Origin of the sequence: Paenibacillus shenyangensis (assembly GCF_000346635.1) — a bacterium.
GTDB lineage: Bacteria > Bacillota > Bacilli > Paenibacillales > Paenibacillaceae > Saccharibacillus > Saccharibacillus dauci.
The window spans coordinates 1-57671 of sequence record NZ_AOIG01000026.1 but is presented as its reverse complement, the minus strand read 5'-3'; the positions used below and the strand labels follow the sequence as shown (position 1 = coordinate 57671).

Sequence of the window (57671 nt, the reverse complement as noted above, 5' to 3'; positions counted from 1 at the left end):
TTGAGCGGATCAGGCAGTTGTTCAATATTATCCTGTCTGCCGCAGCTGGGACAAGATAATGTTCCAGTAGAACTGTCAAACATCATGCTACTGCCACAGTTGGGGCATTTGTAATCAATAACCGGCATAGGCTCACCTCCATATCAAAATCAGTTTGTTGTGTTCGCGTACGTCAATATACCTACCTGCAATACAGTCATCATGCGTACTCTACCTATTTCTGTATCGGACAAATGAAAGAAATAGATAAATTACTGACTGCTGGCATTTTGCTGCTTTAGGGAAGCTAGTTCCTGCTCGGGAGCTGGCGCTTGATTGTTCGCATCTGGTTGGGAACTCATGCCTTTTTCCAGACGGGCAATGAGTACATCCAGGTCTTCCTCCTGTTTACCGCCGCGCAGTTCGGCGAGTGCTTCCGCTTCATTTAGGGCCATCGCTGCCTTATTCTCCATGGCTTGCAGGGACTCCTCGGCACTGCGGGCAGCATTTTGTTGTTCATTATGCTGCTGCAGGCTATCAGCCTGGGCCATTCGGCTCTGGAGTTCGGTATAACGTTCTTGCAGCCGGGCCAGGTCGCTGACCAGCTTGTCCTGCATGAGCTTCATCGTATCGGCTTTGGCTGCGGCGCGTTCATGGGCTGCCTGCAGCTCTGCATGCTTGGCGGTGAGTGCAGCTTTCTTTTGCAGAAATTGCAGTGCATTCTGCTCCTCGCCTGCCTGCACGGATTTCTCGGCGTAACGCTGGAGCTTGATGATCTCTGCGCTGCTCTCATTCAGCGCTCTCTGCGTTCGGCTCTGTTCGGCGAGAACGGCTGCCGTCTCTGCTTTGATCTGACCGAGATCGCTGTTCATATTACGGATGTAGGTCTGAACATCTCGCTCGGGATCACTGGATCGTTCCAATAAGCTGTTTACATTCGCTTTCATTACGTCTCTGAATCGGGTCCATACACTCATCTCCGTCGCCTCCTGTAGAAAATAGCTAATTACACTATATTACACCAATATAGAGCACAAGTTTCAATCGTACGGGAAATAGAACAGCACAAGCCCACCAGATCGATGGTAAAGGCCCTTTCTCCGATTTCATTTATTAGAAGCGTACGATGCTACAGGGCACTCCTTTTTGGTTAGCCGTTCTGCTCTTATCCTTTATTCTTCTTCCTGAAGAACTTCCAGCGCTGTAAAAAACACATCATACAATTCCCAATCGAACTCGCTTCGTACATAGTGGTTGATCTCTTCAAGCTGTTCCAGGCTGGTATATTCCAGACAAGGGCGTCCTTCACTCCATAATACCCGACAGACAAAGTTTGCTATCACCTGCTGAATAACATAATCCTGGGACACGTATCCGCGACTGATCGACATATATCTATTCCCCCTTATTAATTTTCCCAGAAGTCATTCCAGTATATTTTATTATTTAAAATTTGGAGCGACCCTCTCTATATCATTTATCACAGAAAGTAGAATATCGTCTACGGCATCAGCATGCTATAACCGCCCAAGCCAAAAAGCCACCTGTCCGATCGACCTGTGACTTCTTGGCTTCCTCTATAGTCTTTTTGATACAGAAAAGCAGGCTACCTGCGCAAATACCATTTTCCATAGAAAAGATATCTATTTGTCAGCATGCAGGAGTATAGCAAGCAGGATACTTCTTTTCTTCCAACGATCTGTACCCTCAAGACTCCAAACTCCGGACGATCCATCCTTTCTATAGCATCTATTTCCTACAGGCAGGATTCCAATCATCTCGTACACTCCTGGTTAGCGGAACAAGCGGCCAAATTTCTGCAAACCTCCTGCCAGCAGCTCCGGAACTTCCATCGCAGCGAAGTGCCCGCCACGATCGAAGCTTGACCAGTGAACAATAGAATTCGACCGTTCAGCGACTTTGCGTACCGAGTACAGATTATAAGGGAACAGAGCAACGCCGGTCGGAGTAGGATTGAATACGTAAGGATTGCCTGCACTGGATTGGGCATCTTCCAGATACCAGCGAGCCGATGATCCCGCTGTCTTGGTAAACCAGTAAATCGATACATTAGTGAGCACTTCATCCATATTTCGCGGCTCTGGTGGTGCGAAGCGCCCCAAGCCCATCAGAGGATCACAGATCCAGGCCAGCTGCCCGACCGGGGAATCTGTAAGGCCATAAGCGAGCGTCAACGGTCTTGTCTGCTGAACATGCTGGTGACAGGAGAGCTTGTTGAACCCCTCCATGAACTTCATCTGCTGCTTCTCGTCATCTGTGAGATCATCCAGTTCCCCCGGCTGCCCTGTCGGAAAGGCGAACGTCTCCAGAATATGAATGCCCAGCAGCCCATCTGGCTGCGCGATACCCATTTCACGAGTAATAAATGAACCGGCATCCCCGCCATGCGCGAGATACCGGGTGTATCCGAGATGATGCATCAGCGCATCCCATGCTCTGGCGATATGTGCGCTGTTCCAGCCCGGCGCCTGTGTGGGACCGGAGAACCCGAAGCCTGGAATCGAGGGGATGACCACGTCAAAAGCATCCGCCGGGTCGCCCCCATATTGGCGCGGATTCGTCAGGTAACCGATCATTCCGGCAAAATCAGCGAAAGTACTTGGCCAGCCATGGGTCAAAATAAGCGGCAGGGCATTGGGTTCCGAGGAGCGAACATGGATAAAGTGAATGTTCTGACCATCGATCGTGGTGGTAAATTGCGGAAAACGGTTGAGTCTTTCCTCCTGCTTTCTCCAGTCAAAGCCCTCTCGCCAATAATATGCCATTTCTTTCATTTGGGACATACTGATCCCCTCGTTCCAGCCAGAGCCGGGAATGGCATCGGTCCAGCGTGTACGTGCCAGCCGATCCTGCAGATCATCCAGCTCAGCCTGTGGAATAGCAATCTGAAACGGCTGGATCTCCGATACTGTTAACTTTTCGAATGTAGTAGATTGTCGGTGTGTAGGTTGGGTCATGATAAATTCTCCTTGTCATTACGGGATTATACGTTGTCTATATCTATCCGGGATAATGTCATATTCATGAATTCGCTATAGCGCTGTGCTGCCTCGATGATTTCTTGCTGGCCGCTTTTCAATGTTGTAAATGGATGCACGGAAATATCGACTTTTTCTTTCCGGATTTTCCGTTTCCATAACCCAACGATCTCCCCATCTATTACCAGCATGGGAGCAAACACGGCATTTTTCCCGGAAATCAACGGCGCGTACTCTTTTTTTACGATAGCGCTTCTTTCCTTGTAGCCCAGCAAATATTCGTCATATCCGGCCAGCAGATGAACCGCAGAGTCGGGTATGCTTGCAGTAGACGGCTCTGCACCCATCCAGTATTCCGTACCTCCCTGCCTCTCCAAAAGCAGATTTGTTCGAGCGGCTTCCAATCCTTTTCTGGCTTCCCTGATAGGCAGCCCCGACCACCATACAAAATCATACACCGTTGCCGGGCCATGTCCTGTAAAATAGCGTGTCGCCAGCTCTTTCAGTGACTCTTCCATACTCCAATCCCGCACTTTGGGCAGCCAGTCATCCAGCAGCACAAAGGTCTGCTGCTTGCCCTCCAGCGGGCCCATACAGATTAGCCCGCTATGAGCCAAATACAACAGCACGTTATAGCCCTGCCCATTTGCAGTGGCAATGCCTTCATATTCCAGTAATTTCATCAGATCCACTCGTCTCATCTGCTTGTGTTCTCTCAGCGCATCGAGGATGATTTTCTCGGCCAGCATCATTTGCTTAAATTTCAGCTCCTGCTGCTCTAGCTTGCCCCGGAGTCTAGAGTAAATACGGGACGCCAGCAGCCTAAGCATCCAGCGAATATCAGCGGCTGGTACAAAGTGCAGTGTGCCGCGCATCGGCCATGTCAGTACAATTTCCCGGTTGGCTATAGCCTGTTCCACAGCTGTGACATCGGCATTGTGCATACGTGATCCGATCGCCCACAGCGCCTGGGCATAATCCTGTGCCTGTACGGCACCCAGCCTTTGCACTACCTCGGCAGCTGTGTTTTCCTTTGCCCCGGTAATATGCTGAGTGCGCAGGCGACGATAAGCGATCTCTTTATTTTCCACGTTTCTCTCTCCAATCTTCCCTACTATTTCTCTCTGATGCAGGCGGTATGTACAAGAGTATATGTCTCTCTCCAGCACTCTTATGGACAGCAGCTAACAAATAGCGCTTCTACAGTTTCTTTTCCTTTCGCTTAGCGAGCCGCAATCCGTTGTAGGTTATGTTCGGCTTTGGTCTACCGATCTGTTTTCATCATACAAAAATAACCCTGACAACTGTTTGTCAGGGTTAGGTCAGACTTGGAAATAGTTTTTAAAATGTATAACGCTTCGGTCTGTGCACACTGCTACAACAGCTATGAACACGAGAGTACCCTCGAATAGAGGACTTGCTCCAAACTTCAAAAAATAGATTCAAATTATAACTTCAGAGACGCCGAATCATACAAAGCAGCGACCTTGCGAGCTTCTGCTGCGACTTTTTCAGCCAATTCAGACGGTGCCAATATCTGCGCCCGCGATCCAAAAGCAAGCAGCTGGAACTTCAGCCATGGTTCATCATACCACTGCGCCTGTACATGCAGTGTTCCATCCTTTTGCTCAGTGACCGTATCCGGCCCAAACATATCTTCAGCGTATACACGGATCGAAGGATCGATGCGCAGCGTGATTTGTATCCGGTCGCAAGTGCTCTCTGTCTCCGGCTTCTGCTGCCACGGATATTGCAGCTCGGACAAGGAATGCTCCCGATAGGGAAAATGTTCCTCCAGCTGCTCCAGCCCTCTGATCCGGCTAATACGAAATGTACGAAAATCGCTGCGTAATCTGCAGTAGCCATACAGGTACCAGGTGAATCCTTTGAGCGCAATCACCAGAGGTTCTACGAGTCTCTCCTGCAGTTCCTGTTTGTTATTACGGTAGGTCAACCGGATTAATTGTCTGGACCGGATCGCACTGCGTATTTGAGCAAGCATACTTTTCATATCGTTATTGGTGCCAAAGGGATTCAAATCGATCAGCAGATTCTCTTCGGCCTGTCCGCTCGCGGCACTGCCTCTGGCAATTAGTGCACCGACCTTATCCAGCAGCCCTTCCAGCTGCGGATCGCCTAGGCCAGTTTGTACCCCTCGCAGGCCGCTGACAATCGACATCAACTCTTCCAGTGTGAGCATCTGCCGGTCAATCCGGAACTGCTCCATAATCTCATAACCACCTGCTGCTCCAGCGTGGGATACGATCGGAATACCCGCCTGTCCGATTGTATCCAGATCACGGTATACCGTGCGCAGCGAGATCTCAAATCGCTCCGCCAATTCCGTCGCATTAACACGTTTACGGCTTAATAGCAGCATGACAATAGCAAGAAGCCGATCTGTTTTCATAAGGATGATTCCTCCTGTAAGGGTTAACCTGCTGCGTGTATTTTAGCATAATTGGTAGACCGCGGTAGAGCTTCATTTGTTTATATCACTGGTAATAATAGCGCTGCCGACTGTATTTTACAGAGTAATACATTTTTGAGTACAGTATATTTTCGAGTGCAGTATATTTTTTAGACGAGTACATTTCCCAAACCGTAAATTTCCCAACAAACAAATTTTTGAACAAAATAAATCTCTGAACAAAAAAAGTACAGCATGAATCATCATGCTGTACCTTGGGATTGGATCTATTGCGTTGATCATTCTATACAATTGAGACGCATATACAGACACCTATTATCCATCACTTATCTGGTGTCTGTTCATCCTCATGACAGCAGCTTGTTTTCCTTCAATTGTACAATATCATGTCCCGTCGGATTTTGGAAAGGACGCAGTCCAAAGGTCGGCGCTACCGCAAAGATATGGTCGAAAATATCCGCCTGCAGCTTTTCGTAAATGCTCCAGGTCGTATCATTACTAAAAGCATAGATTTCCAGCGGGAGCCCATTATCTCCCGGAGCCAGCTGCCGGACGATCAGGGTCATATCCTTGTGTATCTGCGGATGGTTCCTCAGGTACTGATGAATATACTCCCGGAATACGCCGATATTGGTCAGCTGTCTGCCATTCACATTGCTGTCCCTGTTAATCTGGTGCTCTGCGTTATAAGTATTAATCTCTTCCAAACGGATAGTAATATAATCCGCCAAATAATGAATCTTGCGGAATTCCGCAATCATCTCGTCACTGCAAAAACGGATGCTGCTCGTATCGATATGAACGCTGCGCTTGATTCGGCGTCCGCCTGACACCTGCATGCCCCGCCAGTTTTTGAATGAATCCGAGATCAGTGCATAGCTTGGAATCATCGTAATCGTCTTGTCAAAATTCATGACTTTGACCGTGTTCAGTGTAATATCGATAACGTCTCCGTCTGCATCGTATTTAGGCATCTCGATCCAGTCACCGACACGTACCATATCATTGGAAGATAACTGAATACCCGCTACCAGACCGAGGATAGAGTCCTTGAAGATCAGCATCAGCACAGCGGATAGTGCGCCCAGGCCACTCAGAATAATGAGCGGATTCTGACCGATCAGATTGGAGATTACCACAATCCCTCCGATGATGAACATGACGATTTTTACTACCTGAATGTAGCCCTTGATCGGCCGGATCTTGGAAATCTCAAACGTGCGGTAGATCGTCTCAAATGCATTCAGCAGCGCATTCACAACAGTGATCATAATAATGATCATATACGTCATGGCCGCTTTTTCGATTAGCACTTGGTACAGCGGGAAAATCGGCGCAGAGAAGTAAATGATGATGGCCGGCACGAGATGGGAGAGATTGTGAAATACCCTTTTCTCCACAATGATATTGTCCCAGGTGTACCGGTTGTTATTGACGATATGAATAATCGTACGCAGTACGATTTTTTTGGTGATGAAATTAGCTGCTATGCAGAGCAAAGCTATAAAAAGCACCATAAGTATATTCGCTAGATATAGATTAGTAAGCCCGTTTAACCCAAGACCTGTCAGTTGATGTTTGATAAATTCCATTGCTTCCTCCTGTCGCAGTACATAGTAGCCTACTATTATAAAGGAGTTTGCGATGGGAAACAAAGTTCAGTAAAAGCGAATTTTTCATCTTATTTCTCTTTACAAAAAAGCGTAATTCATTCACTTATTCATGATATTCGATTTCTCGTCTCTTTCCATCAGCATTATAAATTAGTTCAAATTGATTACCATTAGCATCTTCGCGGATTCGCTTATCATTTTTTATATAATAAATAGATGCACCAGATTCTTTTGCCTGTTTACGTGCATATTCATATGCTTTCTTCAATGCTTCCTGTAGTTGTTCTCTGCTTAACACCTATTCAGCTCCTTTGAATACTATATTAGATGCTGTCATAATAAAAAATATCCTGCTCTTCACCGAAGCTTCTCTCAAAATACATAACCTATTTCAAACAAGGTTCAACTCGATGCCAGGTAGCTTGCTCAAATCCATATGCAATCTGAATCAATACCGACTCACTCCATGCTGTACCCACAAAGGATACTCCCTGCGGCCCCTTCGTAATATAACCACCGGGCGCAATCACTCCTTCTTCCGCATATCCACCCGGAACTGTAATGATCGGATATCCTGCTCGGGCAGCCAGATCGGATCCACCTTCACCGCCTAGAAAAAGCAGGGCATCCAGCTTATGCTGATTCAGCGCATAATCAATTCCTTTTTCCCCAGCCATTTCTCTGTTATAACTCAGACTGTCCAGATATTCCTGCTCGGTCAGGGTACCACTGGTTTCTTCCGCCCATATCAATGTGCCCTGACCGTACTTCAATGTCTTCTCTGCATGTTGTTCATTAAAAGCAATCACTTCGGCCAAAGAGTGAATAGGAATATGTTCAGGCAACCGGCTTAAGTAGCTATTCAGTGCATACTTGAATTCATAACGCATTACGTTTGCATCCCAGTGGGCATCTTCACAGGGAAGATGTACCGGATCGATAATCGTCGCTCCTTGCTGGCGGAGCACTTGTATAGCTGCTTCGATGACTTCCAATCTGTCTTTATCGAGATGCTGATAATAATACCGGGGGATACCGATTCGAGCCTGCTTCAGAAAGGCTGTATCCAGAGACGAGATATAGCTACCACCCATATCCTTGGTACCATGGGTACTATGTTGCTGCTGTACCTCTCTATCCTCCAGCATCTCCAGCAAAATCGCCGCATCCGTGACTGTGCGCGTTATCGGCCCTGCCGAATCCTGGCTAAAGGCGATCGGGATGATTCCATCCTGGCGGATCAGACCGACAGTAGGCTTGATACCAACTACACTATTCTGACTGGCTGGACTAATAATAGACCCGGATGTCTCCGTACCAATCGCTGCTGCGCCAAAATTCGCGGCAACAGCTGCTGCCGATCCAGAGCTGGAGCCACCCACGAACAGCTCACCTGGTCCATACGGATTCAGCGTCAGTCCACCACGTGAACTGTATCCCGCCCAGATATCGACAGACATAAAGCCAGCCCATTCCGTCATATTCGTTTTCCCCAGCAGAACCGCACCAGCAGTCCGAAGCTTGTCGGCAACGACAGCATCTTGCTGCGCAAAGGAATGCTCCAGCGTTATTGATCCCGCACTCGTATGCATCTGGTCAGCGGTATCGATATTATCTTTGAGCAGGATAGGAATACCATGCAGCGGTCCTCTGCTGCCTTTTTCTTTTCTCTCTATATCCAGCGATCTGGCAATCTCTATTGCTTCCGGATTGATTTCTAGAACAGATTTGATTTTACCGTCAAAAGTATGAATTCTTTCTATGTACGCTTGAACGATTTCTTCCGAACTTGCTTCTCCTGACTCCATGGCTTGCTGTAAGGTTTGAATATCTGCTTCAACGATCCATTTTTCTACATTCATGTAATCATCCTCCATATACTGGGGTATTCCACAGGCTGCTAGATAATTCCTTTAATGAAGCAGTGATTTCTAAGTACTAGATAGTAAATAACAAAATCTCAGCAACAAACAACCAAAGGTACTTCTCTTGATTTAGATACGTCTGTACTATCGCTAGGAATTAGTCTGTAACTATACCAATACTATCAGCAGAACGAAATGACCACAAAAAACAGACACCTCGAGGTGCCTGCTCCTGTTATGGCTTATAGAGAAACGGAGATTACTTCGCCCAATACTGCTTGGCGATCCGCTGCCCTTGATTAATTTTTGCCCACTGCTCGTCTTCTGTCAGCTCATTGCCTCCATCGCAGGAAGCAAAGCCGCACTGGTGAGACAACAGCAAACGATCCTTGTCGATAATAGTAGACGCTTCATCCAGCAGGCGCAGCACACGCTCTTCATCATCCAGCGTGCTCGTTTTTGACGACAATAGCCCCAATACCACTTCCGTCTCTGGCTTGTCTTTGAATACAGCCAGTGCTTCCAGCGAACCTGCACGCTCGTCATCCCACTCCAGGAAGAAGCGATCGTATTTCAGCTGCTTCAAGAACAGGTTGGCGATCTTCACATAAGAGCCGCCGCCCATGTTGCGGGAATCGTAGTTACCACGGCAGTTATGCGTCCACATTTTCAGACCAAGGATGTGACCGTAGTCGATGATAATATTGCTGATATCGATAAACTCGGCTGCGAGCGTCTGTACCTGCTCCTGATCAATATTCTCGCCAGTGTATGGAGAGTTCGGATTGTCATCTGCAAATAGCTCCCACAGACAATCGTCGAATTGCAGAATTTTGCCGCCCGCAGCAGCAAACTCCTCCACGAATTCTTTGTATGCTTTGACTAGACCAGCTTTTAGCTCCTGCTGCGTCTGGTACACCGCATCCGTACCACCGATGTTATCCGACCAGGACAGCTCTCCGAAAATGTGGGATGGAGAAGGAACGCACAGCTTGGTCTCCCGATCGCCTGCTTGGTCTTTCAGCTTTTTGAATACTTCGATAAAGTGGTGATTCTTACCACCCAGTTCGCCGGTGATGCGCAGCCCGATGTCTTTACGCGTCTCGTACTTGGAACTGCCGTCTGTATCACGGAAAAAGTAGCCATGATCTGCGATATAGCGCTCAATCCCCTGGAACCCCCAGACAAAGTCCAGATGCCACATCGACTTGGAATACTCACCATCGGTGATGATCGACAGATCATGCTGGATTTCTTTTTCTACAACGGACTGAATCGCGCGGTGTTCGCACTCTTGATAACCATCGAATTCCTGGTAGAACGGGTATTGGATATCGTCACGGTGTTCGATTTGCGTTTTATATTCTAGCAGTTCCGCTGGACGCAGCAGGCTGCCTACGATTTGAAATTTATCACTCATTTGAAATCCCCCTTGGTGTGGATTGTGCTTGGTTATAGTAGTTTGATTGTAGCACGAGGGGGATGGTTTTTACGTAAGCTTAAAAGGCATATCTGGTTATAGAGTGAGGCTATGGCAAAATACTCACATTGGAAATTCTTTATTTCAAAAAAAATTGAACCTACAGTAATAGTTATCTATTATAAAAGTAAGATTAAAAGTTAAAAGCAATATCTGAAAAGAAAAGGAAGGGTTCCTTTGTATTATCAAATTAATCCTCCTGATTTAAAAGTTAATGAATGGTCAAAAATTGATCTTTCAAATCTCAACGATCTTCTAGAAAGATATTCCGTTGATGAAGCTATGACAAGAACTAGTATTAAATCTTTACAATCAAATCAGAACTTGATGGTTATCAATGTAGGTACACTTAATATCAAAATCGATAGTTTGGCAGAAATCTCTTCTACTTTAGAAATTTTAAAATCATTTCTTGAAAATCAAAACAAGCTTAAAAACGAAAGAGACACCATTTAATGGTGTCTCTTTTTCGTACATATGGAGGCGAGGGGAGTCGAACCCCTGTCCGAAGGCAACGTTACACAAGCTTCTACGGGTGTAGTCACAGATTTAATGTCACCCGAGTAGCGCCCTGTAACCGGCTCTACGTTGGGTCAGCCTGATTATCTTCTTCAGCACACCCCAGGCGGAGATGTGACAGCGTAGCCCACTAAGAGTTGGGCCCTCATCCTGGCACATGGGCGATGCGAGGCGAGAGCACGTTTCACAGTTTCTTAGGCTGCGAAAGCGTAGTTAGTTTGTTGTTTGCCGTTTAATAGGCTTTAGCGTTGATAAAGCGGACGCGTCCCCACTACCCGCTACTCATGCCCGACCTACCCCCGTCGAATCCAAAAAACGCCCCCTTGATAAAAGGGATTGGATTAAGACGGATACAAGCACATGAGTCTCGTTATCCGAAAACAATCATCCATGCAGTCTTTCCCTCCATAGAAAGGACCGCACCGGGAACATCCAGCAGCAGATTGATAAATACCAAACGCTTTTTTCGTTTCCCACAGACTTTGATTATACCACATTTTCCTGCAAATGGGTAGCTGCAGGCGCTTCACCAAAACAGCCATTTACCATATCTGTTATTACCCTCATTCATGGTAAATCTAACACTGTCTCCTGCCTGCAGCTTCTCAGCCTTATCGATCAGCGGCCGATCTTCTGGCTATCCCGCACTGCACGCTGGATATCACGCTGCGCATCTCGCTTGGCGGCTGTAGCACGCTTGTCATGCTGCTTTTTACCTTTACCGAGGCCGATCAGCAGTTTGGCATAGCCGTTGCGGATATAAATTTTGAGCGGCACCAGCGTGTAGCCGTCCCGCTTGGATGCACCGATTAGCTTGCTGATCTGCTCCTTGTGCAGCAGCAGCTTGCGCGTACGGGTCGGGTCGGTTGGATTGCTCCGGTTCCCCTCTTCGAACGGGCTAATGTGCATATTGTGCAGAAACACTTCACCATTACGAATCGTGGAGAAGGCATCGCTGATATTCGCGCGTGCGCGGCGCAGCGATTTGATCTCGGTTCCGGTCAACACCATACCGGCTTCGTACGTATCCTCGATAAAGTAATCGTGGGATGCTTTTTTGTTCTGAGCCAGTACTTTGCTTTCGCCTTTTTTGGTCGCCATCTTGGATTCCTCCTTTCCAGAGATTTGCCGGTTATTGCCGGATCTTATGGTCATTTATTGTAGCAAGGGATCCGGGACAAAGCAACAAAGCCGGGGCCGATGATACAGGTCCCGGCACTGTCTGCTTGCGATCTGTTCCATGATGTACGCTTGCTTGCTCAGCGCGCATCTCCCGTCTTTATTTCACCCTGTAAGCAACACTATCTATATGCTGTCTGTCGATTTGTCTCGGCCCGATGTACTGCTCTTGTAGCATGTATCGTACCGGGACGTACCGAATAGACATTGTCAGCAGATGATGATGCTTATTCAGGACTTTGTGGTTTATTCTTTTTCTTGCGGCGGCGCGGACGTCCTGCACCTGATCCTGCTTCTCCCTTTGGAGCTGCCGGGCTGACAGCGGATCCTGGACCTGCATCGGCTGCTGGCCGTTTGCGTCCTTGTCCTTTTTTGGAGGAAGTGACCGGGCTATCGTATCCACCCTTGCCGGAACCAAAGCCAAAGCTGCGGCTTGGTGCACTGGATGAAGACGATGAAGAGAAGCCGATCCCTTTTTCTTTTTTCCGCTTGCGCTTGCCGGCTGCAGCTGCTTCGCCTGTTGCCGGTGTAGCCGGAGTTGAAGCTGCAGCGGGGGCTGCTTTGGCAGGCATGTCAGTTTTGGCGGCTTTCGCTGCTTTACCAAAGCGCTCGGCTTTTTTGGCATTTTTGTTCTTGCCTCTGCCACCGCCGCGTTTCTCGCCATTTTGGGCACCCTGTGCTCCGCGTCCACCACGATTATCTCCACGCGCTCCACGGTCACCACCCGAACGGCGATTACTTTTCGGCATATCCGGCAGTTCAAAGTCGATTGTATGATCGTCCATATTGACGTTCGCCACGCGGATCGTGATGCTGTCCCCGATACGGAAGATACGTGAAGTACGCTCACCAAGCAGAATCATATGCTGATCGTCGAAATGGTAATAGTCATCTGTCAGCATACCAAGACGGATCAGACCCTCTACCGTATTCTCCAGCTCGATAAACATACCGAAGCCGGTTACACTGCTAATGATCCCTTCGAATTCCTGACCGACTTTGTCCAGCATATATTCGGCCTTCTTGAGCTGGTCGGTATCACGCTCGGCATCTACCGCGACGCGCTCGCGTTCGGAAGACTGCTGGGCGATATCCGCCATGCGGCTCTCCAGATACGCTTGACGCTCCGGTGTGAGGCCGCTGCCGCCGTTCTCGATCACTTCGCGGATCACCCGGTGGATGACCAGATCGGGATAACGACGAATCGGGGAAGTGAAGTGGCTGTAGTACTCTGCTGCCAGACCAAAGTGGCCTGTGCTCTCTGCAGAGTATTTCGCCTGCTTCATCGACCGCAGCATCATTGTGCTAATCACGGTCTCTTCCTTCTCGCCCTTGATCTGTTCCAGCAGCTGCTGAAGTGCACGCGGGTGGATCAGATTGCCTGTACCTTTGACTGCATGACCAAAGTTGGCAGCGAAGGCCAGGAAGCCCTGTAGTTTCTCCTGATCCGGGTTCTCGTGAATACGATACAGGAATGGCACTTTAAGCCAGTGGAAATGCTCGGCAACCGTCTCGTTAGCTGCCAGCATGAATTCTTCGATAATCTGCTCGGCCACCGAACGCTCGCGTTTTACGATATCGATCGGCTTGCCGCTTTCATCCAGAATGATCTTGGACTCTTCAAAGTCAAAATCAACCGCGCCGCGGCGAATCCGCTTGTCACGCAGCTGCATCGCCAGCTCGCGCATCAGCTTGAAGTCGTCGATGAGTGGCGCATAGCGTTCCAGCAGTTCCGGATCTTCATCTTCCAGAATACGGCGGACGTTTTTGTATGTCATCCGTTCCTTGGTCTTGATCACGCTGGTGAAGATATCGTGGTTCACTACCTTCATATTCTCGTCGAACTCCATCTCGCAGGAGAGGGTCAGACGATCCACTTGCGGATTCAGACTGCATATCCCGTTGGAAAGGCGATGCGGCAGCATCGGAATAACCCGATCGACCAGATACACACTGCAGCCGCGATTGTAGGCTTCGTTGTCCAGCATAGAGCCTTCGCGTACATAATAGCCTACATCGGCGATATGAACGCCCAGACGATAGTTACCGTTCTCCAGACGCTCCACGTTGACCGCATCATCCAGATCCTTGGCATCCTCGCCATCGATCGTAACGATATTTTTACCGCGCAGATCGCGGCGTCCCTGCTGGATAATCTCTTCCTGGGTAATTTCATCCGGCGCAGCCTGCGCCTCGTCCATTACTTCATCCGGGAAAGCTTCTGGCAACTGATGCTTACGGATAATGGAGATGATATCGACACCCGGATCATCCTTGTGACCAAGTACTTCGATAACGCGTCCTTCTGCCGCAGCACGGCCTTCCGGATAGTTGGTAATCTCGGCAACGACTTTCTCGCCGTCTACCGCTCCACCAAACGACTCCTTGGGAATAAAGATATCCCGGTTGATCCGCTTGTCATCCGGCAGTACAAAAGCATACGTGTCCAGCGCCTGGAATACGCCGACGATACGGGTATTTTTGCGGACGATTACACGAACGACCACACCCTCCATCCGTCCACCGGATGTGTTGCGGGAAGTCACCTTCACGAATACAGTATCGCCGTTCATGGCGGTATTCAGATCATTGGCGTTGATATATACATCACCATGCTCCCGGTCTTCCGGAATCAGGAAAGCAAAGCCTTTGGCGTGAGCCTGAATCCGTCCACGGACCAGATCCATGCGCTCCGGCACACCGTAAGCGTTGGCATTATTTACAACAATATCGCCGGCATCTTCCAGCTTGTTGAGCAGTTTGACCAGTTCTTTGAAATCCGAGGCATCTTCAATCTGAAAATGCTCTTCCAGCTCCTGGTACGTCATTGGTTTATATGCGTCAGTGCGCATGAATGTTAATAGTTGTTCTTCTGTAATCATTGGTTTCACCTCGGCCAACCGTCAGCAGTGATTATGTGCATTCGGTTCGTATGTAATCCTGGTTTGCGATGCGATACAAGCGGATCTGTGTCGATGACACACAGGTCAAACGCAGTCCGTGCGCATGACAACGGCTTTTTCTGCCAGATCCGTCATGCCTCATTTAGTATACACATACCCTAGTATACACTAAATTAATCGAATCCCCTTATTTCGCCCGAAATATTCAGGAATTGCCTGCTATTTTACGTAGTTAGACAAATAGCACATCGTATTCTTTCACTATGGATGGAGCAGGCAGGTGTTTGTTTAAATGAATTCTATTTGAAATTAGTTTCCTCCAATTACAGTAGTTGAAATTAGCAGAGTACAATCAGTAGAGCACTATTAGCGCCATACTAGTTAGTACTGTTCTATTAACGCATTACTATCAGCGCAATGAAATAGGTTGTACAGATCCTTTATAAAAAAAGACGATCCATCTGTCACTCTCTCCTTGGTAAGGAGTGACAAATGGACCGTAAAGGGTCTTGCACATCATGGACTTCGGTCTTGCTTCAACTTACATGGGAATAATGGACAAGCTCGGGAACAATTCCAAGTATAGCTCTGCTCTATGAACTCTTTATGAACAGAATACATAAAAATAGCCCGCTGCAGAAGAGAATTTCTCTCCCGGCAACGGGCTATTCAGGACGTGCCTGAGCCAGTCATAAAGAACCTGGCTTATTTATCTAAATACAGCAACCAGAATCGCCAAAATGAAGAAACCTGCTGCCAGACCGATTGTTACGCGCTGCAGTACGAGTTCCATTCCGCGTGCTTTGGTTTTGCCGAAAAGTTGCTCAGCGCCGCCAGAGATGGCACCGGACAGGCCCGCACTTTTACCTTTTTGGAGTAATACAACAAGAATCAGACCAATGGAAAAAATGGTGAGCAAGATTTGCAAAGTCAATTGCATGAATTCCACCTCCTAGAGCGAATGCGCCGAACATCTATAAATGTACAAATTCACGAATCATGTTATAGAAACAGCATTTATAGTTTAGCACAAATTCCGGCTGTATAGCAATGGCTGGAAGCCGGAACCTGTCTGAATTGGTAATAAAAAACCAGCCACCTGCATAAGCAGATGACTGGCGGATGTATCGGTATGCTGCCCTTTCGACGGCTAAGTAGCGGCCCAGACCGTTTGGGAGCAGCATAACCTGTACATTTTTATTTATGCAGTTCTACCAAGCAATGGTGCAGTCATATCCGGCTGGTGTCAGCCGGAAAATGCTGCGATCGCGAAGTAATAATTACTTCGTCAGACCTCTGTGCTCAGTCAGGTTGTAGAAGGATTTTAGGCCATCGAACTTCGCCAGTTCACCCAATTGATCTTCGATACGAAGCAATTGGTTGTACTTCGCGATACGGTCTGTACGGGAAGGAGCACCTGTTTTGATTTGACCAGCGTTAGTCGCTACAGCGATGTCAGCGATTGTGCTGTCTTCGGATTCACCGGAACGGTGAGAGATAACTGCTGTGTAACCAGCACGTTTCGCCATTTCGATTGCATCGAATGTTTCTGTCAGAGTACCGATTTGGTTAACTTTGATCAGGATGGAGTTACCGATGTTTTCTTCGATACCACGGCCCAGACGTTCAGTGTTTGTTACGAACAGATCGTCACCAACCAGTTGAACTTTCTCTCCCAGACGTTCGGTCAGCAGTTTCCAACCTTCCCAATCGTCTTCGGAGCAACCATCTTCGATGCTGATGATTGGGTATTTTTCTACCCATGAAGCCAGCAGGTCTACGAACTCAGCGGAAGTGTAAGATTTACCTTCGCCTGCCAGCTCGTATTTACCGTTTTTGTAGAACTCAGTGGAAGCTACGTCCATACCCAGGAATACGTCAACGCCTGGTTTGTAACCCGCTTTTTCGATTGCTTCAATGATAGAAGTCAGTGCTTCTTCATTGGAAGTGAAGTTAGGAGCGAAACCGCCCTCGTCACCTACAGCAGTGTTCAGACCTTTGCTGCTCAGTACGGATTTCAGGTTGTGGAAGATTTCAGCACCTGTACGCAGAGCTTCTTTGAAGCTAGTAGCGCCAGCAGGGATAACCATGAACTCTTGTACGTCAACGTTGTTATCAGCGTGCTCACCACCATTGATGATGTTCATCATTGGTACTGGCAGTTGTTTTGCGTTGAATCCACCCAGGTAGATGTACAGTGGCAGGTCCAGAGCTTCTGCAGCAGCGCGTGCTACAGCCATGGATACTGCCAGGATTGCGTTAGCACCCAGTTTACCTTTGTTTGGTGTTCCGTCCAGTTCGATCATTTTACGGTCGATCAGCAGTTGATCTACAGCGTCCATGCCGATAACTTCTGGAGCGATAACTTCGTTTACGTTTTTAACAGCGTTCAGTACGCCTTTACCCAGGTAACGGGATTTGTCGCCATCGCGAAGCTCAACAGCTTCGTGAGCACCAGTGGATGCGCCGGATGGTACGATTGCGCGGCCCATTACGCCGGATTCCAGATATACTTCTACTTCAACAGTTGGGTTACCACGGGAGTCAAGGACTTCGCGTGCGTATACATCAGAGATAATCGTCATGAGTAAAAAGTCTCCTTTTTAGGTAAGTAATTTGGGATCTTGATGATCCTTGATTTATAAAATGAAGCCGAGAAACAGGCCCACTTCCTGCAAACCGGTCAGCAGGCGATATTTATCAGCGTCCATTACGGAAAATGCGGGTTCATGACATGAGCTCGGCCATGATGTACACAGACTTTCTCTCGGCTGCGAGTGATCAATTCACAGCTGATCCTGTCTGCTAATCGTACATCCATGACACCTGCCATAAACCGTTGGTTCCAAATGGTACGTCAGACTGCCTATCGTTTACTTGCGGCTGGAAATGATGGACGTGCCTGTCATTTCTTCCGGCTTCGCGATTTGCAGCAGATCCAGAATCGTTGGAGCGATATCGCCCAGGATTCCGCCTTCACGCAGTACTACATTTTTGTCAGTGACGATAAATGGAACCGGGTTGGTGGTATGGGAAGTCTGAGGACGTCCATTCTCATCAATCTCGGTCTCGGCATTACCATGGTCAGCTGTAATCAGCGCCACGCCGCCTTTGGCCAGAATCGCTTCCACGACACGACCTACACATTCATCTGTTGTTTCTACCGCTTTGATCGTTGGCTCCAGCTTACCGGAATGGCCTACCATATCCGGGTTGGCAAAGTTCAGGATGATAGCATCCTGTCTTTCCGCTTCGATCTCGGCGATACAAGCATCAGCCACTTCACGCGCACTCATCTCCGGCTGCAGATCATAAGTGGCTACTTTTGGAGAGTTAATCAGAATACGAGTCTCGCCTTCCAGTTCCACATCACGTCCGCCGCTAAAGAAGAAGGTTACGTGCGGGTATTTCTCTGTCTCGGCAATACGCAGCTGGGTTTTACCGTTTTTCACGAGCACTTCACCCAGTGTGTTGTCGAGACTCTTCGGTCCGTAAGCTACATGTCCGCGAACGGTATCGCTGTATGTGGTGAGACATACATAATACAGATTCTTCGGATAGTCGCCACGCTCAAAGCCTGCGAATTCAGGCTGTGTGAACGCCTGGGACAGCTGGATCGCACGGTCAGGACGGAAGTTCAGGAAGATTACGGAATCTCCATCGCCTACAGTTCCTACCGGTTGTCCATCTGCATCGACGATCACGGAAGGTTCTACGAACTCGTCATAGACTTCCTGAGCATACGAAGAAGTTACTACAGTCAGAGGATCTTTGAATTGAGGACCTTCACCGTAAGCAACCGCACGGAAAGCTTTTTCTACACGTTCCCACCGTTTGTCACGGTCCATCGCATAGTAACGTCCCTGTACGCTGGCAATTTTGCCAATGCCTACGCTGCTGATTTTCTCAGTCAGCTGTTCCATGTATTTTTTACCGCTGTCCGGCGATACATCGCGTCCGTCCAGGAATACATGGATCAGTACATCTTCAAAGTTTTCTGCTTTTGCCATATCGAGTGTAGCGAACAGATGGTCAATATGACTGTGTACGCCGCCATCAGACAGCAGTGTAAAGATATGAAGCTTTTTGCCGCCGGATTTAGCATTCTCGAATGCGCCCTTCAGCACTTCATTTTGGAAGAATTCTCCGTCACGGATCGACTTGGAAATGCGGGTCAAATCCTGATATACGATGCGGCCTGCACCGATGTTCAGGTGACCTACTTCCGAGTTACCCATCTGCCCTTCCGGCAGACCTACCGCTTCACCGCAAGCAGTGAGTGTAGTATGAGGATATTCAGTCATGTAACGATCGTAGTTCGGCTTTTTGGCCTGGGCAACACCGTTGCCTTCCATTTCTGCGCGAAGACCGAATCCGTCCATGATAATCAGAGCTACCGGTTTTGGTGCTGACATTTACTTCGCCCCCTCAACCAGCTGAATGTAAGAATCAGGCTGAAGACTGGCACCGCCGACGAGTGCACCGTCGATGTCGCTTTGTCCCATGTACTCCTTCACATTCTCAGGCTTCACGCTACCGCCGTATTGGATACGGACTGCGTTTGCCACTTCTTCGTTGTACAGGTCTTTCACTACGCCGCGGATGTAAGAGATAACTTCATTCGCATCAGCAGAAGTGGAAGATTTGCCTGTTCCGATCGCCCAGATAGGCTCATAAGCGATAACGGTTGCTTTGGCTTGATCTGCGCTCAGACCAGCAAATGCACCTTCAGTTTGTACTTTACATACGTCTTTGGTTTGATCCGCTTCGCGTTCTTCAAGCTTCTCGCCCACGCACACGATAGGAGTCAGACCATGACGGAATGCTGCCAGTACTTTTTTGTTGACGATTTCGTCTGTCTCCGCAAAGTATTGACGACGCTCGGAGTGACCGATGATTACATAGTCCACACCCAGGTCTTTCAGCATAACGCCACTGATTTCACCAGTGTACGCGCCGTTGTCTTCGAAATGAAGGTTTTGTGCGCCGATTTTGATGGAAGTGCCTTTTACAGCTTCAACCAGTGCAGGCAGGTTGGTAAATGGTGCACAGATTACGCTCTCTACGCCTTCTACTTCTGCTTTGCCCTTGATATCTTCGATGAATGCTTTGGCTTCCGGAACGGTTTTGAACATTTTCCAGTTACCGGCAATGATTGGTGTTCTCACTGCTTGATCACTCCTTCTATTCCATACTTGCATGCCCTGCTTGCAACATGCATACTGCCTCTATTGTAAACTTATTTATCGTTCAGTGCCACAACGCCTGGAAGCTCTTTACCTTCCATGAATTCCAGGGAAGCGCCGCCGCCTGTGGAAATATGGTTCATTTTATCAGCCAGGTGGAACTTCTCAGCTGCTGCTGCGGAGTCACCGCCACCGATTACAGTGTAAGCGTCAGTTGTTGCACAAGCTTCTGCGACTGCACGTGTACCATGGGAGAATGGTTCGATTTCGAACACGCCCATAGGTCCGTTCCATACAACCAGCTTGGAGTTTTTGATAACATCTGCATAGATTTCACGAGTTTTCGGTCCGATGTCGATACCTTCCCAATCTGCAGGAATGTCGCCAACTTCAACGATTTTCGTGTTTGCATCTGCGCTGAAATCATCGGAGATTACGATATCTACCGGCAGGTAGAAGTTTTTGCCCAGGTTTTTCGCTTTTTCGATAAAGCCCAGAGCTACATCCAGTTTGCTTTCATCCAGCAGAGATTGGCCAACTTCATGACCCTGTGCTTTCATGAAAGTATAGGACAGACCGCCACCGATGATTACGTTGTCTGCCAGGTTCAGCAGGTTGTCGATTACATCGATTTTGTCTTTTACTTTGGAACCACCGATGATTGCTGTGAAAGGACGCTCCGGATTGTTCAGGGCTTTACCCAGTACATCCAGTTCTTTCTCCATCAGCAGACCGGATACAGCCGGCAGTTGGTGAGCGATACCTTCTGTAGAAGCATGTGCACGGTGAGCCGCGCCGAATGCATCATTTACGAACAGATCAGCCAGTTCGGCAAACGATTTTGCCAGTTCAGCATCATTTTTCTCTTCGCCAGGGTAGAAACGCACGTTTTCAAGAACCAGTACGTCTCCTTCTTTCATATCAGCGATTTTTGCTTTTACGCTATCGCCGATAGCTTCGTCAGCTTTGGCTACCGGTTTGCCCAGCAGTTCGGACAGACGCTCAGCCGGAGCTGTCAGGCGCATGGATTCAACCACTTCACCTTTTGGACGACCCAAGTGACTTGCCAGCAGAACTTTTGCACCTTTTTCAATCAGGTAGTTGATTGTTGGCAGCGTCTCGCGGATACGCTTGTCATCCGTAATTTTCCCGTTTTCCATAGGTACGTTAAAATCCACACGTACAAATACCACTTTGCCAGCTACTTCTACATCACGCACACTTTTTTTATTCATCGTCGTTCCTCCATGTCCGTATTTTGAACAGATTGTTCTTTACTGCGCTTTGCCTTCCGAAAGGACAGACCGAAATGATTTTCCCGGGATCATTCCCGCTGTTTTCTTCTGCTCCGGCAGTCCATATCCAATCCATCCATAGTAAAATCAGGAACAGCTTATCGCTAACACCGACAGCATCTGTCAGATGTTAACTTAGAAAAAGCGGAAACAAATGAGATCTGTTTCCGCTTTATGGAATTAATATTTATTCCAGCTGCTGCTTCGTATTAGGCTTTGTTTGCAAAGTACTCCAAAGTACGAACCAGTTGAGCTGTATAGGACATTTCGTTGTCGTACCAAGCTACAGTTTTAACCAGTTGCTTGTCGCCAACTGTCAGAACGCGAGTTTGAGTCGCATCGAACAGGGAACCGAAAGTCATACCTTTGATGTCGGAAGATACGATTTCATCTTCAGTGTAGCCATAAGTTTCCGAATCGGAAGCTTCTTTCATAGCTGCGTTGATTTCTTCAACGGTTACGGATTTTTCCAGAACAGTTACCAGCTCAGTCAGGGAACCAGTAGCTACAGGCACACGTTGTGCTCCGCCATCCAGTTTACCTTTCAGTTCTGGGATAACCAGACCGATTGCTTTGGCAGCACCAGTTGTGTTAGGAATGATGTTTTCAGCAGCTGCACGAGCACGACGGAAGTCACCTTTGGCGTGTGGAGCATCCAGAGTGTTTTGGTCGCCAGTGTAAGCGTGGATTGTAGTCATCAGACCTTCAACAACGCCGAATTTGTCTTGCAGAGTTTTTGCCATAGGTGCCAGGCAGTTTGTTGTGCAAGATGCGCCGGAGATAACTGTTTCAGTACCATCCAGGATTTCGTGGTTTACGTTGTAAACGATTGTTTTCATTTCGCCAGTTGCTGGAGCGGAGATAACAACACGCTTAGCGCCTGCTTTCAGGTGAAGCTCAGCTTTTTCTTTTGTTGTGAAGAAGCCTGTGCACTCCAGTACGATGTCTACGCCAAGCTCGCCCCAAGGCAGTTCTTCAGGGTTACGGTTAGCCAGAACTTTAACTTCTTTGCCGTTTACTTTGAAGAAACCATCGTGTACTTCAACTTCGCCGTTGAATTTACCTTGAGTAGTATCATATTTCAAAAGATGCGCCAGCATTTTAGCGTCTGTCAGATCGTTGATTGCTACCACTTCGATACCTGCTACGTCTTGAATACGACGGAAAGCCAGACGTCCGATACGTCCAAAACCGTTAATACCAACTTTAACCATGAGTTAATTCCTCCTAGAAATAAGTTTATGATTTATTCAATCAAGACATGACCCTCTCGAGCCTGTCAAGACAACGATAATAAGATGAAGCTTGTGTGTCTGCTGCCAGTGATGCATGCCGTGACACCGTCACAAGCATAACATTGATTGATACAAGGAAACCACTATAGCTCCTTGACGATCTCTCTGGCAGCGGCTTCGTCGAGGACCAGGATATCTTCCTGTCCGAATTTAAGTACAGAATGGATAGATTTGGCTTTGCTGCGTCCGCCCGCTATTCCAATAACGACTTCGGCATTCGCAATATCCTCCAGCTGAAGTCCGAGGGTCAGCATATGGTGCACCGTCTGACCATCTTCATTAAAATAGTGGCCGAATGATTCGGCTACGGCTCCAGCACTGCGGATCTCCTCTACCGTCTGTGGGTCCAGTCTCCGGCGCCGCACCATCTCCATCGCATCACCGATGCCATGAATGATAATTCGTGCACGCCGGATAAAATCGACAATCTCACGGACATTCTGATCCTGATACAGCAGCTCGTAAGCATCTCTGCGCAGCAGATCGGGCACATGCAGCAGCCGGTACTGCGCGCCTACACGCTTAGCCATGGTCGAAACGATGGAGTTAGCCTGATACTCCATGTTCTCGCCAAGTCCGCCTCTTGCCGGTACGAACCAGGCGTCCTTTAGAGGTGCTGGAAAAGTTGGGCTAAGTTGTTCTGCTACTTCGGCAAGCGTAAAGCCGCCGGTTACAGCTACAATATCATTCTCACGAATCACACTGAGCAGAGCTTTGGCACCAGCTCTGCCAAGATTCTGCTTGGTACTGGCTGATGTGTCACTGTCTCCAGGTACAATAACAACCTGTCTTAGTCCATACACATCACGGATGCGATCTTCCAATACGGACAATCCGAGCAACTCTTCCATAATAGGCTCAAGTTCCTCCAGCAGTTCCCTGCCTGCTTCGCTGATCCTCATTCCTGTACTCTCAATCTCAAGGAGTCCCTGAGCTTTGAGCAGGTCGGTCTCAGCCCGCAGTACCCGCTCTGTCATATTGAGGGAAACGGCAAGCGATCTACGCCCGACAATTCCGGTCAGCATGACCTGATGTAAAATAGCATATCTTTTCTTCAATACATCGGTGAGATCGGGCAGAAGCTGCTGTTGTATTTCAAGTAATTTTCGCATGCTTTCCACTCCTGCAACTTGTCTCGCTCAGTGTAATTGGATACCCAGTAACTCAGGCTACGTATAATGGACTCAAAATGTCCCGGCATAACTTTTTAAGTCCCACGTCTATATTAACCAATTTTTGCGTGGGAAGCAAGTCTTTGCGACAACTAATTATGGAAGATGCATGTTATAACTATTATGGAAGCGTTGCTTGCTTTTTGACTTTATTTCATCTATACTAATTCTTGCTGTTGCTGATATGCGCCCGTGGTCCAATGGATATGACGTAGGCCTCCGAAGCCTGAGATCCAAGTTCGATTCTTGGCGGGCGCGCCACTTTACTTTTCTTGCAGCAGATGCTCAGAGCTTGATCGTAGCACGTATATATTATCGCATGATTAATTACATAATCTTTTCTTCGATGAAATAGTAATGACGTAACCAGCCCAGGCTGGTTATTTTTGTATCTGCATATAATAGTATTCCTATAGTAGCAATTATATATACGCGGCCAGATCTGCATTTCAAGATAAGACTTGTCGGATCCGTGATCCAGTCTCTATCTTATAGACGGGACATATTGTGTCCATAGAGAACAGCAAATGTTCCTCTTCATCATTAACCCATTTTTTAGCAGTTCAGGCAGTTTTACAGTCAATAGTTTGACTATCTTTGACTTTTAGTTTGAATTATCCTATAATGTGGTAAGAACAATTGAGTTCCTGATATTGTTTGAAGTAATGATCCACTATATAATCACACTTATTATGATTGTAATCTAAGGAGGGTTTCTAGTGAGTTATATCCCAATGGTCGTTGAACAGAGCAGCCGTGGTGAACGTGCGTATGACATTTACTCCCGTCTGCTGAAAGACCGTATCATTTTCCTTGGTTCTGAGGTTAACGATATGGTAGCGAATGCAATTATTGCACAGATGCTGTTCCTGGAAGCCGAAGACCCTGAGAAAGATATTCACCTCTACATTAACAGCCCAGGCGGTTCCATTACTGCAGGTATGGCTATTTACGATACAATGCAATTTATCAAAGCCGATGTATCTACGATCTGCGTAGGTATGGCTGCGAGTATGGGCGCGTTCCTGTTGAATGCAGGTGCCAAAGGCAAGCGTTTTGCGCTGCCAAACAGTGAAGTTATGATTCACCAACCACTGGGTGGTGCTCAAGGTCAGGCAACGGATATCGAAATCCGTGCACGTCGTATCCTCAAAATGCGTGACAAGCTGAACAAAATCCTGGCTGAACGTACAGGCCAGCCGTTGGAACGTATCGAAAAAGATACCGATCGTGACTATTTCATGACTGCTGCAGATGCACAGGAATACGGTCTGATCGATAAAGTTATCGAAAAAACACCTCCGCAAGGAGTATAAGCCGGCAACTGCCAGCCTATCCAAACACCTCCAGACTAATGTCTGGAGGTGTTTTTGTTCTGCTGTTATTCGCTACCTTTCATTCTCCTGTTACCTATGCGATTTTGAACTCCCCTTTCCTCATCTGCCGAAAAAGAAATACATAATAAAAAAAACCTGTTCAACATCGTACGATCACGATGGAACAGGTTCTTGGGATATTCCTATCTATTTATGTTCTGCATAGCAATGTTCAAAAAAAATTAGGATTGATAAGCGGACAGTGGGTTGGTACCCGATTTCAGCAGTTGGCTGAAGGTAAAGTCGATTTTCGGGTTACCTGCTGCTCCCGGAGCAATATCATACTTCTGGAAGAAGATCGTGAATCCGCTATCTGTCAGATAGTAATTCTCCAGGTATTTGCTGGAGTTTTTGCTCAGGTCATTGAACTGCTCCAGCGATAGCCCCTCAGTATCTGCGTTTTTCTTGATATGTGTCTGGATCAGCTTTTTGATATCCTGGCTGTAGTTGCTGTTGGACTTGAGCAGATCGGACAACTGAATAGCTTTGCCATCTTTCAGTGAGAACGTCATGCTGGTCAGGATATCGTCACCATGTGCCCCGCCCAGATATTGATAATCAGTCAACAGGAAGCTGATAACCCCATTACGGTTATAAGTGACTTTGTAGCCGCCATCAATTTCGTAAGTAATATCTTTGTTAGCAGGCGCTCCGGCTTCTTTGACCTGTTTTTGCATGGTCGTCAGGAACTGGTCAGAATGTGCTTTGAGAGCTTTATTGATCTTGGTTTGTGCAGCTTCATTTTCCAGACCGGATACAACTGGGTATACAATATTGAAGTTAGTGTATTTATTTTGAGTAGAAGATTCCAGTTTATTGCCTGTTACTTCTACATCGTTCATGCCTGCAGCTGTTACATTGACAGTACGTGTAGCATTATTCCACAGCGCACGATAGCCAAACGGCTCGGTTACTGCCTTGATTGCTACATAAGTTGTCCCTTTGACTACGCTGGCATCATAGCTGTCACCGACTGCACTGCCATTCAGACGCACAAATACCATGTCTTTCTGATTAAGGTCATAGCTCACTTTATTTTTGCCTTTAGTGATAGTTGCCGTATGTTCTTTGGAATTGTAGGTAACTGTTGCGCCTACTGTTTTTGCTATGTCTTTGAGAGGAAGCAACATGCTGCCGGATTTGCTCAGCATTCCCTTGGCCGAGATCGCTTTGCCTTCCACTTGTACATTGATTACGGATTTGGCAGATGAAGAAGTGCTTGCTGCATAAGCAGAGGATTGTACCAAAGGCAGCGTTGCTGCTGTACCTGCAGCTGTCAGGCTGGTCGCGAGTACGATTGCTGATAGTTTTTTGAGATAGGTTGTGTTCTTCATGTTCTGGTGCTTGTCCATAATTAATCTCTCCTTCGAATAGGTCAATTGCCACAATTTTTAGTATAACGATAAACTTGTCCTTTAGATTTACAAAGAACTTAACAAGGATTTACAACATAGTCATGCCCGATGAATCAAAAGTAATAAAAGTGTAAACAAACTTTCCTGTCGGCGTCATGCATAAGACCTTCAGGAAAGTTTCTATATTTGGCATATCGCTGGTTTAATAAACTTCCGTTATACTGAAACGATAAAGGGGTTATCCCGTATAATAGTTACAATACTGACGATTTTACCCTATTCACCTTTTCAGCTTACTTCATAGCATACTGTACGTTAAGACTAATGTTCAACTCTACCATCCCCGGTTCAATCTCAGTCGATTTGTCTGCACGTGCCGATTCCATTGCAGTGCTCTGGGATACATATACCGGTGGAGCCTCGACGCCTGCTTCACTTACAGATACCAGATCCCCCAGTGTACGATTAGCCGCTTTGGCGATAGAGCCTGCTTTGGCTGCTGCATCTGCCATTGCTTTTTGAATGACTTGATCTTCATAGGTTTTGGTATTCTCTACGTTAAAGCTTACAGATCCTACATTGTTGGCACCTACAGTGGAAGCTGCATCCAGCAGTGCGCCGATCTTCTCCATGTTGCGGTAGGTCACCTGCAGAGTATGATAAGCCGTATAGCCTGTAACTTTTTGCTGATCCTTTTCGTTATAACTATAGTTCGGCTGTACATAAAATTGCACGCTCTCGATATCCTTGTCTGCAATAGACCATTTGTTTTTCAACAGATTGTTCAGTTTGCTCATCTTCTGAGCATTGGCAGCTTGTGCTTTGGAAGCTGTAGCTGCAGTGGTCTGTACGCCTATAGAGAGGTAAGCCACATCCGGTTTGACAGATAACTTGCCATTGCCGCTGACGTTAATTGTACCCGCCATTGTAGTCATTGATGTCGTCTCTGCAGCATATGCTGTAGATACTCCCGGCAGACTCACGCCCATACCTACGCTTGTAAACACAGCTCCAGCCAATAGCAATGAAGCCATATAGTGATTTCGTTTCATAAATATTCACCCTTTCTTGGTTCTACTTACTAAACGAATGTTTTGAATCGAATGTTGCATTGGGTAAAGGATAGAAGAGAGCTTGGTGACTAAAACAACGATCAATGGATATGGCGAGAGGCTCTTTAACCACTCGTTAACGCTTTCTTTATGTATATGGCTATTTCATTCGGCAAAAGATTTGAAAGAGCTGCAGCTTCATCGTGACAACTGCTGTTATTTTACTTATAATCTCATATAATCCCACCCTCGAAATCCTGCATAACAACAGGGGTTTGGAGAGATAGGGATTATCAGAAAGAGGGGAGAGTCACCATGTTCAAAAACAAGTTTCGACGGAATTCCATTTTGCTGCTGGCAGGTATCCTGGTGCTGAGTGCCCTGATCCAGCCTGTTACTGCTTCTGCTGCTGCACCACCGCGCCAGGTGAAGCTGGAATGGAATGGCACACGCCTTCCGGAGAACGGACTGCTCATTGATGGAAATACTATGATTCCGGTGGTGCTCCTGCGTGATTCACTTGGAGTCACCCTGCGGTACGAGCCCGCCGTTAAAACATATACACTGCTGCAAAATGATGATCAGCTGGATATGGTAATGACCGCTTCCGGTGTTACCATGCGGCTGAATAATCATCAGTGGAATGGACCAAGTGCCCAGATCGTGAATGGACGAATGTATATTCCATTTACCGTACTGCGTGATGGGTTTGGATATCAGAGTTCATGGAATGCGGTACAGCTCAAATTGAACTTTGCCAAAAAGGGAGTCTTTTTCGAATAGATTTCCCAGAATTGAGACGGCTGCCTGCTGAATAAGGTAATCCTGACCAACATACCAAAAAACCGCCACAGTATTCTGTGACGGCTGACCTCTCATCCTGGGATGAGGGGTTTTATTGGTTTTCCAGTTCTTCTTTGCTGACTAATCCTACTAAAGCGTTTACAGCTGATTCTGCATCCGCACCCTCTGCACTGATGTATACTTCAGTACCCGAGCTGATTGCCAGACTCATGATTCCCATGATGCTTTTGGCATTTACTTTTTTATCGTCTTTTTCCACGAAAATTTCCGCGGAGTATTTATTCGCTTCCTGTACAAACAATGCTGCAGGTCGTGCGTGTAATCCCGTTTTCAGACGAACCACTACCGGGTGTTTTATCATGTGATTATTACCCCCTATAATACATATTCATTACGATTTATTTGTTCACTACACTGAAGCCCATTTTATGAACACTGTATACATCATACTACATTATTATAACATGCGCTTTAGCAGAAAAAAATAAAGCTTACCTGGTCGGTACAAATTTTAGACCAGGTGCTCATTGCGTACTCTATCAGCAAGCTCGTCAATTTTGCGAAGCCGATGATTGACCCCGGATTTGCTGACGCCACCCTTGAGCATTTCGCCAACTTCCTTGAGGTTCATATCCGGATGGGCCAGACGAATCTCTGCTACTTCGCGCAGCTTGTCCGGCAGCTGTTCCAGTCCCAGATGGCGCTGGATCAGACGAATATTATCGATCTGACGCACAGCAGCGCCGATCGTTTTGTTTAGATTAGCGGTCTCGCAGTTGACGATCCGATTCACGGAGTTGCGCATATCCCGCATAATCCGGACATCTTCAAACTTGAACAGCGCCTGGTGTGCACCAATGATGCTGAGGAACTCGATAATCTTCTCGCCCTCTTTGATATATAAAATAAAGCCTTTTTTACGCTCGATACAGCGCGCATTCAGCTCGAATTCATTCGCCAGATCAACCAGGGCCTGACACTGCTCCTCATACATCGAAGCAATCTCCAGATGGTAGGATGAACCTTCCGGATTGTTAACCGACCCTCCAGCCATAAAAGCGCCACGCAGATAAGCCCGTTTACAGCAAGTTTTGCTAACCATATCCTTGTTGATACCCGGGGTAAACATAAAGCCTTCCGAGACGATTGTGAGCTTGCTCAGAATCGCCTGGACACCGGCAGGGATACGAACGATATATACGTTATTCTTTTTGAGCCGCATTTTTTTGCGCACGAGAAGCTCGGTGTGCACAGCAAAATGCTTTTTGATCAAGGAATAAATCCGTCTTGCGATTGCGGCATTTTCGGTGGAAATATCCAGTATCACTTTTTTGTTGGATACCTGGACCGATCCGTTCATCCGGATCAGCGCCGCCAGCTCCGCCAGTTCACAGCAGTCGTCGGCTTCAACCATCGTTAGTTCCTTTTTCGTTTGCGCCGCAAATGACAATGGACTCACCCTTTCGCTAAAATATGTTTCTTCACCTGTTCATAAATATGATGGCTTAGCTGCTCTGCATCATGACGCAGATAGGTTCCATACATGACCAGTTTATCCGCAATAATTTTGTATCCCATACTTTCAACTTTATCCGCATCGAGTTTGACCGGCTTGGCGCCTTTTTCAGCGTAGCGGTTTTGCACTTTGACTGGAATCGGTTCGTTATTAACAAGCACATAGTCGAACAACCGGTGACCTACATGCTCATAGATCGCTTCCAGATGATCACTGACTGTGTAATTATCCGTCTCTCCCGGCTGGGTCATGACATTACACACAAATAGACGTGGTGCCTTGGACGCCAAAATCGCTTCTACCAGCTTGGGCACGAGCAGATTCGGAAGCAGACTGGTATACAGACTGCCTGGACCGATCAGAATAGCATCGGCTTCCTGAATAGCACGTACAGCCTCTGGCAACGGCTCCACGTGGTCCGGTTCAAGAAACAGACGTTTGATCCGCTTGCCTGCTTCGGGGATCTTGGATTCCCCGGTGACAATCGTTCCATCTTCCATCTCTGCGTGCAAAATAACGGCTTGTTCCGCTGCCGGTAGAACAGCACCTCTGACCGCGAATACACGGCTCAGTTCCCGCACTGCCGTAACAAAGTCTCCGGAGATATCTGTCATTGCCGCAAGGATCAGATTACCCAGGCTGTGACCAGCCAAGCCTTCTCCTTTTTGAAACCGGTACTTGAGCATTTCCGACATCAGCGGCTCCACATCCGCCAGCGCAGTGAGTACGTTGCGTATATCTCCCGGCGGTGGCATCTTCAGCTCATCCCTCAGAATTCCGGAGCTCCCTCCATCATCCGCTACAGTAACAATAGCGGTAATATCAAGTGGCTTCTCCTTGAGGCCCCTGAGCATAACGGACAGACCGGTGCCGCCCCCCATAACTACAATACGGGGACGAAGCACCGGCAGACCCGGTTGTGAAATTGACATATGTTCCACTCCTTAATGCCGATCACGATCAGCATCACGATGACTGACACGAACGGTTTCTGTCTCACTCGCTCCCAGCATACGACCCAGATATTCGGAAATGGCTACAGAGCGGTGTTTGCCTCCTGTACAACCGATACCGATAATGACCTGACTTTTGCCTTCATTGCGATAATGGGGAATGAGAAAATGCAGCATATCCAGCAATTTGGTCAGAAACGCCTGTGTCTCCGGCCATTTCATTACGTATTCATACACGTCACTGTCCTGACCGGTATGCGGCCTCAGATGGTCCACATAGTGAGGGTTGGGCAGAAAACGTACATCAAAAATCAGATCTGCATCGATGGGAATACCATATTTGAATCCAAATGAAGTGACATTGACCGATAACCGATTGCTCTCCAGATGAGAGAAACGGGAAATAATTTTCTCTTTGAGTTTGGCCGGTTTGCTGGTGCTGGTATCGATGACCTGGGTCGCCGATGTCTTCAGCTCATCCAACATTTTGCGTTCCAGCCGGATACCGTCAAGCGGCATGCCATCCGGTGCAAGCGGATGCCGGCGCCGACTTTCCTTGTAGCGCTGAACCAGTACGGCATCACTGGCATCCAGGAATAGGATCTCCGTATGGATCGTATAATGATTTTTCATATAGCTCAGGGACTCGGAAAGAGCAGGGAAAAATTCACGACCACGTAGGTCGATTACGAGTGCCACTTTGCCGATTTTACCATTCGATTGCTCGATCAGCTCGGCAAATTTGGGAATCAGAACGGGCGGCAAATTGTCTACACAGAAAAAGCCAAGATCCTCCAGGCTTTGTACTGCAATGGTCTTGCCTGCACCGGACATTCCTGTAATGATAACCATGGTTGATGTCGATGAATTCTCAGTATTGCTCATTCGTAAGTCCCCTCCCTGTTAGATATTATTATCCGATCCAATGATACAACCGGAAATTGGCATAGATCGATGATTCTTATATGGTTCAGCGCAGCAGCAGACCTGCTGCACCTACGATACCTGCATCATTGCCCAGCTTGGCAGGAATAATCTCCACGCCCTGCTGAAGTGGTGCAGGCGTACATTCCATGAACACTTCACGAATCTTGTCAAACAGGATATCTCCGGCTTTGGAGACACCTCCACCTACGATAAACCGTTCCGGATTCAGTGTCGCTGCTACAGATGCCATCGATTTGCCCAGATAAAAAGCAGCACGGTTCACAATCCGGATGCTCACTTCGTCGCCCGCTTTGGCTGCATCAAAAATATCCTTGGCTGTAAGCTTGCTTTCGATCGTAGAGAGACTGGTAGCATCGCCACGCTCTACCGCTTCAACAGCCATACGGATAATACCTGTAGCAGAAGAAACGGTCTCCAGACAACCCATTTTACCGCAGCCGCACTGAATAGCCTCCAGGTCCGGTACGACAGAGATATGGCCAATTTCACCAGCAAGTCCGGCGAAGCCTTGATAAATCTTGCCGTTAATAATAATTCCGCCGCCAACACCCGTACCGAGTGTATAGCAGACGCAATCGGTTACACCTTTGCCGGCACCACTCCAGGCTTCACCCAGTGCAGCCACATTGGCATCATTATCAATCACTATCGTTTTACCGATACGTTCTTCCAGAATGGCGCGGATCGGTACATTGCGGAAACCAATATTCGGCGCCAACAGGATCACACCGGCACGCAGATCCGTAAATCCGGCTACACCTGCTCCTACTCCAACCAGCTGGTCCCAGGTATAAGGTGATTGCTCCACAATAAGACGTACATACTTCTCGATATTTTCGATTACTGCGTCGGTACCCTTTTCTTTCTCGGTAGGGCCCTCGTACGTATGAAGCAGTTCACCTTCCTGGTTGCAAATCCCAACCTTGATTGCAGTACCGCCAAGATCGACGCCGACATAAATTTTCTCAGACATATGACCGATCCACCTTTTCTACTCGAAATTTAATATATATCGATACGCACTTTCTCTGCATCGTCTCATCCGCATCCATTGTAGTGAATTATTCAGATCGGTATACATGAATGAGCAGAATGCTTACGCTCCACTCCCATTGTATCACTTCCACTGTTGCAAAGATTGGACAAAATGCGATTATACACTAATTTATAGTACGGAAATGCACTGTTCTTCTTGTAAAAAAGCGATATTTCACCGTGCTCACTCCCTAGAGGAGAAGCCATATTCCAATGTGAACGTTCGTATCCAACTATAAGCGAATGGACTCATCAGGTCAAGCGGTACCCGCGGGTCTGTTGTCTTGATCCTGCCCGCCAAAAAGGGAGCCATGACGGCTCCCTCCGTATTCATTGTTCATTACTTGTCGAGCGCTTCGCTCCAGTCGTGGATCATATGGCCTTCCAGATATTTCTCGCAATCCATCGCTGCCATACAACCGCTGCCTGCAGCTGTAATTGCCTGACGATAGCGTGTATCCTGAACGTCACCGCAGGCGAATACGCCCGGGATATTGGTTTCTGTTGTACCTGGCGTTACCAGAACATAACCGTGTCCATCCAGATGTACATGACCTTTGAGGAAATCGGTATTTGGTGTATGACCAATTGCTACGAATACACCATCCGCTTCAAGCAGTTCTTCCTGACCCGTCTCGTTGTTCAGTACTTTCAGTCCTTTAACACCCATATCTCCTGCTACGACTTCAACCGGCTTGCGGTTCAGTGCCCAGCTGATTTTCGGGTTATCTTTGGCACGATCCTGCATGATTTTAGAAGCACGCAGTTCTTCGCGGCGGTTTACTACGGTTACATCTGTAGCAAATCGTGTCAGGAAGCTCGCTTCTTCCATTGCGGAATCGCCGCCACCAACCACAATAATCTTTTTGTTACGGAAAAAGAAGCCGTCACATGTTGCACATGTACTTACACCGCGACCTACGTTGTCCTGCTCACCCGGAATTCCCAGGTATCTGGCCGAAGCACCGGTGGAAATGATAATACTCTCCGCTTCCAGTTCGCCCATGCCTTCTACTTTAACTTTGAATGGACGCTCGGAAAAGTCGACCTGTTCTACCCAACCGGACTTGAATTCCGCTCCAAAACGCTCGGCCTGCTTGCGCATATTGTCCATCAGTTCCGGTCCCATAATGCCTTCAGGAAAGCCCGGGAAGTTCTCGATTTCGGTTGTTGTCGTCAGTTGGCCACCTGGCTGCAGTCCTTCGATAACAAGCGGCTGCATATTTGCGCGCGCCAGATAAATTGCTGCTGTAAGGCCTGCAGGCCCGGTTCCGATAATAATTGATTTGTACATACTTCCAACTACCTCCTTGTATTGAATGAACATCTGTCCATCACAGCTGTCATTTACGATCCTTGTGTACTTTTTGCTTGCGCATAACGCACTTTTTGCTGTACACTGCATACCCTGTTGATCCGGCGCGCGTATCTGCTAATAATGGAGACAGATACGCCGTAATGCTGGGCCACCTCATCATATGTGAGTGGGAGACGATGTATTCGGGCTACCAGATATTCCAGCGCTGCTGCCCAGCCTTCCGGATGGTGAAGCAGTGGGAGTTCGGGATAGACCCTTTTTATAAATTCAATCCATAGTGCTTCCACATCATGGTTAAATCTGGAGTCATATCGTTTGTGCGACTGTACGGTCGCCTGCTCAATAATCTGCTGCCAGCGTTCATCCCAGAGCGGCAGACTCATGCGTGCTGCTTCAATATCTTCGATCAGCTCATCCGGCGACAGGGACTGATTCGCAGCCCATTGCCGCAGCAGACGTTCTGCTGCATGACGCAGCTCTTCGGAGATCAATGGACGGTTCACATACTGCCGCAGTGCCGTATGTACTTCGTGATCTCCATCAAGTACATACGACTCGAGCGCATGGAGCTGTTCGCTCTCGCTTCCATGACGAAGAACATGCAGGAATTGCGCCGCATTCGGCTCGGATGATCTGCCGTCAGACTGCTCTCTGGTATAAAAATAAGACATCTTCTGTACACCATATCGGTAAGAAGGGGTTAATGTACCCTCGCGTACCTCCTGCAAATGATCCAGATAAAATGCCGGCACCTCGGCGCCTGGCTCGAAGCGCAAAATTCGCTTCCATAGCTTTTCTGCTTCATCATATTTACCCATATAACAGGCTGCTGCCGCTGTATAATGATACATTTCCCAATGCTTCATCAAATCATCATGTCGCAGCAGCCTCCGGAAATGATGATACGCACATTGATGCTCACCGAGCATCGCCATCGTCGTCGCCAGCTTGAGCTGGTGTTCTTGATGCAGCGGTGTTACACGGCGGAGCTGCTCCAGCTGCTGATCCAGTGCAGGGTCTTCATGATAATAGCTCAGAATAGCCTGATTGCACAGAGCATGAAGATTGCTCGGGTCCTGCTTCAGCACTTCGCCAACCTGCTCGGCAGCCAGCTCCAGCATTCCCTGCTGATAATAGGCGACAGCCAGATTGTTGCGTGCCGCAAACAGATCCGGCTGCTCCTCAATCAGCTGGTTAAGCATTGCACAGGCTGCTTCCATTTCACCTTGTTCCAGCAGCTCGCGCGCCTGATCCAGGCGATCCGTCGCTGTAGCCGACGCAGTTAGAGCTGGACTGCTGCCAGCCGGTCGCTTCATTTCGTGACGGATCAGATCCATCATCTCTTCGGCTTCACCAGCGAACTGGCCATGACGATCCTGGTCCAGATAGGTGAGCAGCTCCTGCTCTGCCTGCTCGAATTGTTCCATATTCGCATAATTATTCGCTTTATAAAAATGACACTCGACCATCGAAGGGTCTACGGTGTCCATAATGGTCTGCAGCACCTGATTGGAAGCTTCATACTTGCCCATTTCCGATAATATCCCTGCCATATTGCAATGGTTAACAGGATTATCCGGCTCGTACTCCACAGCCTTTTCAAAATATTTCAATGCCTTGTCGTAACGATAATGGTCTAATGAGCGAACGGCCCTTTCAAAAAAGAAGTTCGCATCCAGCTTAAGCGTAATGACTTTTCGTTCGGTATCTTCGACTTTTCGCTTGTATTCATTCACCGGACCAAGGCACCTCCTTTAATACGTTCCACCTACAAAAATATAGTTATCGACGAAAAACATCATCCAACAGTATAACATATCCTGCTCATCTGCTAAAGCCACATCCCCAAATGCGGCTTTGCTCATTTCATTTGGATCAAATACCTGCATCACTGAACATGGTGGCGATAGAACCGCCTTCCATAATAATGCGTACAGCATGTGCCAGCATCGGCGATACGGATAATACAGTCAGCCGATCCAGATGTCCTGGCGGCAGACTGATCGAATCTGTCACAATCAGCTCGCGGATATAAGGGTGATCCAGACGCTGCAAGGCAGCACCGGAAAATAAACCATGGGTTGCGCAAACGATTGCTTCACGGGCCCCACGTTCTTTGAGACTTTCAACCACATTGACGATGGTTGTACCGGTATCGATCAGATCCTCGATAATAATCGGAGTCTTGCCTTCCACATCACCGATTACATGAGTAATGACCGATTCATTATGGGCAGGTCTTTTTTTGATCATCATGGCAAATGGGGTATCCAGACGATTGGCGAGTTTCTCCGCCATGTAAGCACGTCCGGCATCCGGAGACACTACCACTGCATCTTCTATTTGTTTATCACGCAAATACCCGCTGATCAGATCAAGCGCTGTCAAATGATCCACCGGTATATTAAAGAAACCCTGAATAGCCGAAGCATGCAGATCAATCGTAATGATCCGGTCTGCACCCACTGTCGTAAGTACATCAGCGACCATTTTGGCAGAGATCGGTTCCCGAGGTGCAGACTTGCGCTCCTGTCGGGCATATCCATAATAGGGAATTATCAAATTTATTGTTCCTGCCGAAGCTCTTTTGGCAGCATCAATCATAACCATCAACTCTACAAACAATTCATTGATCGGATGAGACAGCGACTGGACCAGAAATACATCCATATTACGAATCGATTCTTCGTAGTGTACATAAGTCTCTCCACTTTTGAACTGGGACAGCTTGATTTTACCGAGCGGTACACCCAGACGTTCTGCAATCTGTGCACTCAGTTCAGGACTTGATGATCCCGAGAATATACGCATTTTTTCTTTCATGGGCCCTCCTGTAGATAGCCTGCTGACTTTTACTTTATTTTAGCCTGCTTTGTGCCGATATCATAGTCAATTCTATATTTATCTTATGAATATCTATGAAGAATAATGTCGTTATAACACAGTTTACAGAATATTATGTTGAAATTTTCATAAAATTTTCTTGACCAAACTAGTTCGGCGCCGTACAATTATCTTCATCGAAGACTTCAGAAAGGTGAGTAAAATGCCGAATATAGATTCATCAGGCTCCAAATGCAGTACGCTGAAGGAATTGGACCGGCTCAGTGAACTGGCGCCTTTGTTTCCCGAGATTAATGTCGAATGTATGTTGACCTCTCTGTTGTTGGTGCGCACTTCTCATGATTTGTATAACCAATCAGCTTCCCTACTGACGGAACGCGGAATCTCACAAGGCAAGATGCGTATCCTGACCTCTTTGTTACTGCGCAAGAAACCACTGCTTCCTTCCGAACTGGCCAAATCTGCAGGTGTTACACGCTCCACTATGACCGGACTGATTAATGGTCTGGAAAAAGACGGCTTGATCCGGCGTGGAGCTCACGAAGATCGTCGTATGACAGCTATTCACTTAACTGAAGAAGGCGAGACTTTGTTAATGACGACGCTGCCTGAATATGCCCGTGTGGTTACTTCAGTTATGTCTCAATTGACGGATGGAGAACGGGGAATGTTGCAAGAATTACTGTACAAACTGCGTACAGGTATTGAACTTAATGAATAATTTCAGCTTTTTTTGCGTTAGTTGTTCGGCGCCGTACTATTTGGCGGCTAATAATATATTTTTTATTAAAATGCCTTTGTGGCATGTACTCATTGATTTTATCAGATAGGAGAGCATATCAAAGTGAAAATTGTAAAACTTATTCCGATTATTCTATTAATCGTTGCATTGGGAGTTGGAGGTACGTTGCTTGCCATGCATGGCAAGGATGCAGTATCGATGGCTGCCATGAAAAAAGAAGGCGTGCTGACGGTCGATACCGTAAACAGCTCTTTTGAAGGACAATCCGGCAAAATCAGTGCTGTCAAAGTCAAAGAAGAACAGCATGTCAAAAAAGGACAGACTCTGCTCGTTCTGGATACGCGCGATATCGATCTGCAGATCAAAGGCGTTAAAGAGCAAATGTCCCAAATTGATGTTCAAATCAGCCAGGCACAAAGCAGCCTGACCAGTCAGGCACACAAGCTGGCCGAGCAAAAAGCCAATGCCCAGCTGAATATCGAAGCCGCTAAGGTAGCTGAACAGAAAGTACTGACCGGTGCCCGTCCAGAAGATATCCGCAGCCAGGAAATTGCCGTGGATTCTGCCAAAAAATCTGTTGAAGTGGCCAACAATGGCGTAACTGCCGCACAGACAGCAGTCGAAGCTGCCCAGCAGACACTGGATTATGCCAAAACCAACTATGACCGTGCCAAGTCTTTATTTGATAATGGTCTGGGTACACAGGCCAGCCTTGATACTGCCCAGAACAGTGTAGATACAGCAACCAAACAGGTGCAGAGCGCCCAGGATCAATTGAATTCTGCGATGAAGCAAGTAGAGGTTGCCAGCAATCAAGTGAGCACGCAGGAAAATGCACTGCAAAAGCTCCAAAATGGCGCTACTACCGAAGAACGCCAGCAAGCACATGTGCAGCTCGAACAGGCACAACAAGCACTGAAGCAGATAGAACAGGGGCAGGAAGATATCGATAATGGCAAATACAATATCGAACTGCTTAAAAAACAAAAAGATTCCCTGCAAGTAACACTGGATGGTTATGAAGTTCAGAAAGGCCGCCGGATTCTGACAGCTGCTGATGATGGCAAAGTAACCCGCGTTGTTCCAAAAGTAGGCGAGAATGTCTCTGCCGGTACACCTGTTGTCGTTATTGAGACTGGCAAACTGTACTACGACCTGTATGTAGGCGAAGAAAATATCAAGTCCTTCCAGGCAGGTGCCAAAGTATCGACCGACGTTATCTCTCTTGGCAAAAATGTTCAGGGTACCGTACGCTACATCACTTCTGCGCCGCAATATGCTGCGCTGCGCATGAGCCGTGAAAAAGGTCAGTCGGATACGACTTCCTTTATCGTTCGTGTAGATGTGAAACGTACTTCTGACTTGCTGCCGGGAATGACGGTGGAGGTTCCAACCAATGAAAGCCATAATTGATGAATTCAAGCATATTCTGAACGGCAAATTCATTTTTATTATCCTGATTGCGCCGCTGATCATCTCAGCGGCCTTCGGGTATGTATTTAAAAACAATCAGCTGAATGAAGCTCCGGTCGCTGTCGTGGATTTGGACCATAGCGCCTATAGCCAGCAGCTGATCCAGAAGCTGGATGCCGATCAGTATATCCATATTAGCTATATTACGTATAACTACATGGAGCCTAACAGCTTTATGTATAATGAAGAATATTTTGGTGTTATTTATCTGCCATCCGGACTGGAAAAAGCTCATGCACAAGGGGCCCAGACCAATATTGGATTGTATGTGGATACTTCACTGTCTACAGCCACTACGTATCTGCGTAACGGGGTAACAGAAGTGATCGCTGCCGAAAACTCTGCTGCTGCAGCCAACAGACTGGTGGCCATGGGAGTCAGCTCGGCACAGGCAACCAACTTCTCGACTGGTTTGAATCTGCAGACACGCCTGCTGTATAACCCGACCAACAATATGCTGATGAGCTCGGTTATCGGTTTTGTGAATACAGTGTTCCTGTCTATTCTTGGCGGAGCGACGCTGACGATCATACCGCGTCTGCGTGAGCAGGGACTGCTCAAGGATATGCTGCGACGTCCGCTGAGTCTGGTACTGCGTGTTCTGCCTTATTCGATTATTGCGACCTGCTCCATGTATCTCGTCATGGGTTGTCTCAAGCAGGTAGGTGGCCTGCGGTTTGAAGCGAATGTCTATCAGCTATGGATTCCGTTCCTGATGTATGCAATCGCTCTGTCCCTGCTCTGTATGATGATTGGCTGGAGTGCTTCCAGTCCAGCCAAAGCAGCTGGCCGGATTACCATGATCCTGCTGCCATCATTTATCCTGAGTGGTGCGCAGCTTCCGGTAGCCCTGCTGCCGCCGATTCTGCAAAATGTCAGCCATGCGCTGCCGCTGTCCTGGCACTTCAAGTTCCTGCGCGGTCTTGGATTCCGCGGTGGTGACCTGCATTACTTTATGCAGGAAATCGGTGGATTCCTGATCCTGATCACTTGTATTCTAGTCGTGATCTTCCTGCTGATGCTGAATGAAATGCGCAAGATCCGCAAAGCGGAAAAAGAAGGCACGCTGCATCCGGATGAGGTTGACTCCACGGAGACAGTTATTACTTCCGATTCCGATTCGGCGCTTATCCTGCCTAAGAGTGATAAGCAGGCGGGTCCAAGTCACAGTTAAGCTGGAACAGCCATTGCAATCACGGTATGGATCAAGCATCCAACCATCTATTCTATATATGAATAAGATAGATTCGAACCACATATATCCAAAAAGCCCACTGGCCTGTTTACACGGTCAGTGGGCTTTTATTTTGGAAATACGTCTTCTGCATGAATGCAGATTCTGTGCGAGATAGAGTGAATAATAATCTGTTGTACAGAAGTAGGATTACATACATCTCTATACTTTTTATTATTTCATTTCCAAATAAAAAATAAACTTGTGGAATCCGGACATTTAGTCATTCAGCGGTACCATAGAGCGCTGGCGATTCTCGAATGTAGCAATCTGCTGCACGCCAAGATCGGTGAGTAGTGCTCTTGCTTCGTCCAAATGATCGCTCAGCTTCAGCGGATCATGCGCGTCCGAGCCGAGCGTAAGCGGGATACCCAGAGCGATAGCCTGCTCTACGATACGACGGGAAGGGAAGATTTCCTTGCACACTTTGGACAGACCGGAGGAGTTCAGCTCCATTACCATGTCCGCTTTTTTGACAGCTTGCAGAGCTGCATTTTCCAGTGCAATTCGTTCTTCTGCCTGCTCCGGCTCTGGAATGTAGCCAAATCGCTTGATGACATCCAGATGACCGGCAATATCATAAAAACCGGTGGCTGCGGCTTTTTGTACAGCCTCATAGTACTGACGGTACACATCCAGGATCTGCTTGCCCTCCCACTGATGCGTCTGGCGATGATCCGAGATATCCCACTCTCCCAGGAAATGTACAGAACCGATCACATAGTCAAAAGAATAACTGTCCAGTATCTTACCGATCACTTCTTCATACCCTTCGATATAATCGGCTTCCAGCCCTACCCGAATCGATATCTGATCCCGATATTTGTCTTTGAGCATGAGACACTCTTCCACATAGCGTGGCAGTTCATCCATAGGCATCGCCATTTCCGGATAATAGGTAGACGGGTCTACATGGATCAGCGGCAGATGATCGGATAATCCAAGCTGGGACAATCCTAGCTCTATCCCCCGCTGTACATATTCCTCCAGTTCACCAATAGCATGGCCACACCGGACGTGATGAGTATGATAGTCAATCAGCATCGCCGCTTCCTCCCTTCCATCCTATTAGTCTTTGCGTGGACGCTCATGACGACGATCCAGCTCGGCTAGTACATCATCCAGCGGTACCTTGCGTTCCTGCAGCAGCACGAGCAGGTGATAGATCAGATCGCTCACTTCATAGCGCAGCTCTTCGTTATCTCCGTTTTTGGCAGCGATAATTGTCTCGGCAGTCTCTTCGCCGACTTTTTTCAGAATCTTATCGATCCCTTTCTCGAACAGATACGTGGTATAGGCACCTTCCGGACGTTCACGCTCACGATCAGCGATCATCTGCTCCAGTTCAGCCAGAATAGCGAACCGGTCTTTGCCGGCCGCTGCTCCTGATGTATCGTTATTGGCATTGACTGTATTATTTTGAAAAGTTGGCTTATTGTCCACTGTATTCACCTCATTATAAAAGCAGCTTATTCTGCCTGTATGGCAGGCTGGTCCATTTGCTTCCACTAATAGCAGCAGCGTATCTCCATCACAATCGTAATACAGCGACTGGATACGCTGCGTATTGCCTGACGTACCGCCTTTGTGCCAGTATTCCTGGCGGGACCGGCTCCAGAACCAGGTCTCGCCGGAATCCAGGGAGCGGCGCAGCGATTCCGCATTCATGTAGGCCATCATCAGTACATTTTTGCTGGTAGCATCCTGTACGATAGTCGGTACGAGTCCGTGGCTATCCCATTTAATCGCAGTCGTCAGCTCCTCCAGAGAGAGCGACTGATGAATCATCTCCGATTGCAGCTGATCATTACTCAACGGATCTCCACTCCTTCAGCCTTCAATTCCGTTTTAAGCGCAGGAATCGAAATCTCTTTATAGTGGAAAATAGTCGCTGCGAGACCTGCATCGGCATTAGCCTGATCAAACACGTCGTAGAAATGCTCTGGCTTCCCGGCTCCACCGGATGCAATTACCGGAATATTCACCGCCTCGCAGACCGCTTTGGTCAGCGGCAAATCAAATCCATCCTTGGTTCCATCCGCATCCATGCTAGTGAGCAGAATTTCCCCGGCACCGCGCTGCTCGGCTTCACGAACCCACTCCAATGCTTTGATGCCGGTCGGCTTGCGGCCTCCGTGTGTGTATACTTCCCACTCGTTCCATTCGGGATTGAATTTGGCATCAACTGCTACAACGATACACTGGGCACCAAAGCGCTGCGCCCCTTCATTAATCAGCTGTGGATTCAGCACGGCTGCTGTGTTAATACCGATCTTGTCGGCGCCAGCGCGCAGGATTTTTTTCATATCCTCTACCGAGGAGATCCCCCCGCCGACTGTAAATGGAATCGAGATTTCTCCGGCTGTGCGGCGCACTACATCTACCATCGTCTCCCGACCTTCTACCGAAGCAGAGATATCCAGAAAGACCAGCTCATCCGCACCTTCGCGATCATATAGCGCAGCCAGCTCTACCGGATCACCAGCATCCCGCAGATTTACAAAATTCACACCTTTGACGACCCGTCCTTCTTTGACGTCCAGACATGGGATAATACGCTTTGCGAGCATGAGTTGCCCTCCTTTACCGGATCGTCTGCAGTGCCTGCTTCAGATCAATTTTGCCAGTATATATCGCTTTGCCCACGATCGCACCGCTAATTCCCTGCTCACGCCGCTCTGCCAGCTTCACCAGATCATCCAGCACCGTAACACCGCCGGAAGCAATCACCTGCTTGCCGGATGCCTGTGCAATCGCTGCTATTGCTTCAATATTCGGTCCCTGCATCATGCCATCACGAGAGATGTCGGTAAAAATAAATGTCTCTGCTCCTTTGGCAGCCAATTGGATAGCCAGCTCTTCGGCTTTTACTTCGGAGGTCTCCAGCCAGCCACGGGTTGCTACGTATCCATTACGTGCATCGATACCGATAGCGACCTGACTGCCATAAGTCGCCAGTACAGACTCTGTAAATTCACGATCCTCAATCGCTGCCGTGCCAATAATGACGCGACTGACACCCAGCTCGAGCAGCTTTTCTACATCCTGCAGTGTACGTAGTCCACCGCCTACCTGCACGGGTACCTGCACCTGACGGGCAATACGTCCAATCAGCTCATGATTGACCGGATGGCCGGCTTTGGCACCATCCAGATCCACCAAATGTACATACCCGGCTCCCTGCGCAGCAAAGTCTGCTGCAACAGCTGCCGGGTCTTCATTGTATACTGTTTCCTGATTATAATCGCCCTGGATCAGGCGCACACAACGGCCGCCGCGAATATCAATGGCCGGATAAATGGTAAAAGAAGACAATATGGTTCCCCCTCGTTCGATAGAATGAATATGATTACTGGCTCTCTGTACGGTTCATAACGATATCTGCCGGATGATCCAGTCTTTCACCAGTCGACAGGGCGAGAAAGTTGCGCAGCAGCAACCTGCCCAGCTCTCCGCTCTTTTCCGGATGAAATTGCATTCCGTATACATTATCCCGGCCTACAATGGCAGTCACCGGCTGTCCATAATCCGCTACAGCAATCAGATCCTCGGTGCGATCCGGCTGCACATGATAAGAATGGACAAAATACACATGTCCTTCGTACAAATCTCTCACTAGCGGATCTTCAGGACGCTGATACTCCAGCTTGTTCCAGCCCATATGAGGAATCTTGTAATCGCCCTCCTGGAAACGTACTACCCGGCCCGACAAAATATCCAGACCCCGATGAACGCCATATTCTTCGCCTTCACTGAACAGTAGCTGCATACCCAGACAGATGCCCAGCAGCGGCTTGCCGCTGTCAGCAACCTCCTGTACGATATGATCCATTCCACCTTCACGGATATGATTCATTGCATCGCCAAATGCACCTACGCCAGGCAGTATCACTCCCTCGGCTGCAAAGATCTCATCCTTATCGCCTGTGATGACATATTCATAGCCGAGCCGCTCAATTGCCTTGCTGACGCTGTGCAGATTGCCGATACCGTAATCTACAATCGCAATCGCCATCGGTTACAGCACTCCCTTCGTCGAAGGTACTCCTGTTACACGCGGATCAATAGAGGTTGCTTCATCAATAGCACGTCCCAGTGCCTTGAATACTGCTTCGATCATATGATGCGTATTCTGACCGTAATGTACGATCACATGCAGGGTAATACGTGCTTCCAGGGCCAATTTCCACAGAAATTCATGTACCAGCTCCACCTGGAAACTTCCCACCTGAGTAGAAGGATATTCAGCCCGATATTCAAAGTGAGGGCGGTTGCTCACATCGATTACCACCTGTGCCAGCGCTTCATCCATCGGCACAAATACACTTGCATACCGCTTGATACCACGCTTGTCTCCAAGCGCTTCACGCAACGTCTGACCCAGGCAGATCCCGATGTCTTCTACCGTATGATGATCATCAATCTCAATATCTCCCTGTGCTTTGAGCTTGAGATCAAAATGCCCATGCTTGGTGAACAGATCCAGCATATGATTCAGAAAAGGAACATCCGTCTCAATCTCGGCCTGTCCTGTTCCATCCACCTGAAAAGCCAACTGGATATTGGTCTCGTTCGTTTTGCGGCTCACTTCTGCCTGGCGTGTACTTTGATTCTCGGTTGACATATGAATTCTCCCCCTGGTCTCCTGCTATTTTATATATGCAATGCTATCCAAGACAGACGATACACTCCTGTCTCAGCTTCCTTCCTGTTCCAGCCGTACCTGAATCGCACGTGCATGACCTTCCAATCCTTCATGACGGGCGAGCTCCATAATGATATTACCATTCGTCAGCAGCGCTTCCTTGCTGTAATAGATCATACTCGACTTTTTGATAAAATCGTCCACATCTACCGGTGAAGAGAAGCGCGCTGTACCATTGGTCGGAATAATATGATTCGGTCCGGCAAAGTAATCCCCTACTGGCTCCGAACTGTAATTACCAAGGAAAATCGCTCCTGCATTTTCGATCATGCCCAGTACATTCATCGGCTGATCGACCATAATCTCCAGATGCTCCGGTGCCAGTCGGTTTACGATACGGACACCTTCTGCAATATCTTGTGTGACGATAATGGCGCCATAATTGCGAATTGAAGCAGTCGCAATCTCCTTGCGCGGCAGACTTTCCAGCTGTCGTTCCACTTCGGCTGCGACTGCATCGGCGATTTCCCGGGAAGACGTCACCAGAATCGCAGATGCCATCTCATCATGCTCGGCCTGAGACAATAGATCCGCTGCTATATAGACCGGATTTGCCAGATGATCAGCCAGTACAACGATTTCACTCGGACCGGCGATACTGTCGATATCGACTACACCGTATACTTCCCGCTTGGCGAGAGCTACATAGATATTACCCGGACCGCATATTTTATCGACCGGATCGATGCTGTCTGTGCCATACGCCAGTGCTGCTATGGCTTGTGCGCCACCGATACGGTAAATCTCCGTTACACCTGCTTCGGCTGCTGTGACCAGAATATACGGATCGATGCCTTCGGTTCCGCCTGTTGCCGGTGGTGTCACCATCACAATCTGCGGTACACCGGCTACCTGCGCAGGAATCACATTCATCAGTACCGAGGAAGGGTATGCGGCTTTTCCACCAGGCACATATACGCCGACTCGCTGCAGTGGACAAATAATCTGACCGAGCAGACTGCCATCAGGCTGCAGATCCATCCAGGAATTACGCTTTTGCTTCTGGTGAAACTGACGGATATTGTCCGCCGCCAGTGTAATGGCTGTAATAAAAGAAGGTTCTACCTGCGCGTAGGCAGCCTGTAGTTCTTCTTCCGTCACTCGCAGCTGGTCCGCTGCCAGCTCTACCCGATCAAACTGCGCAGTATATTGCAGCAGAGCTGTATCTCCCTCCTGCTTCACACGCTGTACAATCTGTTGTACCACAGCATTCTGCTCCGGTGAACCATAGTCCACTTCACGCCGCAAATCAAATTCCTGTGCAGATACTATTCTCACAATACATTCCCCCTTGCTTCATACCTTGCTATGTCTGCGGGTACCCAATCAGGATCACCCGGTCTATTGTCTACTATCTGATTTCCTAGGTCTCATTTGCTGTCGATGGCTGAATGACCTTTTGCAGCTGATCACACAGCTGCTGGATTTCTTCACTCTTCATCCGGTAGCTCACCCGGTTGGCAATCAATCGACTGGTGATACCGAATAGTTCCTCCATCTCGACCAGTCCATTTTCCCGTAGTGTCTGTCCGGTCTCTACCATATCGACGATACGATCAGCCAGTCCGATCATAGGCGCCAGTTCAATCGATCCATTCAGCTTGATCACTTCAACCTGCTGTCCGCGTTCACGGAAATACTGGGAAGCTACATTCGGATACTTGGTCGCTACACGTTGCTGAATACCCGGCTGCCAATCCGGCAGAGCAATTACAGACATGCGGCAGCGGGCGATTCCAAGATCGAGCAGTTCATATACATCGCGGTTTTCTTCCATCAGTACATCCTTGCCGACAATGCCAATATCCGCTACTCCATGCTCGACATAGATCGGTACATCAACTGGTTTGGCTAGAATGAACTCCATTTTTGCTTCTGGCAGCTCTACAATTAGCTTGCGCGATTCATCCACATCGGTTGGAATTGGAATACCCGCCTGCAAGAACAGCTCGGCTGCTTTTTTATAAATACGCCCTTTGGGCATCGCTACTTTCAGAATCTGACTCATAGGGTATACATCTCCCTGTTCTAATTTGCAGTTCTTGATTCGTGTTATTGGCTAATCGCCGGGCTGCCACTTTTAAAATGAACAATCTCTCCATAACCATCCGAAGAAAGATTATCATTTGTCGCTTCTGCAGCATACTCGGTAACTACCATTTTCCCCTGCTGCCGCAGACTCGCTGCATGGGCAAAAGCTTCACGCCGGCTGGCTGCATCGTAAGTAACCATAATTGGTTTTTCCGGTTGTGGTACAGGTAGTTGCACTCCATCCAGAATTCGATTTGTTTTAAGTGCAAATCCGGTTGCTACCACAGAACGTCCAAACTGTGCCAGCAGATTATCATAGCGGCCGCCGCTGCAGATTGGTGATCCCAGCTCCGCTGCATAACCTTCAAACACCATTCCTGTGTAATAAGAGAAGTTGCCGATCATGGTCAGATCAATCATCACGTATTTCGAGATATCGTACGCTTCCAGCACTTCCCATACCTTGCACAGGTGACGAATCGAAGCGGATGCCTGTTCATTATTGCTGATTTCCAGAGCCTGCTCGCAGATCTCTGCGGCTCCCCGTAGCCGTAGCAGCCCTTCCAGCTCACTACGCTGCGCGTTAGACAGGTTAAAGGCAGATAATTGTTCCCGGAAGCCTACAAAATCACGGTTTAGCAGTCGATCCTTGAGCGCCTCCTGCTCACGCACTTTGCCTGGCAATGCTTCTTCCAGAAGTCCGCTCAAGAAGCCTACATGACCGAGCGATATTTTAAAATTCTGCACCCCTGCCGCCTGCAGACAAGCAATGGCGAGAGCAATCACTTCCGCATCTCCTTCAGGAGAATCCACACCTACCAGCTCGGCTCCCGTCTGGAAAAATTCAGCTTCCCGTCCGGCTTCTTCTTCAATAGAGCGAAATACATTCGCATGATAGGCCAACCGGATCGGCAACGGCTCTTCTTTGAGGAGGGAGCCCATTACACGCGCGATCGGTGTTGTCATATCCGAGCGCAGCACCATCGTTGTACCACGGTTATTTAGCATTTTATATAGTTTACGGTCGGAGGTCGAGCTGGCGACTCCTACGGTATCGTAATATTCAAGTGTTGGCGTAATGATCTGGCGATAGCCCCACTGGGACATAGACTGAAGCACATTTTCTTCAATGTACCGCAGCTTGGACACGACATGCGGTAGATAATCACGCACACCTGTCGGTTTTTCGAATCCTTTTGGCTTGGACAAAACAGTCACCCCTGATCACACAATATTTTATCACATTAAAGTGGTACTTTGCTAATAAAGTAAAGGATATTTGATATATTACCACACCGTAACTGTACAGTCAATTGACATCCATTTCTCGATATAGCTTCTATAGTGCTTCCTTTGTGCTTTTATATCTGCCTCTTTATCTACTCAATTTACATACTATATTTTCAGGCAGCAGATGCTCTTCATCCAACTACTTCATAGGCACTTCTAATCGTCTATAGCCTTTTCGATTGCTCTCTATCCCAATTACCCACTGGGCAGTCATTCTCCTTCTTATTTCCCGGAAAATAAAATCCGGAGGCTATTCGCTATCCTTCTATCCATTACGCTTATTTTTAGCTATACAAAAAGGCCACCTGCATTAGAGGTGACCTTTTAGATTTATTGATACAAGCTATTGCCTGCGCTATTCCTATTATGGACTGGTTCGCTGAACCGCATCCGTTTTACGTGTGCGTTTGGTGTTATCCTTATTATCGCGTTTCTTTTTGGATAAAGAAGCCGGAACACTTCCGAGTAGTACCCATGAGAAGGGAACCCGTCTAAACATAATCTGTACAATAATGGACGAGACCACCAAAGCAAAGATCAGACCTCCATAGATCCAGCAGAAATACGTAATCGTGCTCATCGAGAACTGATCCTGCGTCTCCCGGTAAAAGGCAAGCAGGAACGGATGAACCAGATACACAGCAAAGGATATCTCTCCCAGACGACGCAGAATCGCCAGCAACCATGCCGGTGCACGTCGATGCAGGATAAATGCGCTGTGGAACAATACCAGAGAAGACAACATCGTGTAGATATTCCACATGAATTCATACCAGAGCGAATCCAGCCATTCATTGGTCAGACGGGCATCATACCAGATCTGCACATAGATCAGACCGGTGATCAGCCAACTGGCCCAGAGCACAATTGTGCTGATCTTCTGGATACGCCGCATCTCGCTCCATTTGCTCATTACCCAGGAACGGAAAGGCTTGAAGTAAATCGCTACAAATGCCCCCATCAGGTAGTACGCAAAATACGATAGAGCAATACTTCCTTTACTCGCATAATGCAGATCATATTTGTTCCATAATACCCAGCCCCATTGAATCGCCAGACCAATTGGCAGCGCCCAGCGTGCGATCCAGCGCTGACTTTTGAGTAGTGCCAGCATCAGCGGGAAGAGAATATAGAACTGCACACTGATAAATACAAAGTACAGATGAGTCCAGGCCGAGCCATGGAAAATGGCATGAACATAGTCACCCAGCAATACGCCGATCGGTTCATCAAATCGATCATTATTATTGAGCTTGTACAGGAAATACAGCGCCGAGATCAAAATATACGGCAGCAGAATGTACAGCATCCGCTTTTTATAAAAGCTGCCAATCAATTTACCGGTCAGCGGACGATCATAATAATTATAAAACAGTACAAAGCTGCTCAGGAAAATAAACGAAGGTGTACCGTACTTGAAAAACAGATTCAAAAAATTAAATACATAATACAGCGAGGTGTTGACGGCTTCTATCGTCGCATTGGACGTAGAATGCACATGCAGCACACCTATAATGGCAATAGCCCGAAAGAAATCAAGCTGTGGCAGCCGCTCTTTCTTGATTGGATTCAATGTTAAAGCATCTCCTTACAATTGAAATGGTACAACAGGTTATCGACTTTACTATTCCCGGGCTTGTCCATTCGCCCCATAAAGCCGCCATGTCTGCACCATTCTCATTCTCACATCCAGAATGTTATATACCGCTATCCAGTACTCATTCTGAACCTTTTTACTGCTCTGTTTGGTGGTCCGGAGAGGGATCCGTTAATATTACTTCATTAACATTGCCCAATATTTCCGGATTTTTCCGTGATAGTACACGCAAAGGATTACCACCGACAAAGGTACCGGCAGCTACATCTTTATGTACTACTGAACCTGCCGCCACAATAGCTCCATCTCCAATCGTGACTCCCGGCAGGATGGTACTGTTAGCGCCGATCATAACTTCATCGCCAATCACTACATCACCCAGACGGTATTCACGGATCAGATATTCATGGGCAAGAATCGTTGTATTATAGCCAATAACGGTATTTTTGCCGATCTTGATGCGCTCGGGGAAAAATACATCGACCATGACCATTAATCCAAACGCAGTATCCTGTCCCACTTCCATTCGGAGCAGATGACGATAAATCCAGTTTTTCATTTCCAGAATCGGACAGTATCTCGATATCTGTATAAAAACAAAATTGCGAACCCCTTTCCAGGGGCTCACTGTTTTATAAATTTGACGCAGCGCATTCCGATTGCCTTCCACGGGATAACGCTCCACTTTTCTCATCGGTCGACCGGATCCCCGAGTACCAGTTCATACAGATCACTCATGGTATGCAGAATATACGTCGGGTGATACTTGGACAACTCTGCTTCTCCTTTGAGTGACCAGGCAACAGCTGCCGAGCGTACACCCGCAGCTGCTGCTGCCTGCAGATCAGCCGGGCTGTCACCGACCATCAGCGCGTGCTCAGGCGATGAGTTCAATGCTGCCAGCGCTCTTTGTACAGGTTGTGCATCCGGCTTGGGACGCTCTACATCATCCAGCGTAATAATCACATCCATGTACTGGGCCATTTCGAACAGTTCCAGTACACGGGTTGTAGTCGCGCGGATTTTAGTGGTTACTACGCCCAACTTGAATCCTTCTGCTTTGAGTCGTGCCAGCACTTCATTCACTTCCGGGAATGGAGCTACCATATCATCATGGTGCAGCGAGCTGTATTCGCGATAAGCAGCTACCAGCGCCGTCACATCCTCCAGACCGGAGAAAGTACGCAGCTGCTGTTCCAGTGTCAAACCCATATGGGGAATGATTTGTTCCCTGGTGAGCGCTGCAGCAGGCTGCTGACTCATGATATGAAGGAATGAAGAGATAATCAGCTCATTCGTATTTACAATCGTACCATCCAGATCAAATAATATCGTATCTATCATGTTTGATTACTCCTTACGTTCAGGGTGCAGCTTTTCATGAGTATCCGACTCTGCTGTTTTAGAAGTGCCTGCAGCAGTCGGATGCTCTGTATGATGATTATCCGGTACAGGATCATGATGAGCTACTTTGGTCGACAGAATCGGATCGCTATAATGTTCTTTCGACCAGCCAGCACGGCGACGGACAATAATAATAATGATCGCAGCCACGATCAGCACAAGAGACAACAGCTGGGAGACGCGAATATTGCCATATCCCGGTTCAATAGCGCCTTGCTCAAATCCAAACCAGGTCATTGGTGTCCATAGACTATTCACGAATGAAGCCAGCCAGACCGGACCATCAAAGGTAAGACTGTCGGTACGCAGTGCTTCGATAAAGAAACGACCAATACCATACCAGATAAAGTAGTACATAAAGATTTCACCGGCACGAACAAAATGACGGCGGCGCAGCACAAAGATCAGCAGAATGCCTACCAAGTTCCATAAGGACTCGTACAGGAACGTTGGATGATGGAATACACCATTTACATTCATCTGATTAACAATGTAATCCGGCAAATGCAGATTACTGCGCAGGAAGGACTCATCGACAGGTCCGCCGTAAGCTTCCTGGTTTACAAAGTTCCCCCAACGGCCGATCAGCTGACCTGCCAGCAAACCCGGTGCACAAATATCAGCAATCCGCCAGAAATTGTAGCCTTTATAACGTGTATAGATCACGCCACAGAGAATAGCACCGATCAGTGCACCATAAATCGCAATACCGCCATTCCAGATTTTGAATACATCTACAAAGTTATCTTTGTAATCCGGCCAGCGAAAAGCAACATAATAGATTCGCGCAGCGATAATGGCGGACGGTACTCCGAACAATACCAGATCCATGAAAAATTCTTGCGGAATCCCGAACCGGTTTCCCTCCCGTAGCGCCAGTACCAGACCCACCAGTGCACCGAGGCCCAGGATCAGACCGTACCAGTGCACCTCCAGTGGCCCGATTGCAAAAGCAATCGGATTAATTAAAGCTGTCCCCATGCATACCCTCTCCTTAATCCAGTTCGTCGAGATCTTCGGCGATCGTCTCGGTCAATTTGTGCGTGAATTGGAGAGCTGCATTGTACCCCATACGCTTCAGGCGGAAGTTCATTGCCGCCACTTCAATGATAACAGCCAAGTTACGGCCGGGACGTACAGGGATGGTAACGAGTGGTACATCGGTATCGATGATTTGCGTCGTTTCTTCATCCAGACCGATACGGTCGTACTGCTTGTCCTGCTGCCATGCTTCCAGACGTACTACCAGCGTAATACGTTTATTGTTGCGAATCGCACCTGCGCCAAACAGAGTCATCACGTTGATAATACCGACTCCGCGGATTTCCAGCAGATGGCGGATCAGTTCTGGTGCTGTACCATGCAGCTGATTATCCGACGTCTGACGGATTTCTACCGCGTCATCCGCGATCAGGCGGTGTCCGCGCTTGACCAGTTCCAGCGCTGTTTCACTTTTACCGATACCGCTGCTGCCGGTAATCAGCATACCTACACCGTATACGTCTACGAGTACACCGTGAATCGTTGCTGTAGGTGCGAGCTTTTTCTCCAGGAAGTTGGTAATCCGGCTGTGCAGGATTGTTGTAGACAAATTGCTGCGCAGTACAGGCAGATTATGGGCATCACTGGCTTCGATCAGTTCCTCGGGTACTTCGAGACCACGTGTAACAATAATACATGGTGTATCTTCATTACATAGCTTGCCCATACGCTCTGCTTTTTCTTCATGGGTGAGCATTTTGAAAAAAGCGAGTTCTGTTCTTCCCAGAATTTGTACACGCTCTGTAGGATAGTATTCAAAATATCCTGCCATTTCCAAACCGGGCCGGTTCAGATCATCTACGATAATGTTTCGTTTTAAGCCCTGTCCCCCGGATACAACCTCAAATTGGAACATCTGCACTAATTCCGAAACCTTCACATGTTTAGCCATACTGTTCTTCCTTTCCCTGAGTGGATCCCTTGTCTCGTATTTGATTATGACCATAAATCGGAGTACATATTATTCCCAATGTACCAATGGTAATGGAAAACGGTACTGAAATCAATTATATCAGCAGATTAACCGCTTTATTGTGGTCATATATCATCACTCAGAACAAAGGCTCTCATGGCAGTCAGAACATATGCACTTCTCACTTCTCACTTCTCACTTCTCACTTCTCACTTCTCACTTCTCACTTCTCACTTCTCACTTCTCACTTCTCACTTCTCACTTCTCACTTCTCATTAAGTGTATCTCTTCATTATGAACAGTCTATGATGAAATCCTGTTTTTAAATCATTTTATGTATAATTACATAATGTCGTATAACCATCTGAACCCAGCCTGTATAAAACCCATTAAAAAAACAACTATCTTTTGGAACACCTACACCTACACCTACACCTACACCTACACCTACACCTACACCTACACAAATTATGCTGCGGGCTAACAAGCAATTGCAACAAAAAAGCTTACCGTACCCTTATATTAACAGGCACGATAAGCTTTTATCGTATTGATCATCAATCTGCTTGCTGTTCACTGATGATCAGATTCATTTACATTATATTCAACCGGGTTACTGTATACAATTATACAGTTGCTGGCTCCGTGTAGAACAGGTTATCTTCGGATTGCGGATCGAAGAGATGTGCTTTGTTCATATCAATTGCCATCGTTACGGTTGCATTGTCACGTGTAGTGGAACGTCCGTCTACACGAGCGATAACTGTATCGGAGCTGATACCGCCCAGGTACAACAGTGTTTCGTGACCCAGGTTCTCGGATACATCTACTTTTGCAGTAAATACGGTATTCGGTGAAGCTTCCAGGAATACTGGCTCTTCGTGAATATCTTCTGGACGAACACCCAGAATTACTTCTTTACCTACATAACCTTGCTCTTTCATTACCTGTGCTTTACCACCTGGCAAGCTCAGTTCCAGACCGGATGCGGAGAAAGTAGTTGTTCCGTTTTTCTCGGACAGTGTACCACGGATAAAGTTCATTGTAGGAGATCCGATAAATCCGGCTACGAACATGTTGCGCGGATGGTTATACAGCTCTTCTGGAGAAGCAGCCTGCTGAATGATACCTTCTTTCATAACGACGATGCGATCGCCCATGGTCATGGCTTCGATCTGATCATGCGTTACATAGATAACAGTCGTTTGCAGACGTTTTGCCAGTTTTGTGATTTCCGCACGCATCTGACCACGCAGTTTAGCATCCAAGTTGGACAGCGGCTCATCCATCAGGAAGACTTGTGGATCACGGACAATCGCACGTCCCAGTGCGACACGCTGACGCTGACCACCGGAAAGCGCTTTTGGTTTACGCTCCAGCAAATGCTCGATATCCAGGATTTTCGCTGCTTCACGAACACGTCTGTCGATTTCTTCTTTTTTCACTTTACGCAGTTTCAGACCAAATGCCATATTGGAGTATACATCCATATGAGGGTACAGGGCGTAAGATTGGAATACCATCGCGATATCGCGATCTTTTGGAGCTACATCGTTAACTACACGGTCTCCGATGTACAGTTTACCTTCAGAGATTTCTTCCAGACCTGCAATCATACGCAGCGTCGTAGATTTACCACAACCGGAAGGACCAACTAGTACCAGAAACTCTTTATCTTTAATATCCAGATTAACGTCAACTACTGTAGCTTTATCGGAACCCGGGTATTTTTTGAAAATATGCTCTAAACGTACGCCTGCCATAATAAAAAACCTCCCTGAATATAGATGTAGTTTTTTTGAATCTTGCCTCATACCGACTTCTTATCAAAGTCAGATGAATAATTGCGAAGCTTTTCATTATTAAGTCTTTAATCCTTGGTAAAAGAAATGATCCGCTTCATCTGTAAACGCTTACCAAATTGATTCTATTCTTGATTGTATTGGAGCTGATCTGTAGGCTATCTACCGATCATACACTCTATAACAACTGTCATAGATCAAATTCGGTCCCCTTTTCATTTGCAGTATGTATAATCACTGTTATGCAGCAGAAAGGATGGGAGCAAGTACAGGATAAAGAGCAAATCATCCAACCGGCTAGCTATCCATTCATTTTACGAATGTTTGAAACCGGTTTCTTTATCTGTTTCTATCTTACTCCAAACCTCTCTTCCACTCCATCCACAAACTATACAAAAAAAAATCTAACTTTTTGTCACTTTATACAAAAGCAGTGTCAAACGCATCAATACAGCATCTTCAAACCGCCGTACATCCAGCTGCGTCTCCTGCTTAATCTTGTCGAGTCGATATAATAGTGTATTACGATGAATATAAAGCTGCTTGGCTGTTTCACTGACATTACAATCCATTTTGAAGAAAGTCTCCAGTGTACTTACCGTTTCTTCGTCTCCAAACAGATGCGAGTGGTCTTCCGCCGAATCCACAAACCGTTGTCTTTCTTCTACAGGTATACGGTATAGCAGACTTTCAAGACGCATTTCCCAGGGAAGATGAATATGATCAGATACGTGGAATAATTTACCCAGATGAATCGTCTCTCTTAACTGGGCTACCGTCTGTACCAGCCTATCTGCTGGTATCAATGGACGTGCCACACTAATATGGAAGACTCCGACCCATTCACTCGCTACAAGTTCATGCAGACCGAGTGCAAAAGCGGTTAGTACATCCTCTTCAGTATCCTCCTGCTCACTATATATTTCTCGTCCGGGAGCAGAAGAATCATTCTGCTCTTCATCTTCGAGCAGATTGTGATTCGCCAGAATAAGCCATTCATTATCGTGGAGCGGAATAAGCAGCAATTCTCTATCGAAGTAACTGGATAACAACTTTTCCAAATCCTTGAGCTGCAGATTACCGGTCTGCAAACTATCTACTATCAGCAGAAAAGGAATCATCGAAATATTCAGACGCTGACGTAGCACAGTCTCATCAGGTATAGCCTCTGCAGGATTGCGGCTGCTCAACTGGCGAACAATCCATTGTCCCAATTCTCGTGCAGCCAGTTCGGATTCGTCTGCAGCATTAACTGGCTGCTCTAACTCCAATCCGATCACAGAAGGAAGCAGAAGCTTTAACAGTTGATATACCTGATCTATCCTTTTTTCTTCTGATAGATGTGCTACACCTCTATGATCCTGATGTGCTTTTAAACTATTAAAATTTTCGATTTGCTGACTCTCTGCTTCATCTATTTTCTGTCTTATGACGAAGGTGTCTGTGTCTGTGTCTGTGTCTGTGTCTGTGTCTGTGTCTGTGTCTGTGTCTGTGTCTGTGTCTGTGTCTGTGTCATCAAACGATACAGCTCTAAATGGTGCATCGGAAAATATAATTTCCCAAACAGTAACTTTCTTCTCCTGCATAACTATAGGAATTAGATAAGAATTAGACTGTATATTCTCCACATGTAATGTATCTGATGACTTATGCTTTACTTTTGGAGCTTTTCTATTTTTCCATTGCTCTATTGTCCACTGATGTTCAGCAATAGAACATCCAATAATGTGCTCAATTTGTTGCTTTAGACTGATCAGATTCATAATTATATTCCTTCTCCATTCTTCCTTACAATCCATCTAGCAAGGGCATAAGAATATAAAACATTCGTAGGGATATTCTTTCCAAAATTCCACTATTGCTTTTATTATTGCTGAATTTCATTATTCAGTAACTTTATTTTATCCTATTTACCAGGCAAAGTATAAATATAACGCACTGTACTCCAATAAACTGATCATTTAATAGATTCATTATTAAAAAGCATACAAAAAAAGCACCCTGCTTTTCAGCAAGATGCTTTTATATGATGAGCCATGAAGGACTCGAACCTTCGACACCCTGATTAAAAGTCAGGTGCTCTACCAACTGAGCTAATGGCTCGTAATAAAACTGGTGGAGGCTGATGGATTCGAACCACCGAACTCGGAGAGAACAGATTTACAGTCTGCTGCGTTTGGCCACTTCGCTAAGCCTCCACAAAATAAAGGTGGCTCGGGACGGAATCGAACCGCCGACACGAGGATTTTCAGTCCTCTGCTCTACCGACTGAGCTACCGAGCCATACTGATATTTAATTAAAAAATGGCGGAACCGACGGGA

51 protein-coding genes, 4 tRNA genes and 1 other RNA gene (1 of these 56 running past the window's edge) are annotated in these 57671 nt (G+C 47.4%); 7 read left to right on the top strand and 49 right to left on the bottom strand.

Translation table 11 applies throughout. From position 1 onward, the window contains the following. The 10 genes from H065_RS0120205 to H065_RS0120155 form a co-directional block, all read right to left on the bottom strand. Positions 1 to 128 carry the 5' end (the start) of a TFIIB-type zinc ribbon-containing protein gene (locus tag H065_RS0120205; RefSeq protein WP_017814904.1) on the bottom strand. The gene continues 904 nt to the left of window position 1, outside the view, so the window shows 128 of its 1032 coding nt (coding positions 1-128); its start codon is at positions 126 to 128; its stop codon lies beyond the left edge, outside the window. Positions 129 to 251: 123 nt separating this feature from the next. Then, entirely contained in the window at positions 252 to 956 is a 705-nt protein-coding gene (locus tag H065_RS0120200) for a PspA/IM30 family protein (protein WP_017814903.1), read from the bottom strand. Between the two features lie 195 nt (positions 957 to 1151). Beyond that, a complete protein-coding gene (locus H065_RS0120195; RefSeq protein WP_017814902.1) occupies positions 1152 to 1370 on the bottom strand; it encodes a hypothetical protein in 219 nt (72 codons plus the stop codon). Positions 1371 to 1772: 402 nt separating this feature from the next. Beyond that, positions 1773 to 2957: an epoxide hydrolase family protein gene (locus H065_RS0120185; RefSeq protein WP_017814900.1), complete on the bottom strand. Its 1185-nt coding sequence runs from the start codon at positions 2955 to 2957 to the stop codon at positions 1773 to 1775. Positions 2958 to 2983: 26 nt separating this feature from the next. Beyond that, positions 2984 to 4069: a winged helix DNA-binding domain-containing protein gene (locus H065_RS0120180; RefSeq protein ID WP_017814899.1), complete on the bottom strand. Its 1086-nt coding sequence runs from the start codon at positions 4067 to 4069 to the stop codon at positions 2984 to 2986. A 356-nt stretch (positions 4070 to 4425) separates the two neighbouring features. Then, positions 4426 to 5388, bottom strand: a complete 963-nt coding sequence (locus H065_RS0120175) for a helix-turn-helix transcriptional regulator (RefSeq protein ID WP_017814898.1) — start codon at positions 5386 to 5388, stop codon at positions 4426 to 4428. Between the two features lie 368 nt (positions 5389 to 5756). Then, positions 5757 to 7001 (bottom strand): mechanosensitive ion channel family protein, encoded by a 1245-nt coding sequence (locus H065_RS0120170; RefSeq protein WP_017814897.1) that lies wholly within the window; start codon positions 6999 to 7001, stop codon positions 5757 to 5759. 124 nt (positions 7002 to 7125) lie between these two features. Next, positions 7126 to 7320 (bottom strand): hypothetical protein, encoded by a 195-nt coding sequence (locus H065_RS0120165; RefSeq protein ID WP_017814896.1) that lies wholly within the window; start codon positions 7318 to 7320, stop codon positions 7126 to 7128. Positions 7321 to 7408: 88 nt separating this feature from the next. After that, a complete protein-coding gene (locus tag H065_RS0120160; RefSeq protein ID WP_017814895.1) occupies positions 7409 to 8884 on the bottom strand; it encodes an amidase family protein in 1476 nt (491 codons plus the stop codon). A 262-nt stretch (positions 8885 to 9146) separates the two neighbouring features. Further along, positions 9147 to 10307 carry a cobalamin-independent methionine synthase II family protein gene (locus tag H065_RS0120155; RefSeq protein WP_017814894.1) on the bottom strand — a complete coding sequence of 387 codons (1161 nt, stop codon included), beginning with the start codon at positions 10305 to 10307 and terminating at the stop codon, positions 9147 to 9149. Between the two features lie 237 nt (positions 10308 to 10544). Here H065_RS0120155 and H065_RS0120150 point away from each other — a divergent pair, with 237 nt between their 5' ends. Further along, entirely contained in the window at positions 10545 to 10823 is a 279-nt protein-coding gene (locus H065_RS0120150) for a hypothetical protein (protein WP_017814893.1), read from the top strand. A gap of 19 nt (positions 10824 to 10842) precedes the next feature. Here the strand turns inward: H065_RS0120150 and ssrA are convergent. The 10 genes from ssrA to H065_RS0120100 form a co-directional block, all read right to left on the bottom strand. Next, positions 10843 to 11209, bottom strand: a transfer-messenger RNA (tmRNA) gene (gene ssrA, locus H065_RS27485). Positions 11210 to 11504: 295 nt separating this feature from the next. Continuing rightward, positions 11505 to 11987 carry an SsrA-binding protein SmpB gene (gene smpB / locus H065_RS0120140; RefSeq protein WP_017814892.1) on the bottom strand — a complete coding sequence of 161 codons (483 nt, stop codon included), beginning with the start codon at positions 11985 to 11987 and terminating at the stop codon, positions 11505 to 11507. Between the two features lie 305 nt (positions 11988 to 12292). Further along, on the bottom strand, positions 12293 to 14947 hold the full coding sequence (rnr, locus tag H065_RS0120135) for a ribonuclease R (protein ID WP_017814891.1): 2655 nt from the start codon (positions 14945 to 14947) through the stop codon (positions 12293 to 12295). A gap of 730 nt (positions 14948 to 15677) precedes the next feature. Continuing rightward, a complete protein-coding gene (gene secG, locus H065_RS0120130) occupies positions 15678 to 15908 on the bottom strand; it encodes a preprotein translocase subunit SecG (RefSeq protein ID WP_017814890.1) in 231 nt (76 codons plus the stop codon). Between the two features lie 340 nt (positions 15909 to 16248). Next, positions 16249 to 17553, bottom strand: coding sequence for a phosphopyruvate hydratase (eno, locus tag H065_RS0120125; protein ID WP_017814889.1), 1305 nt, complete (start codon positions 17551 to 17553; stop codon positions 16249 to 16251). A gap of 288 nt (positions 17554 to 17841) precedes the next feature. Further along, positions 17842 to 19383 (bottom strand): 2,3-bisphosphoglycerate-independent phosphoglycerate mutase, encoded by a 1542-nt coding sequence (gene gpmI / locus H065_RS0120120; RefSeq protein WP_017814888.1) that lies wholly within the window; start codon positions 19381 to 19383, stop codon positions 17842 to 17844. Then, positions 19384 to 20136 carry a triose-phosphate isomerase gene (gene tpiA / locus H065_RS0120115; protein WP_017814887.1) on the bottom strand — a complete coding sequence of 251 codons (753 nt, stop codon included), beginning with the start codon at positions 20134 to 20136 and terminating at the stop codon, positions 19384 to 19386. It lies immediately after the preceding gene. Between the two features lie 71 nt (positions 20137 to 20207). Continuing rightward, complete coding sequence (locus tag H065_RS0120110; RefSeq protein WP_017814886.1) at positions 20208 to 21389, bottom strand: phosphoglycerate kinase; 1182 nt, start codon at positions 21387 to 21389, stop codon at positions 20208 to 20210. Positions 21390 to 21658: 269 nt separating this feature from the next. Beyond that, positions 21659 to 22663 (bottom strand): type I glyceraldehyde-3-phosphate dehydrogenase, encoded by a 1005-nt coding sequence (gap, locus tag H065_RS0120105; RefSeq protein WP_017814885.1) that lies wholly within the window; start codon positions 22661 to 22663, stop codon positions 21659 to 21661. Positions 22664 to 22827: 164 nt separating this feature from the next. Continuing rightward, positions 22828 to 23856, bottom strand: coding sequence for a sugar-binding transcriptional regulator (locus H065_RS0120100; protein WP_017814884.1), 1029 nt, complete (start codon positions 23854 to 23856; stop codon positions 22828 to 22830). A gap of 246 nt (positions 23857 to 24102) precedes the next feature. On the opposite strand from H065_RS0120100, the gene H065_RS0120095 reads away from it, so the two are divergent. Together H065_RS0120095 and clpP are read left to right on the top strand one after the other, a co-directional pair. Beyond that, positions 24103 to 24177 (top strand) — tRNA-Arg (locus H065_RS0120095). Positions 24178 to 24635: 458 nt separating this feature from the next. Beyond that, entirely contained in the window at positions 24636 to 25232 is a 597-nt protein-coding gene (gene clpP / locus H065_RS0120090; RefSeq protein WP_017814883.1) for an ATP-dependent Clp endopeptidase proteolytic subunit ClpP, read from the top strand. Between the two features lie 242 nt (positions 25233 to 25474). On the opposite strand, the gene H065_RS26470 is transcribed toward clpP, so the two are convergent. Beyond that, entirely contained in the window at positions 25475 to 26644 is a 1170-nt protein-coding gene (locus H065_RS26470; RefSeq protein WP_017814882.1) for a PdaC/SigV domain-containing protein, read from the bottom strand. Between the two features lie 296 nt (positions 26645 to 26940). Then, complete coding sequence (locus H065_RS0120080) at positions 26941 to 27699, bottom strand: SIMPL domain-containing protein (RefSeq protein WP_017814881.1); 759 nt, start codon at positions 27697 to 27699, stop codon at positions 26941 to 26943. A gap of 315 nt (positions 27700 to 28014) precedes the next feature. Here H065_RS0120080 and H065_RS0120075 point away from each other — a divergent pair, with 315 nt between their 5' ends. Continuing rightward, the gene (locus H065_RS0120075; RefSeq protein ID WP_017814880.1) at positions 28015 to 28482 is read left to right on the top strand and encodes a stalk domain-containing protein; all 468 of its coding nucleotides are present in this window, start codon (positions 28015 to 28017) and stop codon (positions 28480 to 28482) included. A 112-nt stretch (positions 28483 to 28594) separates the two neighbouring features. Here the strand turns inward: H065_RS0120075 and H065_RS0120070 are convergent, their stop codons facing one another. The 8 genes from H065_RS0120070 to H065_RS0120030 all read right to left on the bottom strand — a co-directional run bounded on the left by H065_RS0120070 (position 28595) and on the right by H065_RS0120030 (position 37096). Beyond that, positions 28595 to 28864 (bottom strand): HPr family phosphocarrier protein, encoded by a 270-nt coding sequence (locus H065_RS0120070; RefSeq protein ID WP_017814879.1) that lies wholly within the window; start codon positions 28862 to 28864, stop codon positions 28595 to 28597. A gap of 150 nt (positions 28865 to 29014) precedes the next feature. After that, positions 29015 to 29953, bottom strand: a complete 939-nt coding sequence (gene whiA / locus H065_RS0120065) for a DNA-binding protein WhiA (protein WP_026136354.1) — start codon at positions 29951 to 29953, stop codon at positions 29015 to 29017. A gap of 5 nt (positions 29954 to 29958) precedes the next feature. Beyond that, positions 29959 to 30951 carry a gluconeogenesis morphogenetic factor MgfK gene (gene mgfK, locus H065_RS0120060; RefSeq protein ID WP_017814877.1) on the bottom strand — a complete coding sequence of 331 codons (993 nt, stop codon included), beginning with the start codon at positions 30949 to 30951 and terminating at the stop codon, positions 29959 to 29961. Between the two features lie 12 nt (positions 30952 to 30963). After that, positions 30964 to 31857 (bottom strand): RNase adapter RapZ, encoded by an 894-nt coding sequence (rapZ, locus tag H065_RS0120055; RefSeq protein WP_017814876.1) that lies wholly within the window; start codon positions 31855 to 31857, stop codon positions 30964 to 30966. A gap of 85 nt (positions 31858 to 31942) precedes the next feature. Further along, entirely contained in the window at positions 31943 to 32893 is a 951-nt protein-coding gene (locus tag H065_RS0120050; protein WP_017814875.1) for an ROK family glucokinase, read from the bottom strand. Between the two features lie 402 nt (positions 32894 to 33295). Further along, entirely contained in the window at positions 33296 to 34249 is a 954-nt protein-coding gene (gene trxB, locus H065_RS0120045; protein WP_017814874.1) for a thioredoxin-disulfide reductase, read from the bottom strand. Positions 34250 to 34302: 53 nt separating this feature from the next. Beyond that, positions 34303 to 36009 carry a tetratricopeptide repeat protein gene (locus tag H065_RS0120040; protein WP_017814873.1) on the bottom strand — a complete coding sequence of 569 codons (1707 nt, stop codon included), beginning with the start codon at positions 36007 to 36009 and terminating at the stop codon, positions 34303 to 34305. Between the two features lie 139 nt (positions 36010 to 36148). Then, on the bottom strand, positions 36149 to 37096 hold the full coding sequence (locus H065_RS0120030; RefSeq protein WP_017814871.1) for a ribose-phosphate diphosphokinase: 948 nt from the start codon (positions 37094 to 37096) through the stop codon (positions 36149 to 36151). Between the two features lie 223 nt (positions 37097 to 37319). Between H065_RS0120030 and H065_RS0120025 the strand changes: the two genes are divergently transcribed. From H065_RS0120025 to H065_RS0120015, 3 genes are all read left to right on the top strand, one after another. Next, entirely contained in the window at positions 37320 to 37838 is a 519-nt protein-coding gene (locus H065_RS0120025; RefSeq protein ID WP_017814870.1) for a MarR family winged helix-turn-helix transcriptional regulator, read from the top strand. Positions 37839 to 37961: 123 nt separating this feature from the next. Further along, positions 37962 to 39272, top strand: a complete 1311-nt coding sequence (locus tag H065_RS0120020) for an HlyD family secretion protein (RefSeq protein WP_017814869.1) — start codon at positions 37962 to 37964, stop codon at positions 39270 to 39272. Beyond that, a complete protein-coding gene (locus H065_RS0120015) occupies positions 39256 to 40506 on the top strand; it encodes an ABC transporter permease (RefSeq protein WP_017814868.1) in 1251 nt (416 codons plus the stop codon). The genes H065_RS0120020 and H065_RS0120015 overlap by 17 nt, the downstream gene beginning before the upstream one ends. Positions 40507 to 40785: 279 nt before the next feature. Here the strand turns inward: H065_RS0120015 and hisJ are convergent, their stop codons facing one another. The 19 genes from hisJ to H065_RS0119915 form a co-directional block, all read right to left on the bottom strand. Next, a complete protein-coding gene (gene hisJ / locus H065_RS0120010; protein ID WP_017814867.1) occupies positions 40786 to 41610 on the bottom strand; it encodes a histidinol-phosphatase HisJ in 825 nt (274 codons plus the stop codon). A 24-nt stretch (positions 41611 to 41634) separates the two neighbouring features. Then, complete coding sequence (gene hisIE / locus H065_RS0120005; RefSeq protein WP_036630462.1) at positions 41635 to 42354, bottom strand: bifunctional phosphoribosyl-AMP cyclohydrolase/phosphoribosyl-ATP diphosphatase HisIE; 720 nt, start codon at positions 42352 to 42354, stop codon at positions 41635 to 41637. Between the two features lie 23 nt (positions 42355 to 42377). Further along, positions 42378 to 43136 (bottom strand): imidazole glycerol phosphate synthase subunit HisF, encoded by a 759-nt coding sequence (hisF, locus tag H065_RS0120000; protein ID WP_017814865.1) that lies wholly within the window; start codon positions 43134 to 43136, stop codon positions 42378 to 42380. A 13-nt stretch (positions 43137 to 43149) separates the two neighbouring features. Continuing rightward, positions 43150 to 43881: a 1-(5-phosphoribosyl)-5-[(5-phosphoribosylamino)methylideneamino]imidazole-4-carboxamide isomerase gene (gene hisA, locus H065_RS0119995; protein WP_017814864.1), complete on the bottom strand. Its 732-nt coding sequence runs from the start codon at positions 43879 to 43881 to the stop codon at positions 43150 to 43152. A gap of 34 nt (positions 43882 to 43915) precedes the next feature. Further along, positions 43916 to 44581, bottom strand: coding sequence for an imidazole glycerol phosphate synthase subunit HisH (gene hisH / locus H065_RS0119990; protein ID WP_017814863.1), 666 nt, complete (start codon positions 44579 to 44581; stop codon positions 43916 to 43918). A gap of 3 nt (positions 44582 to 44584) precedes the next feature. Further along, positions 44585 to 45190: an imidazoleglycerol-phosphate dehydratase HisB gene (gene hisB, locus H065_RS0119985; RefSeq protein WP_017814862.1), complete on the bottom strand. Its 606-nt coding sequence runs from the start codon at positions 45188 to 45190 to the stop codon at positions 44585 to 44587. Between the two features lie 72 nt (positions 45191 to 45262). Beyond that, a complete protein-coding gene (hisD, locus tag H065_RS0119980) occupies positions 45263 to 46549 on the bottom strand; it encodes a histidinol dehydrogenase (protein WP_017814861.1) in 1287 nt (428 codons plus the stop codon). An 85-nt stretch (positions 46550 to 46634) separates the two neighbouring features. Next, positions 46635 to 47279 (bottom strand): ATP phosphoribosyltransferase, encoded by a 645-nt coding sequence (gene hisG, locus H065_RS0119975; RefSeq protein WP_017814860.1) that lies wholly within the window; start codon positions 47277 to 47279, stop codon positions 46635 to 46637. Positions 47280 to 47323: 44 nt separating this feature from the next. Further along, entirely contained in the window at positions 47324 to 48511 is a 1188-nt protein-coding gene (locus H065_RS0119970) for an ATP phosphoribosyltransferase regulatory subunit (RefSeq protein WP_017814859.1), read from the bottom strand. Positions 48512 to 48956: 445 nt separating this feature from the next. Beyond that, on the bottom strand, positions 48957 to 50165 hold the full coding sequence (locus tag H065_RS26465; protein WP_017814858.1) for an acyltransferase: 1209 nt from the start codon (positions 50163 to 50165) through the stop codon (positions 48957 to 48959). A 160-nt stretch (positions 50166 to 50325) separates the two neighbouring features. Then, positions 50326 to 50883 (bottom strand): acyltransferase, encoded by a 558-nt coding sequence (locus tag H065_RS0119960; protein WP_017814857.1) that lies wholly within the window; start codon positions 50881 to 50883, stop codon positions 50326 to 50328. After that, positions 50880 to 51533, bottom strand: a complete 654-nt coding sequence (ppaX, locus tag H065_RS0119955) for a pyrophosphatase PpaX (protein ID WP_017814856.1) — start codon at positions 51531 to 51533, stop codon at positions 50880 to 50882. Before ppaX ends, H065_RS0119960 begins: the two co-directional genes overlap by 4 nt. Before the next feature lie 6 nt (positions 51534 to 51539). Further along, positions 51540 to 52574, bottom strand: coding sequence for a prolipoprotein diacylglyceryl transferase (gene lgt / locus H065_RS0119950; RefSeq protein WP_017814855.1), 1035 nt, complete (start codon positions 52572 to 52574; stop codon positions 51540 to 51542). A 13-nt stretch (positions 52575 to 52587) separates the two neighbouring features. Further along, the gene (hprK, locus tag H065_RS0119945) at positions 52588 to 53526 is read right to left on the bottom strand and encodes an HPr(Ser) kinase/phosphatase (protein ID WP_017814854.1); all 939 of its coding nucleotides are present in this window, start codon (positions 53524 to 53526) and stop codon (positions 52588 to 52590) included. A gap of 647 nt (positions 53527 to 54173) precedes the next feature. Beyond that, a complete protein-coding gene (locus H065_RS0119940) occupies positions 54174 to 55310 on the bottom strand; it encodes an ABC transporter ATP-binding protein (protein WP_017814853.1) in 1137 nt (378 codons plus the stop codon). A gap of 443 nt (positions 55311 to 55753) precedes the next feature. After that, the gene (locus H065_RS0119935; RefSeq protein WP_017814852.1) at positions 55754 to 56629 is read right to left on the bottom strand and encodes a PucR family transcriptional regulator; all 876 of its coding nucleotides are present in this window, start codon (positions 56627 to 56629) and stop codon (positions 55754 to 55756) included. Between the two features lie 750 nt (positions 56630 to 57379). After that, positions 57380 to 57452: transfer RNA gene (locus H065_RS0119925), tRNA-Lys, on the bottom strand. A gap of 10 nt (positions 57453 to 57462) precedes the next feature. Beyond that, a tRNA-Tyr gene (locus tag H065_RS0119920) sits at positions 57463 to 57547 on the bottom strand. Between the two features lie 12 nt (positions 57548 to 57559). Beyond that, positions 57560 to 57632: transfer RNA gene (locus tag H065_RS0119915), tRNA-Phe, on the bottom strand. Between the last annotated feature and the right edge of the window lie 39 nt (positions 57633 to 57671).

Excerpts from the sequence above, each read along its gene's own strand:
- H065_RS0120200 (WP_017814903.1), bottom strand. The coding sequence starts at position 956 with ATGAGTGTATGGACCCGATTCAGAGACGTAATGAAAGCGAATGTAAAC.
- H065_RS0120195 (WP_017814902.1), bottom strand. The coding sequence starts at position 1,370 with ATGTCGATCAGTCGCGGATACGTGTCCCAGGATTATGTTATTCAGCAG.
- H065_RS0120185 (WP_017814900.1), bottom strand. The coding sequence starts at position 2,957 with ATGACCCAACCTACACACCGACAATCTACTACATTCGAAAAGTTAACA.
- H065_RS0120175 (WP_017814898.1), bottom strand. The coding sequence starts at position 5,388 with ATGAAAACAGATCGGCTTCTTGCTATTGTCATGCTGCTATTAAGCCGT.
- H065_RS0120170 (WP_017814897.1), bottom strand. The coding sequence starts at position 7,001 with ATGGAATTTATCAAACATCAACTGACAGGTCTTGGGTTAAACGGGCTT.
- H065_RS0120160 (WP_017814895.1), bottom strand. The coding sequence starts at position 8,884 with ATGAATGTAGAAAAATGGATCGTTGAAGCAGATATTCAAACCTTACAG.
- H065_RS0120155 (WP_017814894.1), bottom strand. The coding sequence starts at position 10,307 with ATGAGTGATAAATTTCAAATCGTAGGCAGCCTGCTGCGTCCAGCGGAA.
- smpB (WP_017814892.1), bottom strand. The coding sequence starts at position 11,987 with ATGGCGACCAAAAAAGGCGAAAGCAAAGTACTGGCTCAGAACAAAAAA.
- rnr (WP_017814891.1), bottom strand. The coding sequence starts at position 14,947 with ATGATTACAGAAGAACAACTATTAACATTCATGCGCACTGACGCATAT.
- secG (WP_017814890.1), bottom strand. The coding sequence starts at position 15,908 with ATGCAATTGACTTTGCAAATCTTGCTCACCATTTTTTCCATTGGTCTG.
- eno (WP_017814889.1), bottom strand. The coding sequence starts at position 17,553 with ATGACGATTATCTCTGATGTATACGCACGCGAAGTCCTTGACTCCCGT.
- gpmI (WP_017814888.1), bottom strand. The coding sequence starts at position 19,383 with ATGTCAGCACCAAAACCGGTAGCTCTGATTATCATGGACGGATTCGGT.
- H065_RS0120110 (WP_017814886.1), bottom strand. The coding sequence starts at position 21,389 with ATGAATAAAAAAAGTGTGCGTGATGTAGAAGTAGCTGGCAAAGTGGTA.
- gap (WP_017814885.1), bottom strand. The coding sequence starts at position 22,663 with ATGGTTAAAGTTGGTATTAACGGTTTTGGACGTATCGGACGTCTGGCT.
- H065_RS0120100 (WP_017814884.1), bottom strand. The coding sequence starts at position 23,856 with ATGCGAAAATTACTTGAAATACAACAGCAGCTTCTGCCCGATCTCACC.
- H065_RS26470 (WP_017814882.1), bottom strand. The coding sequence starts at position 26,644 with ATGGACAAGCACCAGAACATGAAGAACACAACCTATCTCAAAAAACTA.
- H065_RS0120080 (WP_017814881.1), bottom strand. The coding sequence starts at position 27,699 with ATGAAACGAAATCACTATATGGCTTCATTGCTATTGGCTGGAGCTGTG.
- H065_RS0120075 (WP_017814880.1), top strand. The coding sequence starts at position 28,015 with ATGTTCAAAAACAAGTTTCGACGGAATTCCATTTTGCTGCTGGCAGGT.
- H065_RS0120070 (WP_017814879.1), bottom strand. The coding sequence starts at position 28,864 with ATGATAAAACACCCGGTAGTGGTTCGTCTGAAAACGGGATTACACGCA.
- mgfK (WP_017814877.1), bottom strand. The coding sequence starts at position 30,951 with ATGTCAATTTCACAACCGGGTCTGCCGGTGCTTCGTCCCCGTATTGTA.
- rapZ (WP_017814876.1), bottom strand. The coding sequence starts at position 31,857 with ATGAGCAATACTGAGAATTCATCGACATCAACCATGGTTATCATTACA.
- H065_RS0120050 (WP_017814875.1), bottom strand. The coding sequence starts at position 32,893 with ATGTCTGAGAAAATTTATGTCGGCGTCGATCTTGGCGGTACTGCAATC.
- trxB (WP_017814874.1), bottom strand. The coding sequence starts at position 34,249 with ATGTACAAATCAATTATTATCGGAACCGGGCCTGCAGGCCTTACAGCA.
- H065_RS0120030 (WP_017814871.1), bottom strand. The coding sequence starts at position 37,096 with ATGAAAGAAAAAATGCGTATATTCTCGGGATCATCAAGTCCTGAACTG.
- H065_RS0120025 (WP_017814870.1), top strand. The coding sequence starts at position 37,320 with ATGCCGAATATAGATTCATCAGGCTCCAAATGCAGTACGCTGAAGGAA.
- H065_RS0120015 (WP_017814868.1), top strand. The coding sequence starts at position 39,256 with ATGAAAGCCATAATTGATGAATTCAAGCATATTCTGAACGGCAAATTC.
- hisJ (WP_017814867.1), bottom strand. The coding sequence starts at position 41,610 with ATGCTGATTGACTATCATACTCATCACGTCCGGTGTGGCCATGCTATT.
- hisIE (WP_036630462.1), bottom strand. The coding sequence starts at position 42,354 with ATGATTCATCAGTCGCTCTCTCTGGAGGAGCTGACGACTGCGATTAAA.
- hisF (WP_017814865.1), bottom strand. The coding sequence starts at position 43,136 with ATGCTCGCAAAGCGTATTATCCCATGTCTGGACGTCAAAGAAGGACGG.
- hisH (WP_017814863.1), bottom strand. The coding sequence starts at position 44,581 with ATGGCGATTGCGATTGTAGATTACGGTATCGGCAATCTGCACAGCGTC.
- hisB (WP_017814862.1), bottom strand. The coding sequence starts at position 45,190 with ATGTCAACCGAGAATCAAAGTACACGCCAGGCAGAAGTGAGCCGCAAA.
- hisG (WP_017814860.1), bottom strand. The coding sequence starts at position 47,279 with ATGAGTCAGATTCTGAAAGTAGCGATGCCCAAAGGGCGTATTTATAAA.
- H065_RS0119960 (WP_017814857.1), bottom strand. The coding sequence starts at position 50,883 with ATGAGAAAAGTGGAGCGTTATCCCGTGGAAGGCAATCGGAATGCGCTG.
- ppaX (WP_017814856.1), bottom strand. The coding sequence starts at position 51,533 with ATGATAGATACGATATTATTTGATCTGGATGGTACGATTGTAAATACG.
- lgt (WP_017814855.1), bottom strand. The coding sequence starts at position 52,574 with ATGGGGACAGCTTTAATTAATCCGATTGCTTTTGCAATCGGGCCACTG.
- hprK (WP_017814854.1), bottom strand. The coding sequence starts at position 53,526 with ATGGCTAAACATGTGAAGGTTTCGGAATTAGTGCAGATGTTCCAATTT.
- H065_RS0119940 (WP_017814853.1), bottom strand. The coding sequence starts at position 55,310 with ATGGCAGGCGTACGTTTAGAGCATATTTTCAAAAAATACCCGGGTTCC.